At 35.8% G+C, this 41,103-nt stretch carries 45 protein-coding genes and 5 tRNA genes (1 of these 50 running past the window's edge); 15 read left to right on the plus strand and 35 right to left on the minus strand.

What is annotated here, in order from left to right; genetic code table 11:
• The 26 genes from rpoB to hemB form a co-directional block, all read right to left on the minus strand.
• A protein-coding gene (rpoB, locus tag CDOM16190_RS01730) for a DNA-directed RNA polymerase subunit beta (RefSeq protein ID WP_170018624.1) crosses the window boundary here: on the minus strand, window positions 1-822 show its 5' end (the start). The gene continues 3,318 nt to the left of window position 1, outside the view; only the first 822 of its 4,140 coding nucleotides appear in the window; the start codon lies at window positions 820-822; its stop codon lies off the left edge, out of view.
• Window positions 823-939: 117 nt separating this feature from the next.
• Window positions 940-1,314 carry a 50S ribosomal protein L7/L12 gene (gene rplL / locus CDOM16190_RS01735; RefSeq protein ID WP_169974395.1) on the minus strand — a complete coding sequence of 125 codons (375 nt, stop codon included), beginning with the start codon at window positions 1,312-1,314 and terminating at the stop codon, window positions 940-942.
• 19 nt (window positions 1,315-1,333) lie between these two features.
• A complete protein-coding gene (gene rplJ, locus CDOM16190_RS01740; RefSeq protein ID WP_169974397.1) occupies window positions 1,334-1,816 on the minus strand; it encodes a 50S ribosomal protein L10 in 483 nt (160 codons plus the stop codon).
• 104 nt (window positions 1,817-1,920) lie between these two features.
• Entirely contained in the window at window positions 1,921-2,625 is a 705-nt protein-coding gene (gene rplA / locus CDOM16190_RS01745; protein WP_169974399.1) for a 50S ribosomal protein L1, read from the minus strand.
• Window positions 2,626-2,686: 61 nt separating this feature from the next.
• A complete protein-coding gene (gene rplK, locus CDOM16190_RS01750) occupies window positions 2,687-3,112 on the minus strand; it encodes a 50S ribosomal protein L11 (RefSeq protein WP_169974400.1) in 426 nt (141 codons plus the stop codon).
• Window positions 3,113-3,122: 10 nt separating this feature from the next.
• Window positions 3,123-3,653 carry a transcription termination/antitermination protein NusG gene (gene nusG / locus CDOM16190_RS01755; RefSeq protein ID WP_169974403.1) on the minus strand — a complete coding sequence of 177 codons (531 nt, stop codon included), beginning with the start codon at window positions 3,651-3,653 and terminating at the stop codon, window positions 3,123-3,125.
• A gap of 15 nt (window positions 3,654-3,668) precedes the next feature.
• Entirely contained in the window at window positions 3,669-3,848 is a 180-nt protein-coding gene (secE, locus tag CDOM16190_RS01760; protein WP_170018625.1) for a preprotein translocase subunit SecE, read from the minus strand.
• Window positions 3,849-3,861: 13 nt separating this feature from the next.
• A tRNA-Trp gene (locus CDOM16190_RS01765) sits at window positions 3,862-3,937 on the minus strand.
• Window positions 3,938-3,955: 18 nt separating this feature from the next.
• The gene (rpmG, locus tag CDOM16190_RS01770) at window positions 3,956-4,129 is read right to left on the minus strand and encodes a 50S ribosomal protein L33 (protein WP_169974407.1); all 174 of its coding nucleotides are present in this window, start codon (window positions 4,127-4,129) and stop codon (window positions 3,956-3,958) included.
• A gap of 57 nt (window positions 4,130-4,186) precedes the next feature.
• Entirely contained in the window at window positions 4,187-5,386 is a 1,200-nt protein-coding gene (gene tuf / locus CDOM16190_RS01775) for an elongation factor Tu (RefSeq protein WP_169974409.1), read from the minus strand.
• A gap of 90 nt (window positions 5,387-5,476) precedes the next feature.
• Window positions 5,477-5,551 (minus strand) — tRNA-Thr (locus CDOM16190_RS01780).
• Window positions 5,552-5,685: 134 nt separating this feature from the next.
• A tRNA-Gly gene (locus CDOM16190_RS01785) sits at window positions 5,686-5,762 on the minus strand.
• 8 nt (window positions 5,763-5,770) lie between these two features.
• Window positions 5,771-5,855 (minus strand) — tRNA-Tyr (locus CDOM16190_RS01790).
• A gap of 56 nt (window positions 5,856-5,911) precedes the next feature.
• Window positions 5,912-5,987, minus strand: a tRNA-Thr gene (locus CDOM16190_RS01795).
• Window positions 5,988-6,069: 82 nt separating this feature from the next.
• Window positions 6,070-6,681 carry a response regulator transcription factor gene (locus CDOM16190_RS10885; protein ID WP_170018626.1) on the minus strand — a complete coding sequence of 204 codons (612 nt, stop codon included), beginning with the start codon at window positions 6,679-6,681 and terminating at the stop codon, window positions 6,070-6,072.
• Window positions 6,682-6,693: 12 nt separating this feature from the next.
• Complete coding sequence (locus CDOM16190_RS01805; RefSeq protein ID WP_170018627.1) at window positions 6,694-7,350, minus strand: DUF5416 family protein; 657 nt, start codon at window positions 7,348-7,350, stop codon at window positions 6,694-6,696.
• Window positions 7,350-8,768, minus strand: coding sequence for an HlyD family type I secretion periplasmic adaptor subunit (locus tag CDOM16190_RS01810; RefSeq protein WP_169974415.1), 1,419 nt, complete (start codon window positions 8,766-8,768; stop codon window positions 7,350-7,352). The genes CDOM16190_RS01805 and CDOM16190_RS01810 overlap by 1 nt, the downstream gene beginning before the upstream one ends.
• Before the next feature lie 8 nt (window positions 8,769-8,776).
• Complete coding sequence (locus CDOM16190_RS01815; protein WP_170018628.1) at window positions 8,777-10,909, minus strand: type I secretion system permease/ATPase; 2,133 nt, start codon at window positions 10,907-10,909, stop codon at window positions 8,777-8,779.
• Between the two features lie 5 nt (window positions 10,910-10,914).
• The gene (locus CDOM16190_RS01820) at window positions 10,915-12,846 is read right to left on the minus strand and encodes a bifunctional diguanylate cyclase/phosphodiesterase (protein WP_170018629.1); all 1,932 of its coding nucleotides are present in this window, start codon (window positions 12,844-12,846) and stop codon (window positions 10,915-10,917) included.
• The gene (locus CDOM16190_RS01825; protein ID WP_170018673.1) at window positions 12,846-13,478 is read right to left on the minus strand and encodes a transglutaminase-like cysteine peptidase; all 633 of its coding nucleotides are present in this window, start codon (window positions 13,476-13,478) and stop codon (window positions 12,846-12,848) included. Before CDOM16190_RS01825 ends, CDOM16190_RS01820 begins: the two co-directional genes overlap by 1 nt.
• A 44-nt stretch (window positions 13,479-13,522) precedes the next feature.
• On the minus strand, window positions 13,523-15,304 hold the full coding sequence (locus CDOM16190_RS01830; protein WP_170018630.1) for a TolC family protein: 1,782 nt from the start codon (window positions 15,302-15,304) through the stop codon (window positions 13,523-13,525).
• A 122-nt stretch (window positions 15,305-15,426) separates the two neighbouring features.
• A complete protein-coding gene (locus CDOM16190_RS01835) occupies window positions 15,427-16,677 on the minus strand; it encodes a (Fe-S)-binding protein (RefSeq protein WP_170018631.1) in 1,251 nt (416 codons plus the stop codon).
• On the minus strand, window positions 16,677-18,038 hold the full coding sequence (hemN, locus tag CDOM16190_RS01840; RefSeq protein ID WP_170018632.1) for an oxygen-independent coproporphyrinogen III oxidase: 1,362 nt from the start codon (window positions 18,036-18,038) through the stop codon (window positions 16,677-16,679). Before hemN ends, CDOM16190_RS01835 begins: the two co-directional genes overlap by 1 nt.
• Window positions 18,031-18,528, minus strand: a complete 498-nt coding sequence (locus CDOM16190_RS01845; RefSeq protein ID WP_170018633.1) for a DUF2603 domain-containing protein — start codon at window positions 18,526-18,528, stop codon at window positions 18,031-18,033. Before CDOM16190_RS01845 ends, hemN begins: the two co-directional genes overlap by 8 nt.
• Entirely contained in the window at window positions 18,525-19,448 is a 924-nt protein-coding gene (gene argF, locus CDOM16190_RS01850) for an ornithine carbamoyltransferase (RefSeq protein WP_170018634.1), read from the minus strand. Before argF ends, CDOM16190_RS01845 begins: the two co-directional genes overlap by 4 nt.
• Entirely contained in the window at window positions 19,449-20,426 is a 978-nt protein-coding gene (gene hemB / locus CDOM16190_RS01855) for a porphobilinogen synthase (protein WP_170018635.1), read from the minus strand. It lies immediately after the preceding gene.
• A 64-nt stretch (window positions 20,427-20,490) separates the two neighbouring features.
• On the opposite strand from hemB, the gene ribA reads away from it, so the two are divergent.
• The 5 genes from ribA to htpX are packed head-to-tail and all read left to right on the plus strand — an operon-like array spanning window position 20,491 to window position 23,012.
• On the plus strand, window positions 20,491-21,063 hold the full coding sequence (gene ribA, locus CDOM16190_RS01860) for a GTP cyclohydrolase II (RefSeq protein ID WP_170018636.1): 573 nt from the start codon (window positions 20,491-20,493) through the stop codon (window positions 21,061-21,063).
• A complete protein-coding gene (gene rsmG / locus CDOM16190_RS01865; protein ID WP_170018637.1) occupies window positions 21,053-21,601 on the plus strand; it encodes a 16S rRNA (guanine(527)-N(7))-methyltransferase RsmG in 549 nt (182 codons plus the stop codon). Before ribA ends, rsmG begins: the two co-directional genes overlap by 11 nt.
• Window positions 21,594-21,803: a PP0621 family protein gene (locus CDOM16190_RS01870; RefSeq protein ID WP_170018638.1), complete on the plus strand. Its 210-nt coding sequence runs from the start codon at window positions 21,594-21,596 to the stop codon at window positions 21,801-21,803. Before rsmG ends, CDOM16190_RS01870 begins: the two co-directional genes overlap by 8 nt.
• A complete protein-coding gene (locus CDOM16190_RS01875) occupies window positions 21,800-22,174 on the plus strand; it encodes a hypothetical protein (protein WP_170018639.1) in 375 nt (124 codons plus the stop codon). The genes CDOM16190_RS01870 and CDOM16190_RS01875 overlap by 4 nt, the downstream gene beginning before the upstream one ends.
• Window positions 22,161-23,012 carry a zinc metalloprotease HtpX gene (gene htpX / locus CDOM16190_RS01880; RefSeq protein WP_170018640.1) on the plus strand — a complete coding sequence of 284 codons (852 nt, stop codon included), beginning with the start codon at window positions 22,161-22,163 and terminating at the stop codon, window positions 23,010-23,012. The genes CDOM16190_RS01875 and htpX overlap by 14 nt, the downstream gene beginning before the upstream one ends.
• 26 nt (window positions 23,013-23,038) lie before the next feature.
• On the opposite strand, the gene CDOM16190_RS01885 is transcribed toward htpX, so the two are convergent.
• The 9 genes from CDOM16190_RS01885 to CDOM16190_RS01925 form a co-directional block, all read right to left on the minus strand.
• The gene (locus tag CDOM16190_RS01885) at window positions 23,039-23,461 is read right to left on the minus strand and encodes a hypothetical protein (protein ID WP_170018641.1); all 423 of its coding nucleotides are present in this window, start codon (window positions 23,459-23,461) and stop codon (window positions 23,039-23,041) included.
• 103 nt (window positions 23,462-23,564) lie between these two features.
• Window positions 23,565-25,337 carry a CobW family GTP-binding protein gene (locus tag CDOM16190_RS01890; protein WP_170018642.1) on the minus strand — a complete coding sequence of 591 codons (1,773 nt, stop codon included), beginning with the start codon at window positions 25,335-25,337 and terminating at the stop codon, window positions 23,565-23,567.
• Complete coding sequence (locus CDOM16190_RS01895) at window positions 25,330-26,484, minus strand: MBL fold metallo-hydrolase (RefSeq protein WP_170018643.1); 1,155 nt, start codon at window positions 26,482-26,484, stop codon at window positions 25,330-25,332. The genes CDOM16190_RS01890 and CDOM16190_RS01895 overlap by 8 nt, the downstream gene beginning before the upstream one ends.
• A 10-nt stretch (window positions 26,485-26,494) precedes the next feature.
• Window positions 26,495-27,880 (minus strand): hypothetical protein, encoded by a 1,386-nt coding sequence (locus CDOM16190_RS01900; RefSeq protein ID WP_170018644.1) that lies wholly within the window; start codon window positions 27,878-27,880, stop codon window positions 26,495-26,497.
• Between the two features lie 109 nt (window positions 27,881-27,989).
• Complete coding sequence (locus tag CDOM16190_RS01905) at window positions 27,990-29,159, minus strand: PAS domain-containing sensor histidine kinase (protein ID WP_170018645.1); 1,170 nt, start codon at window positions 29,157-29,159, stop codon at window positions 27,990-27,992.
• Window positions 29,147-29,845, minus strand: coding sequence for a response regulator transcription factor (locus CDOM16190_RS01910; protein WP_170018646.1), 699 nt, complete (start codon window positions 29,843-29,845; stop codon window positions 29,147-29,149). Before CDOM16190_RS01910 ends, CDOM16190_RS01905 begins: the two co-directional genes overlap by 13 nt.
• Window positions 29,846-29,941: 96 nt before the next feature.
• Window positions 29,942-30,952 (minus strand): alanine racemase, encoded by a 1,011-nt coding sequence (locus CDOM16190_RS01915; RefSeq protein WP_170018647.1) that lies wholly within the window; start codon window positions 30,950-30,952, stop codon window positions 29,942-29,944.
• The gene (cmeU, locus tag CDOM16190_RS01920) at window positions 30,945-31,187 is read right to left on the minus strand and encodes a CmeU family protein (protein ID WP_170018648.1); all 243 of its coding nucleotides are present in this window, start codon (window positions 31,185-31,187) and stop codon (window positions 30,945-30,947) included. Before cmeU ends, CDOM16190_RS01915 begins: the two co-directional genes overlap by 8 nt.
• 1 nt (window position 31,188) lies before the next feature.
• Window positions 31,189-32,094 (minus strand): L,D-transpeptidase family protein, encoded by a 906-nt coding sequence (locus CDOM16190_RS01925; RefSeq protein WP_249934087.1) that lies wholly within the window; start codon window positions 32,092-32,094, stop codon window positions 31,189-31,191.
• A gap of 121 nt (window positions 32,095-32,215) precedes the next feature.
• On the opposite strand from CDOM16190_RS01925, the gene CDOM16190_RS01930 reads away from it, so the two are divergent.
• The 10 genes from CDOM16190_RS01930 to CDOM16190_RS10890 all read left to right on the plus strand — a co-directional run bounded on the left by CDOM16190_RS01930 (window position 32,216) and on the right by CDOM16190_RS10890 (window position 41,071).
• On the plus strand, window positions 32,216-32,665 hold the full coding sequence (locus CDOM16190_RS01930; RefSeq protein WP_169974460.1) for a copper chaperone PCu(A)C: 450 nt from the start codon (window positions 32,216-32,218) through the stop codon (window positions 32,663-32,665).
• A gap of 1 nt (window position 32,666) precedes the next feature.
• The gene (locus tag CDOM16190_RS01935; protein WP_169974462.1) at window positions 32,667-33,134 is read left to right on the plus strand and encodes a hypothetical protein; all 468 of its coding nucleotides are present in this window, start codon (window positions 32,667-32,669) and stop codon (window positions 33,132-33,134) included.
• Window positions 33,135-33,143: 9 nt separating this feature from the next.
• Complete coding sequence (locus CDOM16190_RS01940; protein WP_170018649.1) at window positions 33,144-33,689, plus strand: SCO family protein; 546 nt, start codon at window positions 33,144-33,146, stop codon at window positions 33,687-33,689.
• A gap of 381 nt (window positions 33,690-34,070) precedes the next feature.
• Entirely contained in the window at window positions 34,071-34,220 is a 150-nt protein-coding gene (locus tag CDOM16190_RS01945; RefSeq protein ID WP_169974466.1) for a hypothetical protein, read from the plus strand.
• Window positions 34,193-35,581 (plus strand): C4-dicarboxylate transporter DcuC, encoded by a 1,389-nt coding sequence (dcuC, locus tag CDOM16190_RS01950; protein ID WP_170018650.1) that lies wholly within the window; start codon window positions 34,193-34,195, stop codon window positions 35,579-35,581. Before CDOM16190_RS01945 ends, dcuC begins: the two co-directional genes overlap by 28 nt.
• A gap of 9 nt (window positions 35,582-35,590) precedes the next feature.
• Complete coding sequence (locus tag CDOM16190_RS01955) at window positions 35,591-37,360, plus strand: gluzincin family metallopeptidase (protein ID WP_170018651.1); 1,770 nt, start codon at window positions 35,591-35,593, stop codon at window positions 37,358-37,360.
• A 235-nt stretch (window positions 37,361-37,595) separates the two neighbouring features.
• The gene (locus CDOM16190_RS01960) at window positions 37,596-38,234 is read left to right on the plus strand and encodes a nucleoside recognition domain-containing protein (protein ID WP_170018652.1); all 639 of its coding nucleotides are present in this window, start codon (window positions 37,596-37,598) and stop codon (window positions 38,232-38,234) included.
• Window positions 38,231-38,695 carry a YjiG family protein gene (locus tag CDOM16190_RS01965; protein ID WP_170018653.1) on the plus strand — a complete coding sequence of 155 codons (465 nt, stop codon included), beginning with the start codon at window positions 38,231-38,233 and terminating at the stop codon, window positions 38,693-38,695. The genes CDOM16190_RS01960 and CDOM16190_RS01965 overlap by 4 nt, the downstream gene beginning before the upstream one ends.
• Before the next feature lie 12 nt (window positions 38,696-38,707).
• Window positions 38,708-39,826 carry a M20/M25/M40 family metallo-hydrolase gene (locus CDOM16190_RS01970; RefSeq protein WP_170018654.1) on the plus strand — a complete coding sequence of 373 codons (1,119 nt, stop codon included), beginning with the start codon at window positions 38,708-38,710 and terminating at the stop codon, window positions 39,824-39,826.
• 168 nt (window positions 39,827-39,994) lie between these two features.
• Window positions 39,995-41,071: a GGDEF domain-containing protein gene (locus tag CDOM16190_RS10890; RefSeq protein WP_170018655.1), complete on the plus strand. Its 1,077-nt coding sequence runs from the start codon at window positions 39,995-39,997 to the stop codon at window positions 41,069-41,071.
• Window positions 41,072-41,103: the final 32 nt, after the last annotated feature.

The raw sequence follows: 41,103 nt of genomic DNA on the forward strand, positions 1-41,103 counted from the left end.
CTTTGTTAGCCTTTTACCTGCTTCGTGAAGTACATTTCCGTCTTCATCTTTTATATCATATTCTATTCTGCCAACATAATCTTCAGGGTTAAATTCAGTCAAAAATTTATTGTTTTTAATAGTTAGAGTCTGGATAGGATAAAATAGTTTTATAATATCTTGTTTTTTATATCCAAGCGCTCTAAATAGTATGGTTACAGGAACTTTTCTGCGTTTATTGATACGAACGTATAAAACGTCTTTTGTGTCGTATTCAAAGTATAGCCAAGAACCGCGGTCGGGAATAATCTGGGCTGTGTAAATTAGCTTATTTACGACAGTCGGGCTTTCTTCTTCTTTAAATATAACGCCCGGGCTTCTATGGAGCTGGTTTACAACAACTCTTTCGACGCCGTTTATAATAAATGAAATTCTATCTGTCATAAGAGGAATTTCACGTATAAAAATTTCTTGTTCTTTTATATCTTTTACACCGATCTTCTCACCAGTTTTCTCATCTTTTTCATGAACTATAAGTCGAATTTTCATCTTTAAATTTACAGAGTAAGTAAGACCTCTTTCCATACACTCTCTAATAGTGTATTTAGGCTTGCCGATCTCTGAACTTACATATTCAAGCGAAAGTCTATTTTGCGGATCATGTATGGGAAATATTGATTTAAAAACTTTTTCGATACCGCTTTCGCCTTGATTTTCGCCCAAATTTAGAAAATAATCAAAACTCTTTTTTTGTAATTGTAATAGGTTAGGAACATCTATCTCTTTAGCGACATTTGAAAAATCAACTCTAAGACGATTTCCTGAGTATAAGCTGTTTAACATGCATCTACCTCGTGGTATAAGTTTGAAAGAAAAGTATTGAGCCGCAAATTTGTGGCATCTAAAATTTAATTAAGGAAGCCCGAGAGCTTCCTTCCAAAAATAACAAAATAATAAATATTATTTAAGCTCGACTTTAGCGCCAGCCTCTTCAAGTTCTTTTTTAGCTGCTTCAGCTTCAGCCTTACCGATTCCCTCTTTAAGAACTGAAGGAGTTTGCTCAACTGCATCTTTAGCCTCTTTAAGACCAAGACCTGTAAGAGCGCGAACAACTTTAATAACGTTGATCTTTTTCTCACCGCCGTCAAGCAATACAACGTTGAATTCAGTTTTCTCTTCAACTTCTGCCGCTGCTGCGCCACCTGCTGCGCCTGCTACCATTACCGGAGCCGCGCTTACGCCAAATTTCTCTTCAAATTCTTTTACTAATTCGCTTAGCTCTAATACTGAAAGATTAGAGATAAATTCTAGTACATCTTCTTTAGTAATTGCCATTTTTAAATTCTCCTAATTTTTATGCTGATTGTTCTTTTTTCTCTTTAAGCGCATTTAATCCAATTGTGAAATTTTGGATAGGCGCATTCCAAACTTGCAATAACATTGCAATAAGCTCATCACGACTTGGCATTTTAGATAGTGCTTTAACTTTCTCAACACTAGCAACTTCGCCATCAATGTGCGCTGTTTTGATCTTAAACAACTCACTGTTAGTCTCTTCAAATTTAGCTGCAACTTTAGTAGCCAAAAGTTGGTCACCCCAAATGAATATATTTGTATCTTTAAGAGTCATGCCGTCTTTATCTGCATTCTTAAGTGCAATATTTGCAAGAGTATTTTTTACAACTTGAACTTTTACGTTTTGCTCTCTTGCAGCATTTCTTAATACTTCAAGTTTCTTAACGCTAAGTCCGCGGTAATCACATACTATAATCGCTTCATTATCTTTAAATTCAGCTTCAAGTTTTGCTATTATTTCAGATTTTTCGCTTCTTGTCATTCATTCTCCTTTCCGACCGGTGATTTCAAGCAGAGCGGGTCGTCCAATTAAGTCTACTGACCTCGGCTATCTCCAATCTAAGATATAAATTTATTAAAATTTAATTAACGTAAATCTATCAACTCTTGAGTCTCAAGCGATATAGACGGACTCATAGTTAGTGATAGCGCTGCATTTTTGATATATCTTCCTTTTGCAGCTGCCGGTTTATGTTTGTTTATAGCTTTAATGAAAGTTGAGATGTTATCATTTAGCTGCTCTTTTGAAAAACTTACTTTACCAAGACCGGCATGGATATTTCCTTGTTTATCTACACGGAAATTTACTTGACCGCTCTTTGCGTTATTAACAGCTTGTGCAACATCCATTGTAACTGTGCCTGTTTTTGGGTTTGGCATAAGACCTTTTGGTCCTAAAATTCTACCAACTTTACCAACTAGACCCATTAAATTTGGTGTAGCTATTAAAACATCAAAATTCATAACGCCTTTTTGGATATCTTCGATAAGATCGTCACTTCCAACGATATCTGCACCGGCTGCTTTAGCTTCATCGGCTTTAGCGTCTTTTGCGATAACAGCTACGCGAACAGTCTTACCTGTTCCAGCAGGAAGAACAACCGATCCTCTTACCATCTGATCAGCGTGTCTTGGATCAACATTAAGCTTAAGTGCTATTTCAACTGTTTCATCGAATTTTGCAGAAGCAAGAGTTTTAACGGTATCTATTGCTTCATCTAGCGCATAAATTTTGTTTACTTCAACTTTTTTAAGTAGTTCGCTAAATCTTTTTGTAGTTTTTTTTGACATTAATTTCTCCGCATTTAAAAGTGCTTCCGCCATAAATTTTAAATCCTCGGCGGTTTAAGGATTAGTCGATTACTTCAATTCCCATAGAGCGAGCTGAACCTGCTATTATTTTAGCGGCTTGCTCTTTGTCGTTTGTATTTAAATCGACGATTTTTCTCTCAACGATTTCAAGTACTTGAGCTTTAGTAAGCTTTCCTACTTTATTCTTTAGCGGATTGTCCGCACCTTTTGATATTCCAGCTGCTTTTTTGATCAAATCTGTTGCAGGTGGTTGTTTTGTAATAAATGTAAAACTTCTGTCAGCATAAACAGTGATAACAACAGGGATATTATAACCTGCCATATCCTTAGTTCTTTCGTTAAATGCTTTACAAAATTCCATAATGTTTACACCTTGCTGACCAAGAGCAGGACCAACCGGTGGGCTTGGGTTTGCTTTAGCTGCTGCAATTTGTAATTTAATTTCGCCTATAACTTTTTTAGCCATAAACCTCTCCTTATACTATCTTCTCAACTTGTGAATATAAAATTTCAACCGGTGTGCTTCTGCCAAAAATAGAAACATTTAACCTTAATTTTCCATGTATCATATCGTATTCTTCTACTATACCGGTAAAATTTGCAAAAGGTCCATCTGTAATTCGAACGCTTTCACCATTTTCAAATGAAATTTTAGGTTTAGGCGCTCCACGCTTTTGGACTTTTTCCAAAATCAAATTTATATCTTTATCGCTTAATGGTGTAGGCTTTTTAGACTCACCTATAAATCTTCCAACTTTTGGTAAAGACTGGATCTTGTGCCAAAGAGCGGTATCTAGATCAAGATGTGCAAAAGCATATCCAGGATAAAGACTTCTCTCGTTTATTTTTTTCTTGCCGTTTTTAATCTCTATAACGTCTTCAGTCGGGACAACAACCTCTTTTAATTGTTCTTCAATGTTGTGATCTTTGACTAAATTTTCAATAGCTCTCTTAACGCTCATCTCACTGCCGGCATAAGTTTGAATCGCATACCATTTATGTGCCATTGCTTATACCTTAATTTAAATTAACTTTGAAAGAGAGTAAGACATTACTACATCAACAATTGCTAGAAAAAGTGAAATAATAGCCACAACAGCAAAAACTGTTATAAATGCATTTCTAACTTGCTCTTTCGTAGGATAAATAACCTTCATTATCTCTGCTCGAGAGAGCTTAAAATAGTTTATTAGTTTTTCCATTTTCAACCTTTGATGGCAGGGCAAGAGGGATTCGAACCCCCAACCATTGGATTTGGAATCCAGCGCTCTACCGTTGGAGCTATTGCCCTAATGCGTTAGCCTTTTATTTAGCTCTTTAACTTTACTTCTTTATGAACTGTATGTTTTTTTAATCTTGGACAATATTTTTTAATCTCTAGCTTTTCAGTAGTTGTCTTGCTATTTTTTGTCGTAGTGTAATTTATATCACCAGACTCAGAACATTTAAGACCTACTTTTACTCTACTATTATTTTTTGCCATAAATTTCCTTCTAAAAAGCGGAGATGAAAATCTCCGCTAAAAATAAAAAATATTAAATTATGCTAATATTTTAGAAACAACGCCAGAGCCAACTGTTCTACCACCCTCACGGATCGCAAAACGTGTTCCCTCTTCAAGAGCAACAGGTGCTATAAGCTCAACTGTAATTTTTAGGTTGTCACCAGGCATAACCATCTCTGTTCCTTCAGGAAGAGCTATAGAGCCTGTAACGTCAGTTGTTCTTACATAAAATTGTGGTCTATAGTTATTAAAGAATGGAGTATGGCGACCACCTTCCTCTTTTGTAAGGATATAAACTTCACCCTCAAATTTTGTATGTGGAGTGATTGATTTTGGCTTGCATAGAACCATACCACGCTCAACGTCTTCTTTTTTAGTACCTCTTAGAAGGACACCAACGTTGTCTCCAGCTTCACCTTGATCCATCTCTTTTCTAAACATCTCAACACCGGTAACCGTTGTTGTTTGAGTATCTCTGATACCAACAATCTCGATTGTATCACCAACTTTTACAAGACCTTTTTCAATTCTACCTGTAACAACTGTTCCACGACCAGAAATTGAGAACACGTCCTCGATTGGCATTAAGAAGTCTTTATCTGTTGCACGAGTTGGAGTTGGGATATAGCTATCAACTGCAGCCATAAGCTCCATAACTTTTGCTGACCACTCACCCTCTGTACCTGCTTTAGCCTCGTTAAGAGCTTGAAGAGCAGATCCAGCTATAATAGGAGTATCATCACCAGGGAAGTTATATTCGTTTAGAAGCTCTCTGATTTCCATTTCAACTAGCTCAAGAAGCTCAGCATCATCAACCATGTCAGCTTTGTTCATGAAAACAACAATGTATGGAACACCAACTTGGCGTGATAGAAGAATGTGCTCTCTTGTTTGTGGCATTGGGCCATCAGCCGCAGAAACAACTAGAATCGCACCGTCCATTTGTGCGGCACCTGTAATCATGTTTTTAACATAGTCGGCGTGGCCTGGGCAGTCTACGTGAGCATAGTGGCGATTTTCTGTCTCATACTCAATGTGTGAAGTTGCAATAGTAATACCGCGCTCTTTCTCTTCTGGAGCATTATCGATATTATCATAATCTTTAAGCTCAGCAAGACCTTTTCTTGAAAGAACAGCAGAAATCGCAGCTGTCAAAGTTGTTTTACCATGGTCAACGTGACCAATAGTACCTATATTTACGTGTGGCTTGTTACGTGAAAATTTCTCTTTTGCCATCTCTTCCTCCGTAGTGATATTTATGACTTTAAAACTAAAAAATTTATAATTGTTTTGGTGCTTTTTATTATCTTTAGTATTAAAAACTCGTGGAGCTCATAGCGGGACTTGAACCCGCGACCTCTTCCTTACCAAGGAAGTGCTCTACCTCTGAGCCATATGAGCGTTACAAAACGCTTGGCACTAGATAAAAATTAAAACCTAAAACAATTATAAACAACTATATGAAAATAAACTTGTAGTCTGTAATATTAATGTATAAAAATATTTACAGCTCCCAGTTTAGTTCCAAATTCTCATGGAGCGGGAAACGGGACTCGAACCCGCGACCCTCAGCTTGGAAGGCTGATGCTCTAGCCAACTGAGCTACTCCCGCACGTAGCATGGTGGTGAGACGTGGATTCGAACCACGGAAGACATAGTCAGCAGATTTACAGTCTGCCCTCGTTGGCCGCTTGAGTATCTCACCCTATTTTAACATTAATAAATGCACTTGGTATTTCTGGTCAAACACTGTTACAAAAATGGAGCTGGTGAACGGATTTGAACCGCCGACCTACTGCTTACAAGGCAGTTGCTCTACCAACTGAGCTACACCAGCATCTGATTTGTGAAGCCTGAATTATAGCTCAATTTTTTTTAAAAGTCAAGGTTTTTATAAAAATACAGACCTTAAATTTAAATTATTGGTTACTTCTCATTAAAAGCACTAAATTTACTCTATCTTTTACGCCTGTCTTTTCAAAAATTGAGGAGATATGAGCCTTCACAGTTCTTAGGGTAATATTTGAAACATCAGCTATCTCTTGGTTAGTAAGACCATTATATATAAAATTTGCTATGTCTCTCTCTTTTACGGTTAGTTTTTCAAGCACATCGGTACTTTTTACAGCAGGGCTCTCTTTGGTCATTACAACTATCATGCTTTGAATAAATTCAGGATATAGCCAAATATTTCCATCTACTATGCTGTTTATAGCATCATTAAGGTGCACTTCTTGCATATGAGCGTTCGCATAGCCTTTTACGCCAAGAACAAGATACTCCCTACCTTCGGTAAAATTTGGATCACGAGATAAAACAAATATCTTTGTATCTGGATTAAGGGCTAAGATATCGTGAATTGTCTCTTTGGAATTACTATATGCATCAAACAATACGAGGTCAAATTCGCCCTCTATTATCTTTTCTAAAATTCTAGAATTTGATGAAATAAGAGAAATTTCATGCTCTTTTAATTTACTCTTCAGTTCGTTAGCAAGCGTATTGCTTGAAGTGTATAATAGAATTTTCACTTAAACTCTTTTTTAAATTTCAATCTCTGTCTTATAAATTAAAATATCATTAATAATTATATAAATCTCTTTTATCTCGCTACAACTTGAATCCATCTTTTTATAAGTAAAAGTTTTAAAAAACTCCTTTGTCAAACTTGCAGTCAAATTGGTCAATATTATAATTTCAATAGTATTACTTGTAATCTTATATTTATACTGGCTTTCATCCCTCAAAAGATCCAAATCAAAATTTATACTTTCTGAAATTTCATTATATCCATTTATAAAAATCTTTATACTTCTCACGCTATAAAAAGGTATGTCTATAGCCTCTTTAAATCTGTATGTAAAATTTTCACTATCTTCTTCTGTAATCGAAAATTTGAATTGATTATCTAAATTTGATTCTTGAACCTCTTTAAGCTCAATAAAATTTGAGTAAATTTCACTAAATTTTTTAACACAATCACTAAAGATCAGCTCTTTTATCAATGAATTTATAATATCAACTCCATCTCTATCGTTTAACATATCTGTTACAACCAAGCTCTCTTTTATAAGCTTGGATTTTGTTACTATATATTCGCTAAATTTACCACTATAAATAGCCTTATCGGCTGTAGTTTTATGGGTGACGCCAGATATACTATCGCTCTCTTCTATTAAAAAAGCGGATTGTTCTAGCATCATCTCTCTCTTAAAGCGTTTTGTTTGGCTTTTAAAATAGGTTTTAATAGATAATCAAGTACGGTCTTTTTGCCTGTTATAATATCCGCACTAGCCACCATACCCACTTTGATACGAAGCGGTTTTTCTTCACTTCCAAGATAGTTTTTTTGTGTCTCTATTCTAACTAGATAGTAGCTTTCTCCACTTTTTTCATTTGTCTCGGTGTCAGCGCTTATCTGAGTTACCTGCCCCTTAAGACCTCCATATATAGAAAAATCATAAGCTGTAAGCTTTACGATAGATTCAAGTCCAGGTCTTAAAAATGCAACGTCAGCTGGTCTTACTTTAACTTCGGCTATCAAGGTGTCTTCATTGGGTACAATTTCCGCTATGTCCATACCAGGCTTTATAACACCAGAAACAGTATTCACCATTAGCTTACTAACAATTCCATCAACCGGAGATCTTACAAGAGTCCTTTCAACTTTGTCACTTAAATTAATCTGACTCTCGTTTAGTCTTGAAATTTCAGCAGAAACTTCATTAAGCTCTCTTTTTGCATTATTTTTAAAAGCAAGCCTCGCCTCCGTTACTTTATTTTCAACCTCTTTTATTGTTGATTCTATTCTAGGAACAGATAAGGTAGCCGCATTTAGATCGCCTTGTAAATCGTTCACTCTTCTTTGAAGCTGCAAATATTCAACCTCACTTACAAGCCCTTTTCTAAAAAGAGGTTCAGTTATCTGCTTCTCTTTAAGCATTAGATTGTAACTATTTTGGGTCTGAGAAATTTTATTTCTAAGCTCTCTAAGCTCGCTTTGTCGCTGTTTAATCTGCTCTTCAAATATATTAACCTGCTCTCTTAATCTAGCCTTATTAGTTTCAAAAAGACTCTTTTCAAAAGCAACAGATTGCCTCATCTGATCATCCATTGTTGTATTGTAGTCAAATTCCTTGTCATTAGCTTCGGCATCAAGCCTTAAATATTTTGCTTGAAGCTCATCAAGTCTTAACTTTGACTCTCCATAGCTACTCGAAAAGGTTTTATTGTCTATTTTTATCAAAATTTGACCTTTCTTAACCTCATCTCCCATGTGGACAAAAATTTCTTCTATAATACCGCCTTCTAAATTTTGCACTATTTGGTTTTTGCCAGATGGGATAATCTTGCCTGTACCTCTTGTTATCTCATCAATTTCAGCGAACGATGCCCAGCCTACAAGAAAAGCAACGGTTATAAAAATAATATATAAAATTTTTCTTGAAGTTGATGGAGCCTTTGCTAGTACCGCCTCAGACAAGCTGGACATAAACCTTAAATCGTAAGCATCATACTCTTTTGATTGGATAATCCTTTTAATATTATCCACGGAATCATTTAAATTTTTACCAATATCTTCTTGGCGTTTTAAGTTTTCTTTTAACTCTTTACTCATAATGCCACCTACTTCCCGCTAAGCTTTGCCAACACATCTTCTTTTGTTCCGTCAAGTAAAATTTTACCGCCATCTACTACTATTAATCTATCGACAAGATCAAGAAGTGATGTTTTGTGTGTTATTAGTATCATAGTTTTATTTTTAGTATTGTATTTAAGGTTATTTTTAAGTTTAGCCTCAACGCTACTATCAAGAGAATTTGTAGGCTCATCGAGAAGTATAATCGGGCTATCAAGCAAAAAAGCTCTTGCCACTGCTATAGCTTGACGTTGACCACCACTAATACCCTCGCCTCTTTCAAACACAGGCATATCAAATCCAAGAGGATGCGAGTCCACATATTCATCGACTCCACTTATTTTTGCTGCTTTTATTATCTGCATATCATCGACATGAGGAGCCTTGTAAACTATATTTGCCCTAACAGTTCCTTTAAAAAGCATTACATCTTGAGGTACATATCCAATATTTCGGCGCAAATCGGCAGGATCTATCTGATTTATATCAATTCCGTCTATAAGCACAGAGCCATCCGTTGGAGAGTAAAGCCCTAAAATAAGCTTTTGTATAGTAGTTTTTCCGGAACCATTTTTGCCTATAATTCCTACTTTTTCTCCGGCATTAATTACAAAATTTACTCTATCCAAGGAGCTTTTTGTGCTCTCAGGATAAGAAAAACTAACATTTTTAAACTCTATTTTACCATCAAAAGTATTTCTTCTAATAAATTTCTTGCCATCAGGACGCTCAACTGGCAAATTCATAATATTTTTTAAGCTCTCATACGCTGTTTTTGTCTGCTCAAAATTAGCCAAAAGCGAAGCAACTTGACCCATAGGAGCTATTGCGCGAGACGAGAGCATAACGGCAGCTATAAGACCGCCCATAGTAAGCTTCATATCCTGTATCATATATACACCAAGAACAACCACAGCTACTGTATTTAGCTGTACTAAAAAAGAGGTAACAGTGCCAATAGACGCAGAAATAAGCTTTGATTTTATGCTTTTATTGGCTATCTCGCCGGTAGCCTCTTCCCAATTCCACTGCGCATGACCGGTAGCACCCATTGTTTTAATTGTTTCGAGTCCATTTAGAGTCTCGATAAGTATTCCATTTTTCTTTGCGCTTGCCTCAAAAGTACTTTTAATACTATTTTGAAGAGGATCCTTTATCAAAAAAGTATATATTATAATAAGCAATATAAAAACCATAGGAGCAAGCACCATTGCTCCGGACAAGAAGTATATAACCAATAAAAACAGGATAGAGAACGGAAGATCGACAAGAACAACCAATGTGCTAGACGTAAAGAAATTTCTAACCGTATCAAATTCTCTAAGGTTATTGGCAAACGAGCCTACTGATTTTGGCTTAACAGATAGCTTTATATCCATAACTCTTTCAAAAAGCAGAGAACTCATAATAATATCGCTCTTTTTACCGGCAATATCAAGAAAATAAGTTCTTGTAAATTTCAAAAATAAATCTACTATGTATACAAAGCCAACTCCAAGAGCGAGCACCCATAGAGTCTCTACCGCATTATTCGGCACAACTCTATCGTATACATTCATAGTAAAAAGCGGGCTTGCTAAAACAAATAAATTTACAACAATACTGGCGATTAATACATCTATATAAATTTTTTTAGAACGTTTTAAAGTACCCCAAAACCAATGTTCGGATCTACTATCTATTAGATAATTATTGCTTTCTTCAGGTATAAATTCACGCTTTAAAAGATATGTATAGCCAAGATACTCCTCTTTGAGCTTGCTTATCTCTACTATATTCGAACCGTTTGGCATATCTGGAGTTATGATTTTAGCATGAGTTTTATCTTCAAAGCTCTCTAAAATACAAGCCTTTTTACCTCTTAAAATTAAAATGCATGGTAGCACAAGAGGAGAAATTTCATCAATTTCTTTATTTGCAAGAGTAGATATGAATCCAGCTCTTTTAGCAGCTCTTGTAAAAAGAGATTTTGAACCATTTAATGAAAAAAGCTCCACGTTTTCATTCTCGCTTACAGGCAATCCCGTAATCAGAGCATCTGCCGTATATGGATTATTGTGAAGCTTAGTAAAAATTACTAAACAATCCAAAAGCTCATCGTTTTTAACTTTTTCTTGCATTTTTATTATCCAATATTTTTTGTCTCTTCTATAAACATTCCTTGCATTGAAACAATACCAAGGGACTCCAGCTTCTCTTTTTGCTCCTTGCTCTCTACGCTTATGGCTATGATATTAATGTCTTTACTCCTCATCATTGTATCAAAAGAGTGCTTTTGTTCGGAACTACTCTCACCAAAGAAATCTATCAAGTCTCTGGCTGGAATTTTAACATAATCAGGAGTAATTTCTCTAATTCTCTCTATACTTTTAGCATCAAATCCAAAATGGTCGAATCCAAGGCCTATGCCGAATTCAAGAAGTTTTCTATGTAAATTGATAAGTATAGAAGTATCCAGCTCATCTTTATTTGGTATCTCTATATAAACTTTGCCAGTTGCGTTTTGTCTAATTTGTCTAAATGCTGCTTCAATTTCTGAAAAATAATAAGTAGATGTTAATACTTCTTTTCCTAAATTTATAGATATGGCACCTTGTGGCAATGTTTTTTCTTTAAACATATTTACAACTTTATTTAAAACATACAAATCTATCTTTGCTGCAAAATTTAACTCATTTACCATAGGCATAAAATAACTTGCCATCTGCCACCTACCGTCTTTATCAACAAGCCTTAAAAATAGCTCATGATGCTCAATCTCTTTTATAACAGAAACTACTTTTTGTCCTGCAAATTTAAACATATTGTTTTCAATAGAGTCTATTATAAGTTGCCTATATTGTTCTTTACCAAGTAATATTTCAGAACCCTCATCGTAAACTTTGATTTTAAAGTTTCCAATCTCCTTGGCTCTTAATATGGTTATATCGGATATAATCATTATATTTTTTAACTTACTATCATAAGAATACTCTACTACGGAACTATTAACAAAACAATCGTCGTTTTTCAAGTCAATTTTTTCAAATATCTCTTTTATCTGCAAGAGAGTGTTTTCTCCGATATGGAATAATCTTGATGATGTAACACTCGGTGCTATGACTATAAAATCGTTATCATTAAGCCTTGAACATAGCATGCCAGATGTATGACTACTGATAGAATTTGCTATAGAGACGACTAAATTATTCCACTTTTCAAAACCTAAATCTTTTTTAAGTTTATCCAATTCCTTACAAGACACCATCATAACTGAGCCACTCGAATACTCTTCGCTTGATAGATAATCATCAAATTTATTCTGAAAATACCTTCTATTAAACAGTCCCGTCTGATCATCTTTATAAAGTAAATCCTCGTATTTACTAAGAGTTTTCGCACTCTGTTCAAAAATATCTTTAACCTTACCTACCATACTATTCATTGCCAAAACTATACGCCTAACATCCACAGTAAATGGAATTTTATCCTGAATTATAAATCGGTTTCCTAAAATAGCCTCAGCTTGAATCTGAACTTTCTTAAGAGGTATAAAAATAAATTTTATTCCAAAATAACTTACGAAAAGAGCTATTATAGATATAACAGTTAGTATATAAAATACATTTTTTAATATAGTATATAACTCATAGTATGCTATGCCAGTATTGCTTTGAACATAAAGAGTGCCAAATTTCGACCATCCGTCCATAATTTCGCTACTCTCTATAGGGGCGCTTAATTTTATATTCTTAACAAACCAGCTTGGAACACCTTCTACCACAGTCTCTTGAGTATTTTCAACAAGAGCGTTGCCATCAACATCTACAAGTTTTATCATAGAGTAATAACCGCTATCAAACATTGAATTAACCATGGCTTCTATAGTTGAAACATCGTTTAAATCGGCCACTGTTTTAATCGCAAGACCAAGTGAATTTGCTGTATGTCTTGCATTTGCACTAAGCTGTGATGATATGTAATTATTTATCGTAGTAAAATTTAATATTCCGACAGCTATAAATATAGCCAATCCAAAAGACATAATTGCAATCATAATCTGTTTAAAAAGCGTCATTATCCATCCTCTTTCATTCTATCCACCAAATTTAACCATTTTGGATTTTGTTTTTTATTCCCACCAGGAATTGCCTGCCCCAAGCCTTCTTGCTTAGATAAAAACAAGGAATCACCATTAAAGCTATAAACAGGAACTAAATCTTTTCTTTGTGTAGCTACTCTTATTTTGGGATTTATGTTATCTAAAATAAGCGGTATTGATTTTGGAGTGTCATAATATGATAAAACCATATGAGCCTGGTTGTATTCGATAGCTTTTACATAAGTAAAATAGAGTTTTTCAGTAGAGATACCAAGTTGTTTTAGCGTAAAATATTTAGCGGTTACAAAATCTTCACAATCTCCTGCACCTTTACCTAAAAATTCCATTCTAGTAGCCCAATAGTCTTTCTTTCCCCACACCTCTTGGTCTTCCTTCCAAGTGAGAAGATTAAAATAATCATTAACCTTTAAAAGCTTCTCTTGTTCGCTAGAGTCTTTTAAGCTTACCATTAGCTTATTTAGTCCAACTACTCTTTTTTTAGCATTTTCACCGTAAATTTTAGCAATTTTTTCATATGTGGAAGCTTTTATAAATTCATTTTCTGCAAAAAGAAAAAATAAAAAAAAGGCACTCATAAAGAGTGCCATAAGTATAGCTTTGTCCGTATTTATACGGGCGATCATTTTAATGCTTATTTAAGGTCGCTATCTATACTGCAAGCGCCTTGAATATATCTCTTTGAAAATCCTGGTTCAAAGCTATCAGTGAGCATACCCATATTATCTAGAAGTCTATATTTAGAATACAAAAGTGCATTTTTAGTATTTATTATCTCAGTAAGGGCATTATTGTACTCGCTCTCGGCATCAAGTAAATTAATCAGATCTCTTCTGCCTATTCTAAACTCATCTCTATATGAATCAAGAGTGTCTTTAGAATATGCAACGTGTTTTTCAAGGTACTCCATCTTCTTTTGATTTAAAACATAAGTTTGCCATGAAAATTTCAAGCTCTCAGATAGATCCCTCTTTACATTTTCCATACTATGCATAGACTCTGTAACGGCAAGCTTACTCTTTTCTTTTTCAAGCTTGTCAATATTTTTATTGTAAAGATTATATTTCAATCTTAACAATGCATCATACTGCTCTTTTTTGTAATCATCATAGAACACATCGTTTCTCTCGTATGCAGCAGTTGCTTCGAAGTCAAGTCTAGGTCTAAAAGGAGCCTTTTTCTCATTTACCACAGACTCATTCATTTTAATGTTAGACATTTCTAAAAGAACTGTAGGATTACATCTCATAGCTTTTTCATATACTACATATTCAGCAGCAGGAAGAGGTAGATCAAAGCTAGGCAGACTTAAATTTTCAGCCTCAACTCTTTTTCCATATAGCTTTTCAAATGTACTTAACGAATCATAGTAATTATTCTCTTGAGCTACTAAATTCGCTTGAGCTAATGTCAAACGAGAACCAGCCTGTCTCTCTTCAGAACCTCTCGCAAATCCAGAGTCGGTTCTGTCTTTTATCTGTGCATAAATTTCTTCATGAGTTTTTACGTTAGCTTTTGAAATATTAAGCAACTCTTTATTCTTAATAACTTCAAGATATGCGTTAACAAGTTGCAAAGATAGTCTATCCGCTCTTTGAACTACGCTATATGCTGCAGCATCAAGCCTATGGCTTTGAGAGATGATTCTATTTCTATCAGCTCCGCCGTTATATATATTTTCTACTAATGTTACTCCAGCTGTAGCCTTTTTGCCTTTGCCTGTTTGGACGCTTCTGCCATCATCAATTTTCTCTTTTGCATATCCGTAAGTTCCATAAAGATCAAGGGTTGGATAGTATGCATTATTTGCAATATTTAGATCCTTGCCAACTTGCATATATGCAAATTCAGTTTCTTTGAATCCAGGATTTTCTTCTAAAATAGTTTTTACAGCCTGACCTAATGTTATAACTCCATCTTGAACAACCTCTTGTTTGTCCATCTTTACTGAACTGTTTAAGACGACCTCATTTTTAGGAGTACTCATCTCAACTTTCTTCTCAACAACATTATAAACAACAACACTCTCTTTAGCAACTTTTGTATCTACTTTTTTTTCAACATTACTAGAGATGCTTTTTTCAACCAATGAAGTAGCTCCCTGCTCGGTTTTTCTCTTCATCAAAGAACCTTCGTACCCAGGAATCTTCTTGATTTGAGAAAGTATCTCATTGGCCTCTTCTTTTGACACAGGAGTCGTATCTACATACAAAACTCTATATCCCTTATCCGTATAGATATCGGCATTTAGTCTAGAGTCATTCGAAATTTCACTTCTTACCTTTTTTAAAGCTCGATTTATCTGCTTCTCACCCATAGCTTCACTAACAGTACTCATATATATTCTATAAGACATATCTTGCGCGAATAATATACTTGTAGCAGCTAATATGCTAATAACAACTATGTTTTTCATAATAAAACATCCTTTCACTAAATTATTTTTTCTGACTAGCTTATTATTATACAACAAAAAAACAAAAATTAATATATCATTGTAATAATCTATTAATTAAAATTTTAAATTCATTGTAAAATTCATAAATTTGCGGCTATCAAATCTATAGGATTTTCAAATTTTACATTTGATCCGTGTATATGAAGCGCATTTGAAATTTGCATCTTGCATGCACTACACTCAGCACTTACAAACTTCACATTCACAGCATCCACCATTGTAGCCTTTCTTTGCCCGGCAGAACGACTCAAGTGATATTTCTCAGCCTGCATAGTCACTCCGCCAAATCCACAACACTCATTTGGATCGCTCATTTCAACTATATCGTAATTTTGCGCCAAAAGTTTACGGGGTTCTTTATAAACTCCTTGCATTTTTCTTGCATGACAGGCATCATGATAGGTAATTGACTCCAATTTTTTGCCTTTTGTGGCCAAAATTTCAGCCAAATTTGTATATTTCTCAAGATACTCAGTAGCTAGAAAAATTTTTTCACTAATTTTTTTTGCCCTACTCTTCCAATGTTCATCATCATGGAAAAAGTGCTCATAATCAACTTTAACCATCGCAGAACAAGTCGCCTCCGGAATAATTATAGCATCGAGCTTATCGCTTAAACTCTCAAAATACTCAATATTTCTTTTAGCTAAAAAATCAACCGTATCAAAATCGCCTGTAAAATAAGCCGGTGCACCGCAACAGGCCTGTTTTTTCATCATATGAACATTAAGCTTTAGCTCTTTTGCTATCTTTAACAAACTCTCACCGATGCTCGTATACGCATAGTTTCCCATACATCCTATAAATATTCCTATTGTTTTTTCACCGCCGTTATCTATAAATTCAGGATGAGAGTTTAAAAAGCTCTTTCCTTTAGCAGTCGGAAACAATCTCTCTTTTTTTACCATAGGAAGGCTAAACCTAGGAGTCATTGTGCCCTCTTTTATCTTAAACGCACAGCTTTGAAAGACATAACCCATCTTAGCGCAAAGATCCATTATAAATCTATGTCGAAGCAGCCAAAAAAACATCTTTTTATACCAAGCTATGCCAAATTTCTGCGCTAAATTTCTGCGCACATTTTCTATCGCAGTATCAACCCGCAAAGAGTTTGGACAGACATCTACGCAATTTGTGCACAAAAAGCAGCTTTCAAAGATATTTTTAGCGTTTTTATCAAGCTCCAGCTCACCTCTTTCGTAAGCTCCAAGCAGATCCAAAAATCCGCGCGGAGATGTGACCTCATCGCTATTTACATTGTGTATAGTACACACCTGGATACACTTACCACACTTTACGCACTTATCTGCGATTTCACTAAATTTATACATCATACAGTCTTTGAAAAACGTCTTAAATTTTCAGGAATTTTCTTTAAATAGGCATCAAAACACATGGCTATGTTACGAATTATAAGCGTTCCTGTTTCATTTACGGTTATTTTTTCAGGAGTTACGGATACAAATTCACTAAGTCCTTTTAGCTCCACCAAATCATCTTTAAAATATTCAAAGAAATTTACATTAAATTCCGATTCTATAGCTTTAATATCAAGGGCAAAATTACTCATAAGGCTCATTATCACAGCCTTTCTAAGTAGATCATCATCACTTAAATAAATTCCTTTTGAATATGGCAAAATACCATTATCAAGCGATTTTTCATACTCATCCATATCCTTATGATTTTGCGCGTAATGACGTCTTCCTTCGCCTATGCTTGTAACGCCTATTCCTATCAGATCAGCTCCTCCTTTAGTCGTATATCCTTGGAAATTTCTGTGAAGAGTTCCATTTGCAAGAGCTGCAAAAAGCTCATCATCAGGCTTTGCAAAGTGATCCATACCTATCATTTTATAGCCATTCTTTACAAAAAATTCAGCCGTATATTTTAAAATTTCAAGCTTTACTTTTGGACTTGGAAGAGTAGCCTCATCAAATTTACGCATGGATTTTTTAATCCATGGAACATGCGCATAATTAAATACCGCGAGACGGTCCGGACTAAGCGTTAAAGCCTTATTTAAAGTCTCTTTAAAGCTTTCTAAACTCTGATAAGGAAGTCCGTAAATCAAATCCATATTAATAGAATTTATGCCTTTTGTGCGTGCCATATCTATGGCATCTTGAGTGATATCATAAGGCTGAATTCGGTGGATTTCTTTCTGCACTTTTTCATCAAAATCTTGCACGCCGTAGCTAATGCGATTAAATCCGTGAGAGATTAGCACATCAAGCTGCTCCTCGGTTAAAAATCTAGGATCTATCTCGCAGCTAACCTCTGCAAACTTTGAAAAATTTGGAAATTTAGCTTTTATCGCACAAATTATCCTATCAAGCTGCTCTGCGTTATAAAAAGTAGGAGTTCCACCTCCAAAATGCATCTGCAAGACTTCAGCTTTAGTATCTAAATTTGATGCCAAAATATCAAGCTCTTTTTTAAGATACTCGATATATCGCTCTTTTTTATCCTCTTTGCTTGTATAAATTACGTTACAGCCACAAAAATAACATGCACTTCTACAAAACGGCAAGTGGACGTAAATCGAAAGCGGACGTGAGAAATCACGATTTTTAAGCTCATTTAAATAATCTTCATAGCCAAATTTTGCACTAAATTCAGGCGCAGTAGGATAACTTGTATACCTTGGTCCGGGACGTGAATATTTCACATATGCATCAAAATCAATCATTTGCTTTATGCCCTCTACTCTCTATTAAATCCTCCATCTCTATAAACAAATTAGGATGCTCTTTTTTTATATTTTTTACTAAATTTTCTAAATTTACATTTATATTTTTCTTGCCGTGCTCTCTAAGTGCGATTTTACGAATTTCATCCATAGCTACGACCCATACATCGCTGAAATCTACAGGTATATTTTGCCAAATGGTCTTTTCAAGTTTAAGCTCGAAATTTTCCTTTTGCACTCTACGGTAAGCCGATATAAGCTCAGAAAGTGATTTTATAGAGACCATCGTATGTAAATTTTGATTTTCATCTATCCCAAACCAAGGCTCAACACCACCCCAAGAGCCACTTTTTAGACTTAGGCTCATCTGATTTGGATCGCTTGTGGGAACTATTTCAAAAATAGTCTTTTCGTCATCTTTTATACCAAGCTCATCGCTTATCTCATCTATTTTTTTATAAGTATCTTGCAAATTTTTCTTTTCGCTCATTGATTTCCTTTGTTTTTGTCAAGCCAGACCATAACACCCTTTTGCGCATGTAGTCTATTTTCGGCTTCAGCAAAAATTTCATCCGCATGCGCTTCAAAGACTGCTTCACTCACCTCATATCCTCGGTAAGCAGGCAGGCAGTGTAAAAATAGAGCATTTTTAGATGCTATCTGCATCAGTTTTTCATCTACACAATATCCATCAAACTCTTTTAAACGCCTCTCTTTTTCCGCCTCTTGCCCCATTGAAACCCAGGTATCAGTCGTAACAACATCGACATTTGACACTGCTTCTTTAATATCATTTGTGATATGAATTTTGGCACCTGAAATTTCGGCATTTTTCAAAGCTTGTTTTAAAATTTGCTCATCCACCTCATATCCCTTTGGAGTAGCTATACGAAGCTCAAGCCCCAGCTTGCTTACAAGCATTAGCCAAGAGTGCGCCATATTATTACCATCGCCTACATAGGCTATCTTGTCACCACTTGCAAACTCAAGCATAGTCAGATAATCAGCCATGAGTTGAACTGGGTGAAATTTATCACTAAGTCCGTTTATAACAGGCACAAGGCTAAATTTGGCAAATTCCTCTAAGGTCTCATGACGATTTACCCTAAGCATAGCCATATCGACCATCCTGCTTATAACCCTTGCCGTATCTTTTATAGGCTCGCCTCTTCCAATTTGAAGGTCATTTGAGCTTAGAAACAATGCCTTTCCTCCAAGCTGATGCATACCTACCTCAAAACTTACCCTGGTTCTAGTAGAGCTCTTTTCAAATATCATGGCCAAGGTTTGCTCTTTAAGATATGGCTTATACTCTTTTTGCTTAGCCTCTTTTTTTATCTCGCGAGCCAAATTTATAATATTTAAAATTTCATCTTTGCTAAAATCATTAAGTGTCAAAAAATGTCTCATCTACTTCTCTTTTCTTAAAATTTCAGCCGCCTCTTTCGCATGGTAGCTTATGATTAGATTAGCACCGGCTCTTTTAAATCCTATAAGAGTCTCAATCATTACTCTATCATAGTCAATAACTCTAGCCTTGGCTCCCGCCTTTAGCAAAGCATACTCGCCGCTTACGTTATAAGCGCACACCGGAAGCATTGTCGAATTTCTTAACTCTCTTATAATATCAAGATAAGCAAGCGCTGGTTTTACCATCAAAATATCAGCGCCTTGAACCTCATCCTCTAAACTCTCGTTTATAGCTTCCAAACGATTTGCAGGATCCATTTGATAGCTTCTTCTATCGCCAAAACTTGGAGTGCTCTCGGCTACATCGCGAAACGGTCCATAGTAAGCAGAAGCAAATTTGGTCGAGTACGCCATGATAGGCAAATTTTCAAATCCACTCTCATCAAGCGCACTGCGAAGCGTAGTGATGATACCGTCCATCATGCCACTTGGAGCTATGATATCGGCTCCATTTTTAGCATGTATTATCGCTTGTTTTGCTGAGATTTCAAGTGTAGCGTCGTTATCTATAGTTTCATGAACGTGATCTAAAATTCCGCAGTGTCCGTGATCAGTATATTCGCAAAAGCAAAGATCAGTGACTACGACCAAATTTGGAAATTTATCCTTTATGGCTCTAAGAGAAGTTGCTATGATGCCGTTATCCGATAAAGCATCGCTTCCTATGCTATCTTTTATGCTTGGGATTCCAAATAAAATAATCGATTTTATGCCTAAATTTACAACTTCCGAACACTCTTTTAAAATTTCATCCAAACTCATCTGAAATACACCTGGCATCGAACTTGTGTCTTTTTTTATCCCTTTTCCTTCAACTACAAAAAGAGGATAGATAAAATCATTTACACTCAACTGATTTTCGCGTACCAAATCCCTAATATAAGGGTTTATCCTTAGTCTTCTAAAGCGTTTAAACATATTTTTCCTTTTACTTTGATACAATGCTAACTTATAAGTGTAGCATATTAGGAGTTAAAAATTTATGAATATAAAGTTATCTAACGTGGCAAATTTGCCGTCACGTTTCGGGATGTTTGAGATAAAAGCTTTTAAAGAAGGTGAAAAAGAGCATTTAACGATATTTAAAAAGCCTTTTGGAGATGTAGTCAATGTAAGAATTCACTCAGAATGTCTAACCGGTGATGCGGTAGGAAGTCTAAAGTGCGATTGTCGCGATCAACTTGAGGCGAGTTTAAAATATATCGAAGAGCATACAGGCATGGTAATCTATCTACGCCAAGAGGGACGAAATATTGGTCTTTTAAACAAGGTAAACGCATATCATTTACAAGATAAAGGACTTGATACTATAGAAGCAAACCACCAGCTAGGGTTTAAGGCTGATGAGAGGACTTATGAGATAGTTGATTTTATCCTAAAAGATTTTGGAATAGCCAAGATAAATTTGCTTACAAATAATCCTCAAAAGCTAATGGGCTTAAAATGCGTGGAAGTCGTAGCACGCGTACCTATCATAATACACGCGAATAAATTTAACGAGGAGTATCTAAAGATAAAAAAAGAGCAAATGGGACATATGCTTGATGAAAATTGATAAGCCCTCAGATTTTAATGAAAAAGTAGAGAAATTTAGCGAAATTTTAAGAAAATTTAACAGAGTGCATAATCTAACAAATTATAAAAACATAAGTGAAATAGTGGATGATAGTATAAGGCCTTTGGAATTTCTAGAATATTATCCAAAAACTGCGATAGATGTAGGTAGCGGAGCAGGATTTCCGGCTATATTTTTAGCCTTTATTTTAAAAGATTGCAGCTGGACTCTATTTGAGCCAAATTTAAAAAAATCATCATTTTTAAGCTATGTAAAGGCTGAGATGAATTTAGAAAATTTAAACGTAAAGAGCGAAAAAATTGAACTCTCTTCGCCTTTTATAGCCGATCTTATTACCTCTAGAGCTCTCATGAAAACAAAGGATCTTTTAAAAATTTGTAAAGGTTTTCATGATGAAAAGACACAAATTTTACTATACAAAGGCAGTGGAGTAAAAGACGAAATAGTAGGTATAGATGCAAAAATTTATAACTTTAAAAATAGAAATTATATATTAATAGGTGGATATTATGGCTAAAATTTTAGTTTTTATAGTAGTTTTAATTGTAATTTATATATTTTTTTTCAAAAGTAGAAAAAAGCATACAAAAAGCAAAGATGTAAAAGAGATAGAAAACTTCGTAGAGTGCAGTAAATGCGGCACTTTTGTAGAGGTTAAAGAGGCGATTTTAAGCAGTACAAAATATGTATGCAAAGATTGCGTAAGGAATCCTAAATGAAAATTATAGGACACTCACTTGTGCCGTATGAACCGCTATTTTATTGTCATAAAGAGAGTGATATAAGAAGTGATAGACAAAATTTATTTTACTATCAAGAAGCTATGATAGCTCGAGCCATTAAAATAGGTGCGAATTTTAGTTTAAAAACAGATGATATAGTGCAGGTCATAATGGCAAACGCTTGCGGAGCAAAATATATAATCACTCCAAAAGAGCTTGCCAAAGAGGCCGCCAAAGTCGCACAAAACTATCTTTTTGACTCTCAAATTTGCATTATAATAGAGAGTCAGGCCGAAATTAAAGAGCTTTGTGAACTGGGTGTAGATGCGGCTATTTTTGCAAAAGGGATCAAAGATGGAAATCTTTAAAACCGTATTTTTAATGACAGGGCTGATGTTGCTTTTTGTAACCGTAGGCGGAATGATTGGCGGTCAAGAAGGTATGGTAATGGCTTTTTTAATCGCACTTGGGATGAATTTTTTCTCATATTTTTTTAGCGACAAGCTCGTATTAAGACATTATAAAGCAATTGAAGTTCATGAAAACGATGCAAAAGGGCTTTTTGAAATAGTTAGTCGCCTAACAAAAAAAGCCAATCTGCCAATGCCAAAGGTTTATATAATACCAGAGCAGGTTCCAAACGCCTTTGCAACAGGCAGAAATCCTAAAAATGCCGTTGTTGCGGTAACAGAAGGGCTTTTAAATCTATTAAATAAAGACGAAATAGAAGGAGTGCTTGCTCACGAACTTTGCCATGTTAGGCATTATGACATACTAACAGGCTCAATAGCTGCAGTGATTGCAGGAGCTATAGCTATACTTGCAAATTTTGCACAATTTGGTGCACTTAGTGGAAACAATAGTAACCAAAGTCGCTCAAATGGAATTTTGATGCTGCTATTGGCTGTAATTATGCCAATAGCAGCCACAGTAATACAAATGGCTATATCAAGAGAGAGGGAATACAAGGCAGATAAAGGCGCAGCAATACTTACAGGGCGTCCGGAGTGGCTGGCAAGTGCACTAAGAAAGCTAGACAACTACTCAAAAAACTATATGATGAGAAACGCAGATCCTCAAAGTGCGCATATGTTTATAATAAATCCATTTGGAAGCGTGAAAAATACGATTAATACATTATTTAGAACACATCCAAGAACAGAGGATCGCATAGCTAGACTTGAAGAGCTAAAAAGAATAATTTAGTAGAGAATTGCTCTACTAAATTATTTTTAAAGTCCTGATTTCTCGCACTCATCCTTACTTAGACTAAATTGAAAGAAAAATTTACCATTATCAAGAGTGTATCTATACTCCATAAAAACACCGGTATTTAGTATTGCCCTTGTGTCTTCTTTCGTACATGCGGATTTTAACACTTTTTCGTGATATGTTTTTTTCATATCGTCAATCTTTTGCCATGAAAACTGAGAAAATTTAACGCTTGATGTATCGTGAATCTCGTAGCTGTATGTTATTTTGCTTCCGAACGCTTTAATGTTTTTAAATGTTATATGCTCATCTATTTTTTTAGGAAGATGGGCTGAAATTTCAATCTCTATATTTTTTGCTATCTGCTCTGGAGTATGCTCTGCATCTTGAGGCATCGCCATTAAAGAGATTGCACATAATGCCGAACCTAAAAATTTTCTCATTTTCAATTCCTTAAGTTAAAATAATCATAGTATTTTAACCTTAAAATTTAAAAAATTTAATTAATTTTCTGTTATTTTGTAATACTTTTTAAATTTCACAAAACTAATAGTAAGAAATTTTATAAAATTCTTGTGGAAAGTAGAAATCTTCGTCAATATTCCTACCAATAAATACTAAAAAATTATCACATCTCTTCTCTCTATCAAAAAGCGTTATATCAAATCTACTATTTACAAACTGAAATACATATTGAGCTTTATCATTCTCAAAAGAAATCACACCTTTTATTCTTAAAAAATTTTCCGGAAGCTGTTTAATATAATTTATAAATTTTTCTTTATCTATGCTGTCGCTTAGATCTTTTTTAAATGAGACTATTCCCTCGTTTAAATGAGTTGCGTGCATCTTGCCTTCAATCATAATAGAGGCTATATATGAGGTTTGGCTTTGATTGTATAGTAAATAATTAGGGTTTAATTCGGAATTTATAGTCCCAAAAATCTCGGCACATCTATTGTTTTTAGTTAAAATTTGTAAGATTTTATTTTTTTCAGTTGAAGTTATAAGATCTATCTTGTTTAGCAATATTACATCAGCGGCTTTAACCTGCTCCAGCACTATCTTTGACCTCTTATACTCGCTTAAAAAATTAGCTCCGTCTACAACTGTAACAATAGAGCATAAATTTACAACATCCTTTATCTCATTTAACTCGCTTAATAGATTAAAAGGGTTTGCCACTCCGGTTGTTTCAAGTAGTATGGTATCGGGATTTTTTTCATTTAGTTTAGCTACTGCCATCTTTATCTGTCCAGCCATAGAGCAGCACACACATCCCTCATCTATCTCAACCGTTGCATAATTAGCATCAAGTAGTTGTCCATCAAGCCCGATCTTGCCAATTTCGTTTTGAATAACTCCGGTAAATCTATTTTGAGCCGTTTCATGCTCTATGAAATTTTGAAGAAATTTAGTCTTTCCAGAACCAAGAAAACCGGTAATGATAAAAAAATTCGCCCTATCTTTTTGAGCTGATAGAGCTAAATTTTTGCTCTCGTTTTTTAAATTTATTAAAAATTTATATAGACAAGAACTATTTTTTAAAACTTTAAATCCGCCCTCGTTCAAAAGGTAGTCTTTATCGGATTTTCCATAAAGCATATTTATATGAAATTCACTAGAAAATATATCTTTTTTGGTATTTAATTCCAAAGAGTTACTATAGCATATAGCCTCGCCATCTTTTTTATATATTTTAAGTGAGTTAAAATCTGACTCATATATCCCAGATATTGCTAAATGCATAAAATTTACGAAAGCAAGAGAGGCCCTAAAAGATGGGAAATTTTTATCTATTTCACCCTCTTTTATAACCTGTTTGCCGTCTATAACAACCCCATCTTTTGAGTATATTCTATCTTTTAATTTAGTCCTTAAAGATAAAAATATTCCCTCATTTTCAACTTTAACATAAATTTTAGCGATAATAAAATTATTAAAAAGCTCTTTATAAGAGGAGAAATTTCTAATTTTCTCTCTATAACCCTCTTTTGAGGCAACCATAGCCTCAAAAAGAGAGTTATTATCTAAAAGATTCTCAGAGCAAGAAGAAAAATAGTAGAGCACAAAAATTGCCTCACCATTTTTTACTTCTGATAATATAAGCCCATAAACCCCTTCAGAAAAGCCAAATTTCATAGTCCAGCACTCGTTAAAATAGTTGCTCTTATGCATCCCCTTATAGTGACTTAAAGCTTTAATCTGGCTATCGTATAATGATTTCATCAGGATGCTTCTCATAAGCATCCTGTAATCATCAAACTCATGATTTAATTTAATCGGGCATATATCTTTTAAATCCATTTTACTATCCAAACTTAACCTTATCTCCATTACCCAGATAATCTGTAGTCTTAGTCCTAAATCTAGCCGTTCCTCTTACTATAGGATAGCCCTCTCTTGCAAATTTCTGAACAGTCAAAAGTCCCGTACAGTGGTTACAAGCCATGACCTGATAATCCCATTTTTTAAGTCCGATAACCAAGTCATCATACTTTGGATCCCAGTCGTCAAAAGGAGATATATGAAGTCCGCCGTAAATCCCATACATCTGATCATTGTCATATTTTAGCTCTTTATACGCAGAATCGGAGAATGTAATAATACCCTGATGGCAACATCCGGTGATACTTACAAGGCCTTTATCTTGAACATTTACGAAGATTGACTGCTCACCAAATACACGGCTAATGATAGGACAATCGTAGCAAAACGTACAAACTCCAGGCTCTATCTCGTTTCTACCCTTTTTAAACACTACAAGTTCGCCCTTGTGACCTGAATCTTTGATGTATTGTCTACCCTCAGGATAAAATCCCTCATGGATAATAATCTTAATATCAGGCTTATATTTTAACACCACCGGAAGCCCCCAGAAGTGGTCAAAGTGCTCATGAGATAGGATAAGAGTATCAATCTCTCCTGATGATAGCATCTTATCTATACCCTCTCTTTTAAAGCATTCATGCATCCACTTATATGACCAGCCGCAATCTAGAAGGTATTTTTTCTTTTCGCCATTTAATCGCTCTATCTCGATTAATGCAGCATATCCGCCAGCATTATCCGGATTTACGGATAATGCCCTAGTAACCTCCCAAGCCTCATCTACCTTATCGGGCAACAGATGCTTAATCTTTTCCATTCCCTCTTTATAGCTTCCTTTTGCAAGCCCTTTGCCATTACCAAAAGGAGGCCAGTTAAAGAGATACTGATCTACTAAAAGCCCTCCGGCACCCTTTATATCTCCCATCAAAGCGGAGTTATCAAACCAGCTGGTCTCAGATATATTTGTAACCTCGACACTTTTTATCGCACCAAAATCCTTCATCTTTCTTACCTCATCAGGCATAAAAAGAGTCCTGGCAGGAGAGTATGAAAATATACCCATGGATGCAAGTGCTCCCAGCCCAATACCAGCTGCACCGCCTTTTATAAAATCTCTTCTAGCTTCATTTGTCATGGAATATCCTTTATTTAAATATAGTAAGCATATTGCCTACAGTAGGCGCTAAAAATACCACTATAAAGTATATTATCGCACCTATAATTACACCTATCAGCATACCCAGCAGCGCGTTTTTATTTCCAAAGTCATCAAGATGCTCTTTTTCTTCTTCGCGTTTTCCATCAAGCTTCCATCCCGGCCATCCATCCATAAACCAGTAGTTTATCAGCATTACGTTTATAAACCATATCATAGGAATCATCGGGAATTGTTGCGGATGCGAAAATCCTTTTTGAGTTCCTAAAAGAAAGTGTGAAATTTGATAGTATACATAATAAAGTATCACTGCCGCAACTATCGTAATCATTGTTCTCAATAAGATATTTACGGGCTTTGAAAACTGATTAACTCCATTATTGCAATAAAATTTTAAAAACAGCACCGGAACTAGCCAGAATATCGCTATCTCACCCACATGTAGCCATCTCCAATCAGGCGCATAAAGCCTTCTGTCACCCCTAATATGCTCTCCCCAAATTAGCTCTTGAAGGTAATAAAAGAAAAAGGCTATACAAAATGCCATAGCGATAATACCTATAAAAGCCGCTGTTCTTCTCATCCAATCAGTTCTAATTAGATTAAAAGGATATCTCTCCCAAATAGTCTCATATACCCACACCATAACGGTACAACACATAATCCATGCGATATTAAAATTTCCATGCACCGTATCGGCAAAATTGTGCCACCATGGAGGAGTAATAGAGGTGTATTTTTGCCAAGGATCAAATAAAATTCCCATCTGAGAGTGGAAAAATACAAAATATACTATAAAACTCATCAAAAAGGTCAAAACAAATACACTAAAACCTTTTACAGGCTGCTTTAGCCTCTCCCATGGCGAGTTTTCCGATGCCACAACCCAAGATGGTCCAATCCAAGATGCAATAGCGGCAAACATCAATATCGCTTGAGCCGCATACTCTAATGCGTAAAAATCAGTTATACCAAGTTCCGCAAGACGTCTTGGGCTAAAATAGGATATCGCAAGCTCACCCATAATAAATTCAAAAAATACCTTTAAAAATACAAAAAAGGTAAAAAATACGATTATCGTGAAAATTATTCCCTTTTTTATAGGATTGGCCTTGTATAACCACTCCCTTTTAAATGGCCAAAAGTCAAATAGATAGGCAACCCAAATCATAACAACAAGCAACCACCTACACCACATATACCCTACATAAGGAGTATACATCCTCATTAGTCCTCTTGGATCTTGAAATATCCACCACGATGCGTAAAAGATCACAAAGACGAATAAACTATTTAAAAGCACGGATTTTACAGGACCGTATCTTCTAACAAGCCTACGCTCTTCCAGGTAAAGTCTATCTACAGAATCGCTCATTACTCACCTCCTAACGTGATTTCTTTTACATAAAGCATTATAGGAAAAGAGTGTATTGGATTTGTCTTATGATGTAGATGTAAATTTTAAGATTGTCTCAAAAGAGTTTCTATTTGGGAAGTTTTATTGTAAAAAGTGCTCCATTTTTTAAATTTTGCACCTCAAGTTTTCCTTTGCAGTGATCTTCTATAATAATTCTTGACATATACAGACCAAGTCCAGTGCCATTTTTATCACTTTTAGTAGAAAAATATAGATCAAAAATTTTATCTATTATCTCTTCGTTCACACCTCCTGCATTATCCTTTATACCAAGGCAAAAAAAATCTTTATCTCGGCATGTTGTAATTTCAATTAGCGGGCTTTCTATCTTTCTTTCCAGAAGCGCATCTTGAGAATTTTTAATAAGATTTAAAATAACTTGCGCCACTTCATTTTTATACGTCATTATCGGTTTATCGCACTTATAATTTGTATCGATTTTAATTTTATGCGTATGCAAAATAGCTTTTACCATATTTATTGCCATGTTTGAAAGCTCTTCTAGAGTAGTAGTCTCTTTTGCTTTTGTAGGTTTAAAAAAATTTCTAAAATCATCGATAGTATTTGATAGATGCTTGGCATACTCCTCTATCTTTCCAATCTCGCCCAAAAACTCATCTTTTTTAAAGCTATCGAGCATCAAACTCGCGGATAAAAAAGATGTAGTCGCGGAAATAGCAGATAGTGGCTGTCTCCATTGATGAGCTATCATATTTAGCATCTCCCCCATCTGAACTAACCTCGATTGATATTGCAGCTGCTCATCTTGCTGCCTAATGACCCTTAGTTGATTTTCAACTTCGCAATTTAGTGTCTTATTAAGGCGCTTTATCTTTAATTTACTCTCTTTTAGTTTTTTCTCAACCAAAACTTGCTCCGTAATATCAACCACTATCCACAAAACTTCTTTTTTGCTAGTTATAGAGTCTCCTGAAATTCTAAGCCATATTGTCTTTCCGCTCTTATGTCTGAATTCATAGTTTAGATATAAGGCCTGATTTTTTCTAACTTTATTAAAACCGATTTCCGCAAAATGAAGATATTTTTTCTCGCTTACATGCACTACTCTTGCAGACTTACCTATTATCTCGTTATATTCATATCCAAAAATTCTACAAAACGTCTCATTGCACTCTAAGATATTCCTATTCTTATCTACTATAAAAATTCCAACCCCAGAATTAAAAAATATCTTATCCAATCTCTCATAATTTTGCTCTATGTCTAGTATTGGCATTTTATCTTATATCCTTGAGAGTATATATTCTCTATCAGTTGATAATCCACTTTTTTATTAAAGCGAGATATGATATTTCTTATACGCTTATTATCGCAAATATCATCATTAAATAGTCTATTTTCTATATCCTCGCTTGCTGCAACCCTCTCTTTACAGCTTAAAAGCATTTTAAGAAGTTCAATTTCATTTTTGGTAAGTCTAATCGATCTATTATCTTTTAACAAATTTAATCCCTCACTATCCCATACAAATCCGTTGTCTAAGCAAATTAAATTTTTTTGTTTCATATCATCGGAATTAATTATCTTTTCTAAAACATTAAGCAGATCTGATATCAAAAAAGGCTTTAAAATATACCCATCCACACCTATTTCGATGGCCTTAGTAAAATATGCAGTATCGTCATACGCTGAAAATATGATGCTTTTTGCAGCAGGATTGATATTTTTAATAGTATCAAGCATCTCAAGACCGTTTATACCAGACATATTTATATCGGTAAAAACTATATCAGGACTATGCTTTTTAAACTCTTTTAGCCCATCATAGCTATTATTACACTCTATTACACTATTAAAAAATAGTTTTAAAATTTTAGCAGTTTGGACTCTAACTTCATCGTCATCCTCTACATACAAGGCTGTCATAGGGTAGGTTTTAGTTTTAATATGTTCTATATCCATATAAACCCCTTGATTATCTTTTTAACCGACAATTATAACCAATTTATGATATTAAAGTTTTTTATAAAAGTAGTATTATATTCTATGATTATATATCTAAACCCATCTTCTTTTTAAATTTGGCGATAGTTTGGACAATACATCATACTCTATGGTGTTAAAAAACTTGGCAAATTCTCTTGCATCCTCAAATACACAAATCTTATTTCCTGAGTCTTCACAGCTAAAGCTATCCATAGACATCTTGCCAAGCATTTTTTTGCCGTTTGGCAAGATTAGCTCCTCTTCTCCATCATATCTTAAAAGTCCGTCTGCATAGCCTAAATCATAAGTTGCCACTACCATATTCCGATCTGCGCAAAATTTAGCTCCATATCCTACGCATTGACCCTTTTTGAGCTCCCTTCTGCTAATTCTATTGGCCCAAAGCTCCATTACTCTCTCAAGATTTAAACTATCATCAAACTGAGCATACCCATATTGAGCTATTCCGATTCTCACATACTCGTTTTTAAGCTCTTTAAACCTCTCAAGACCGGCAGAATTATGCGAATGAAAAATCAGATCATCTTGATTTAGTCCGCTATATTTTAGAATTTTTTCTTTTGCAATTTTAAAATTCTCTCTTTGAACAAAATAATCACTATTTAACTCATCTGCAGAACGAAAATGCGTATATGCGCCTAAAATCTTAAGCGAATTTTGCTTAGCCATCCTGCAGGCAGCCTCAACTTCATCAAGTATTATGCCGTTTCTGTGCATCAAAGTATCTATAGCCAAATGAATTTTAGTGCCACTTTTAAACGCTTGCAAATTCGAAAGCTCATTAACCCCATAAATAAATCTATCGCTCTCGTTTCCATTTGGCAAATGAGAAAGTATTAAAATTTGATCGAAAAAACCATCTAACTCATTAGCTTCGCGTTCATCTTTAACCGCTGCAAATTTGATCCCAAATTTTGCCGCCTCGCTTGCGATTAGCTTTGCTCCATGCCCGTAGGCATTATCCTTAAGAACGAGTATAACGCGCTCTTTGCCGCCAGCTTTGGAGCAAATTTTAGAAAGGTTATTTAGATACGCGGCACGATTTAATAAAATTTCAGACATTAAATTTCACACCGTAAGCTTCATAAACATCGGGCAAAAGTTTGCGCACACTATAATCATAAGCATAAAATTTCGCATATATGGCTTTTAAATCGCCCTTTTCGCACTTGCTAAAATCAAAAACATCAGTGCCCTCTATCTTTGGCACCTGAGTGTCAAGCTCGGCAAAAAACTCGCTTCTTGCTTTTAAAATCGCCTCTATCTTAGACTTTACCACTTCACTTTTTTCTTGCATATTATCTCTCCGTTATTATCTTTGCTTTACCGCTTTCAAGCTTTACGTAAAGCTCCTTTTTACCGCTAAATTTATGCGAAGGAGCGCTGTAATCCTCATGAAAAACGACTCTATAAATTTTTAAATTTTGCTCATTTGGATATGGGGTGACTGCAAAATTTGAGAATTTTATCTCTTTTTGCTCGTTTTTGGCAAAAATTCTCTTTTTAAATTTGACAAATTCGCCAAAGTTCATCCCATCAAACCGCACAAAATCCTTAGAATAAAATTTCAGATACTTATCTATATCGTTTTTTCTCCAAGCACTTTTCCACTTAAACACAAAAGCCATCACAAAAGCGATATCATCGTCATTTGCAAGCGTGTCATGCCTCTCGTCTATAAGAACCAAACCGTTATCTTCTATAACCTTGCCAAATTTCAAAAGCCTGTCGTTATCCATCGCTACGCAGCCTCTGGTTCTAACTTCATTATCGCGCCTACCATCCATCGGAAAACCATGTATCCAAATGCCACTGCCCGTTTTTTTAGAAATTTTATCAAGCAAATTCGGATAAGAAAGCTCAAATGCAAGCGGTCCGTAGTAGCGATCAGGCGGAGTAAAGCGGCTAGTTATGTCATATAAGCCAACAGGGGTTTTCAAATCGCCCTCTTTGTGCTTATCGCCTTTTTTGCCCGTTATTACATTTTGAGTAAATTTCTCAGCCAAAACGCCATCTTCGTAAAAAAATGTCCGCATATCTTTGGTGTATTTATTTACAGTTATTATCGTAGTTTTTGCTTCATAGTAGCCAAATTTTAAGTCCTTGCCGACAAATTTATCCTTCCAGTAGCTAATCTCTTTTAAATTTTCAGTGTTTGCGAAGGCAAAAGCAGCTAGCATGCAATATATAAATAATTTTTTCAAACAAAACCCTATCAAGTCATAATAAAAAGCCCAATTATAGCACAGCGAGTTTAAATTTGAAAAAATATATTTTCTGATATAATTTCATATTTGTTAATAAATTTTTGAGAAAAGGAAACACATGAAAAAAACGTTATCAGCCTTGGCTTTAGTCGCGGCTTTTTGCGCGGCAAATGCAGCAGACATTGAGGTTTCAAACGCTTTTGCAAAAGCCACTCCTCCGCACGTGAAAAATAGCGCTGCATTTATGGATATCAAAAATAATACCGATAAAGCCGTAAAGCTTATAGCAGCCAGCTCAAATATCTCAAAAACAGCCGAGCTGCACACTCATAAGCACGCAGAGGGCATGATGCAGATGATTCAGGTTGATAATATAGAAATTCCCGCTAAAAGCGAAGTGAACCTAAAACCGGGCGGACTTCACGTGATGTTTATGAATATATTTGCTCCGGTTAAAGAAGGCGACAAGATAGACGTAACGCTTGAGTTTGATAACGGCTCAAAAGTCGAGCTTAAAGACGTGGTCGCTAAGCCGGTCATGAAAAAAGAAAGTATGCATAAGCACTAAGATGAATAAACAGATCATAGCCGCACTTATCTTTGCCGTAGCCTTTATCGCGGGCGGATTTTATGTGTTTAGCGAGAAGTCATCAAGCCAAGAGAGCGAATTTACAGAGGTTGATACAAATTTAACTCCGCTTGAGTGCGATATGAACGCAAATTTCTCCTGCCCTGTTAAATTTAAAGGCAAAACCGTAAATTTTAGCCTCTCGCCAAGACCTGTTTATGTGATGCAGCCTGTCTCCATGTGGATAGAGGGGCTTAATGAGCTAAATTTCAAAGAGCCAAGCCTTGAAATTCACGGCGTAAATATGGAAATGGGTGTGATAAAAGCCAAGCTTGAAAAAAGAGATAACGAATACAAAGCCGATGTCGTGCTAAGCGCTTGCGTCATAAGCCTTATGAGATATAGGTTTGAAGTGCTTGACGGCGGCAAAAAAACAGGGCTTTATATAGACTTTGATCTAAAACAATAAGGAGCCAAAATGAAGCTTTTTTCTTCGATCGTCGTGTTTATCATGATAATTTCCGCCGGAGTCTTTCTAGGGCTTAAATATGCAAACGGCGGAGTTTATAACTTTAGCGCTAAGAGCATAAACGGCGATGTGACGTTAAAAAGCTTTGATGACAAGTACAAAATCATCTATTTTGGATTTGGCTCCTGTCCTGACGTCTGCCCTGCTACTCTTGGGCTCGTTAGCAGCGTGCTTGGCGAGCTTAAAAGAGATGATATCATAGTGCTTTTTATCACGCTTGATCCTGAGCGCGATACGCCTGAGACGATGGATGAATACGCTAAATACTTCTATCCGAACTCATATGGTTTAGTAGTGGATAATCTAAAAAAAGTTACCGCTACCTACGGAGCCAAATACAAAAAGATAAGGCTTGAAAAATCAGCCATGGACTACTCCGTAGCTCACAGCTCGTCTATATATCTGCTTGATAAAAAGGGTAAGTTGGTAAGTGAAGTTTCAAATTTAACGATAGAAAATATAAGAGATAGTATCAAAGAGCTGGTAAAAAACTAATAATCCTCATCGTGCATTTCATACGCGATAACATAGATGAGGCCGATCGTCAAAACGATAAGAAAAGTAGCCAAGATAATTGATGTCAAAATACAAATCCTTTATATTTAGTCTTATGATTATACAAAATCAAGTTATAAATTCTAATAAATTTACTATTGTCGTTAAAAATACCATTAGCCTTTATTATCTTTTTAAAGTATTTTAAAAAGTATAGAACAATCAAATTTCTTATAATAAAGAATTTTTATATAGTATATTAATTTTAGCTTTTTAAATTTAATTAAATTTAAAACAAAAGCAAGATAAAATTTCAATATTAAAAATTCTATATTAATAACTATTAAATAATATATATAGAATTAAAAAATAAGAAAGACAATGAGATTTGAGATACTAAAAGCCATATCAGGCATATCTTTATCCGACTACATAAATTTAAAAAATATTCACTGTTTTTACAATTCAAAACTTAAAACAAATTCACACAAAAAGGAGATCAAATGCTTGGCGTTATCATCGGTTCAGTAGTGCTATTTATCGTCGGTTGGGCGATTATCAAGGGTAAATACGCACCGCTTACGCTGTTTTTGTCGGGCGTATTTATGCTTATTTGCTCTATCGTTCTTCAAACGGGCAAATTTATGCCTAAAAAGGCCACGCCTACGGGCAACGAGTACCTAGACATCGTAGAGTACATCCGCTATATGTTTTCAGACCGCATGGCTGATCTTGGGCTTCTTATCATGTTTATGGTCGGTTTTGCCACTTACATGACGCATATCGGAGCAAACAGCGCTTTCGTCTCGCTTACCACGGGACGGCTTTCAAAGATCAAAAGCCCCTATTTCATGATATTTGTCGCATTTGCCATAGCAAAGCTCATAAGCATGGTCATCACAAGCGCAGCCGGACTTGGCGTGCTCTGCCTTGCGCTTCTTGGGCCTATCCTCATCTCACTTGGATTAAACAAACTCACAGTAGGCTCTATCTGCTGCATGTCGGGTGCCGCTTCGATGGTGCTCATAGGCGCTTCAACCGCCGCTTCGGCTAAGGCTACTTCGCTTTCGCTGCTTGATTATGTATTTTTATACAAAATTCCGGCCGCACTTCCAACTTCTATCGTTATCGGCATAGCGCTAGTTTTTTGGAATAGATACTTAGATAAAAAAGAGGGCTGGGTATGTAGCGAGCACGTGGGAGAGAGCATAGAATTTGACGAAGCTATCAAGCCTCCTACTGCGACCGCGCCTAAAATTTATGCGATTTTGCCGTTTTTACCGATGATTTTGGTGGTTGTCTTTTCCGAATACTGCCTCAAATCAATCAAACTAAACATCTCAGCCATCATCCTTCTCTCAGTCATTATCGCGATGTGCTTTGAGACGATCAGACATGGATTTAAATTTGAGCCGTTAGCGGAGGGACTAAAGATCTTTTTGCAAGCCATGGGACGCAGTTTAAGCGGAGTGGTTGCTCTCATCATCGCAGCAGGAGTTTTTGCTCAAGGCTTTAAGTCTTTAGGCATGCTTGATAGTATCGTAAGCCTTGCAAATACGCTTGGACTCGGTGGCTTTGGCATGTCGGTCGTGTTTGTGCTTATCACAACTGTTGTCGCCATCATCGCAGGCTCAAACGGAGCTAGTTTTTATCCGCTTGTCGAGCTTGCGCCACAAATCGCAACAAAACTAAACGTAAGCTCGGTGATGCTTGTTCTTCCTATGCATCAAGCTTCAACTATCGCGCGTCCGCTATCGCCTGTTGCAGGCGTAGTTGTAGCCATAGCAGGTATGCTTAAGTGCAACCCGCTAAGCCTCGTGAAACGCTGCTCAGTCCCTGCGATACTAGGACTTATCAGCCATCATATATTTGTATTTTTACTTGTGCTTTAAGGAGTGATCATGGAGGCGCAAACTCTGCCGCAATGGAGCTTTGATGATGCTTATGTTGATTTTGAGCATGAGAATTTTACCGGCTCGTTAAAAAGAGCTAAAGATGTGCTGAACAAAGCTTCGAATTTACTTAAATCCGGCAAATTTTCGGCTAAAGAGCTTGCCGCGCTTTACGAAGAGGGCTTTGATAAGCTATCATCTTTAAAGGCGTTTTGTCGCTGCAAGATGAGTGAAAATACAAAAGATGAGCGAGTAGCCGTCGTAGAAGCAAAAATTCAAAGCCGGATCTCAAAGCTAGAGCTTATAAAGCAAGCGATGTTAGCCAAATTTGAAGAGTTAAGCGAGGATGAGTGGGAAAAATTTGGGCTTTCGCACTGGAAATTTTACTACGAAGAGCAAAAAAACAGCTGGAGTAAAAATTTAAAAAATAAAGAAATTTTTGCCGAGCTTGAGCAGAGTAGCTTTACTCCGATATATGCGATTTTTACGCATTTAAACAACCTCATCGATATCAAGGCACAAGATAGCTTTGGCGAAGTAAAAAACTATAGCTTTGCAAAGTGCGGAGGCATTTTAAAGGGTTCACCAGATAGCGTGTTTCGCGAAAATATCTTTAATGAGCTTAGCAAACACTACGAAAAGCACGCGCCTATTTACGTGGATGCCTTAAATATGCTGCACGGCTTTAGGCAGGCTAAATTTAAACAGGCAAAATGCGATATCTTATTGCCAAGTTTTGAGCAAAATAAAATCAGCCACGACGTGATAAATGCGATGCACTCGGCACTCCAAAAGCGAGTTAGCAAGATAAGAGAGGCGGTAACTTTAAGAGCGCCTTACCTTGGTAAAGAGCGCATGAGTGCGTGCGATCTGCTTGCGCCTTCGCCGTTTTCTACTAAAGCGCAAATTCCATATCATCAAGCTATATCCACGATAAAATCAGCCCTAAGCGAAGTTAGTGAGGAAATTTCAGGCTTTATAGATCTTATGCTTAAAAATCGCTGGATAGAGGCAAGCACGAGAGAAAACAAAGCCGCGGGCGCCTTTTATACTAGATTTAACGAGCTTAAGCAGGCTAGAATTTTTTCTAGTTACATGGGCACACAAGCTCATATGATACAGCAAGCCCATGAGCTTGGACATGCGTGGCACTACTGGATAATGCGTGATATGCCAAGCATTAAGACGGAATTTCCTATGAGTTTAGCCGAAATCGCAAGCACGTTTAACGAGGCTGTACTGAGAGAATACATAAAGAAAAACGCAGACGAAAATTTGCTATTTGATATCCTTTGGCAAGAGCTTAAATCGGCTGCAAATTTCATGCTTCATATTTCGGTTAGATATAGCTTTGAGACTGATTTTATAAAAGCTAGAAGCAAAGGCTTGGTAACGCCACAAGAGGCAAAAGAGATGATGAAAAACGCTTGGCAAAAGTGGTATGCTGATAGCACGCAAGATATGGAAGAGTTTTTGCCATATTTTAAGCTGCATTTTTACAAAACCGATCAATACATCTACAACTACCCTTACACGGTAGGATATCTGTTATCGCAGTTTTTAATAGAAAAATTTAGAGCTAAAGAGCCAAATTTCTTTGAAATTTACAAAGCGTTTTTAAGAGATACCGGCTCAATGAGTGTAGATGATATCATCAAAAAACACTTTGGAAAAGATATCAAAAAAAGTGAATTTTGGCTTGAGTGTATCGATGGCGCGCTTGGTTATGTAGAAGAATTTAAGGCAATTAGCAAAAAGAGAAGTCAAAATTTAGAGTAGATCTCAAGAATAAGAAATCATAAATAAGTGGTAAATTTAATTTTGCCACTTATACTCCAAATGATTCAAGCTAAATTTGCTTGAAATTTTGACACTTATCAGGCTATCTTTTAAATTTAATCTTAAAATATCAATTTAAAAAATATTTTTATTATTTGAAACCTTATTTAACTCTTTATTAAGTCTTTTAAATGTATATTTTTATTATATTTACTTATCTAATCAAGGAGGCTAAATGCAAGAGGCAAGAGATACAAAAAAGCTGATTATCGGCACTATAGCTTTGATAGCAGCTATCGTTTTCTTTGGTGGATTTACCAAGGATATTGCAGGTGGAATTTTTGACTTTAGCAAGCTAACCGGTCAATTTCCAGAGTGGTTTAAAACCTCAGGCGGAACCAGCGCAAAAGGCGGATTTTTATTTGCATTAAGCCTTGTTCCTAGTGTCATGCTAGCGCTTGGATTTGTTGCGATATTTGAAAGATATTACGCGCTATATGCGGCTTCATCTTGGCTTACTCCTGTTTTAAGACCTATGATGGGTATCCCAGGAGCTTGCTCTATATCGCTCATGGCTAGCACTCAAAGCACTGATGCGGGTAGCTCTACTGCAAAATTTTTGCGCCAAGAGGGCAGGATGACTCACAAAGAGCTTTTGATATTTGCGGCGTTTCAGTTTAGCGCGGGAGCCATGATCACAAATTTCTTGGCATCTTTTGCACCGCTACTTATCATACCTGATAAAAACGGGGCTTTAGCGCCTGTTTCTATCGCGCTTTGCTTGGGCATAATCTTTGTTTTTAAAGTTTTTGGTGCAAATTTAATGAGACTTTATGTCAAAAAATTCGTAAAAGATGACGAGGTTGAAGTATGAGTGATAAAACAAACAACAAACTACTAACTGACGTATTCGTAGAGGGTGCAAGAAAAGGCTGGGATATCGCTATCCACAACACTATCCCAAATGTTTTGATGGCGTTTGTGATCATCTACATATTAAACGTATCAGGTGCACTTAAAATCATAGGAAACTATCTTGGCTTCATCATGATACCGCTTGGACTTCCCGGTGAGTCGATAGCCGTATTTATGGCTGCGTTTTTAAGCTGGGGCGGCTCTGCAGGTGTGCTTGTGGCGCTTGTGCAAAGCGGCACATTAACAGCGGGCGATATAGCTGTGCTACTTCCGGGAATGGCGCTTGTAGGCTCGACAGTTCAGTACATGGGTAGAGTTTTAGGAGTGCTTGGAATCCCTGGAAGACACTATCTGGTTCTTTTTGGAATTTGTATATTAAACGCCTATCTTGCGATGCTTGTTATGAGCATGATTGTCTAGAAAGGGGCTATCATGAGACAAGAGGAGTTGCCTAAATTTTTAGAGGAGCTTAAAGAGCTAACCGAGATAGAAAGCCCTACTTCGCATATAGAGGGCGTAAATTCGGTCGCAAAATGGTTCATAGATAAAGCAAATTCGCTAGGGTTAAAGCATAAGATAATCAAGCTTAACAGCGACAAAGTGGCCGATTGCTTGCTGATATCAAACGATCCTGAAGCGCAAAATTTCGACATACTTTTTGTGGGGCATATGGATACGGTTTTTCCTGTTGGCTGGGGTAAAGATGTGCCTTTTAAAGAAAATGACGGCAAGATAAACGCACTTGGCGTGATAGACGATAAGGCGGGCGCTTTGCTATCTTTATACGTCATAAAGGACCTTGATCTAAGCAAACTCAATGTGGCGGTATTTTTAAATTCCCACGAAGAAACGGGCTCAAATTTCACGAAAGATCAGATAAGAGAGTATGCCAAGAAGTCAAAATACTGCCTTGTGATGGAGCCTGCCAGAGAAGATGGCTCGATGGTCGCAACCAGAAAGGGTATGCTTGCTTACACGGTTGAATTTCACGGAGTCTCGGCGCACGCAGGAAATCACCCTGAGCGCGGTCGCTCGGCGGTAGTTGAGGCGGCAAATTTCATAGTTGAGCTTTCTAAATTAACCGATTTTAGCGCGGGACACACCTTTAACGCCATAATGACAAACGGCGGAACGGCGCAAAACGTAGTGCCTGATTTTGCTTCGGTAAATTTTGAGATGAGATATAAATTCGCCTCTTCGGTTGAGTTTTGTAAGCAAAAGCTGAATGAAATTCTAAGCAAGTCTTTTGTACAAGGCGTAACGCATAAGATAACCTTAACCAATGACGAAGGCCCTATGATAGATGAGGTAAATTTGCCAAAGATTAAAGCAGTGTTTGACGAAGTCGCAAAAGAAAGCGGAGTCAAAGTAAGCTGGGTCGATGCGGGAGGATTAAGCGACGGCAATATCGCATCTTCGGCGGGTTGTCCTACCATAGACGGACTTGGACCAACAGGCGGCAATATGCACTCAAAGAGCGAATATCTAGTCGTAAACTCAATCGTACCAAAGTGCAATCTAATCCTAGACGTCATCAAAAAGATAGTCTAATCTAACTTTTAGTAAAAGAGCTAAAACTAAACGCTCTTTTACTAAATTTCTTATATCCTGCAAAAATAATTAATAATTAATAATACAATATGTATAATATAATTAGTAATGTTTTAATATGCTATATATAAAATAAAAGAAGTTTAAATTTATTTTTGGAACTATTTAGTGAAAAGTTACAGTGAAATTAAAGATTTATCACAATATATAAAAGCTTCATTTTATTTCTGGTTAATTCTTGCGGGTTTTGTTATACATGCAACATTTGAGTTTATTTTTATATATAGCGGAAACAAACTAATGATGTTTTATAATATAATAAGCATAGCTGTTTTTGGCGGGGCTTTAAAATTTTTACACAAACATCAGAAGATAGCCCTGCTCACTTGCTGCACAGAAGCGACTATATTTTTAACAATTGCTACTATAAACCTTGGCTGGTCCGCAGGCTTTCAAGCATGGTTTGTTCCATTTATCTTTCTTTCTATAACAGTTCCATTTAAAAAACGCGGTATATTTTATGCTTTAGGAATTATTCAATCAATAATATACATATATCTATATTTTTCAACTAATCTAAAAATTTCAATATTTCAAATAAATTCAATCGATGATTTTCTAACAAGATTTAATATAATTGTCGCATTTATGCTTATATTTTTTATAGAACGAGTACTTCAAATTTCAAAGGCGATGGAAGTAATTTTCCTGCAAAAAGAAATTCATGAGATGGAAAATATTGCCAACATAGACGAACTGACTGGACTTATAACCAGACGTCAAATGAATGACATTTTAAACAAGATAGATATGTCGCTTAAAAAGGATAGTGGTAATTTTTACTTGATTTTTGGAGATATTGATCATTTTAAAGTCGTAAATGATACTTATGGGCACAAATGCGGAGATGTAGCTTTAGCTGAAATTTCTGCAATATTAAAAAATGAATGCAGAAGCAACGATATAGTTTCTCGCTGGGGAGGAGAAGAATTTTTGATCCTTCTTCAAAGTGATAGAGTTGGTGAAAAACTAAATAAAAATAAAGTCGAAAAAATTTTAAATCGTATTCGAAAAAAAGTGGAAGAGAAAGTTATAGAATATAATGATATAAAATTTTCTGTAACTATTACTTTTGGTGGTGTTTGCTCTGCTAATTTTAGCAATATACCAAATATGATCCATGCAGCCGATAAACAAATGTACATAGGTAAGAAAAACGGAAGAAATCAAGTCGTAATAAAATAATTAATACTTTGATAATAGCAACTAGGCCTTGT

The organism is Campylobacter sp. RM16190 (assembly GCF_012978835.1).
In the GTDB taxonomy this organism is placed as follows: domain Bacteria; phylum Campylobacterota; class Campylobacteria; order Campylobacterales; family Campylobacteraceae; genus Campylobacter_A.

What these genes read in the sequence shown, in the direction of transcription:
- rplL (WP_169974395.1), bottom strand. Translation starts at nt 1,314, where the DNA reads ATGGCAATTACTAAAGAAGATGTACTAGAATTTATCTCTAATCTTTCA.
- rplJ (WP_169974397.1), bottom strand. Translation starts at nt 1,816, where the DNA reads ATGACAAGAAGCGAAAAATCTGAAATAATAGCAAAACTTGAAGCTGAA.
- rplA (WP_169974399.1), bottom strand. Translation starts at nt 2,625, where the DNA reads ATGTCAAAAAAAACTACAAAAAGATTTAGCGAACTACTTAAAAAAGTT.
- rplK (WP_169974400.1), bottom strand. Translation starts at nt 3,112, where the DNA reads ATGGCTAAAAAAGTTATAGGCGAAATTAAATTACAAATTGCAGCAGCT.
- nusG (WP_169974403.1), bottom strand. Translation starts at nt 3,653, where the DNA reads ATGGCACATAAATGGTATGCGATTCAAACTTATGCCGGCAGTGAGATG.
- secE (WP_170018625.1), bottom strand. Translation starts at nt 3,848, where the DNA reads ATGGAAAAACTAATAAACTATTTTAAGCTCTCTCGAGCAGAGATAATG.
- rpmG (WP_169974407.1), bottom strand. Translation starts at nt 4,129, where the DNA reads ATGGCAAAAAATAATAGTAGAGTAAAAGTAGGTCTTAAATGTTCTGAG.
- tuf (WP_169974409.1), bottom strand. Translation starts at nt 5,386, where the DNA reads ATGGCAAAAGAGAAATTTTCACGTAACAAGCCACACGTAAATATAGGT.
- CDOM16190_RS01805 (WP_170018627.1), bottom strand. Translation starts at nt 7,350, where the DNA reads ATGCTAGAACAATCCGCTTTTTTAATAGAAGAGAGCGATAGTATATCT.
- CDOM16190_RS01810 (WP_169974415.1), bottom strand. Translation starts at nt 8,768, where the DNA reads ATGAGTAAAGAGTTAAAAGAAAACTTAAAACGCCAAGAAGATATTGGT.
- CDOM16190_RS01815 (WP_170018628.1), bottom strand. Translation starts at nt 10,909, where the DNA reads ATGCAAGAAAAAGTTAAAAACGATGAGCTTTTGGATTGTTTAGTAATT.
- CDOM16190_RS01820 (WP_170018629.1), bottom strand. Translation starts at nt 12,846, where the DNA reads ATGACGCTTTTTAAACAGATTATGATTGCAATTATGTCTTTTGGATTG.
- CDOM16190_RS01825 (WP_170018673.1), bottom strand. Translation starts at nt 13,478, where the DNA reads ATGGCACTCTTTATGAGTGCCTTTTTTTTATTTTTTCTTTTTGCAGAA.
- CDOM16190_RS01830 (WP_170018630.1), bottom strand. Translation starts at nt 15,304, where the DNA reads ATGAAAAACATAGTTGTTATTAGCATATTAGCTGCTACAAGTATATTA.
- CDOM16190_RS01835 (WP_170018631.1), bottom strand. Translation starts at nt 16,677, where the DNA reads ATGTATAAATTTAGTGAAATCGCAGATAAGTGCGTAAAGTGTGGTAAG.
- hemN (WP_170018632.1), bottom strand. Translation starts at nt 18,038, where the DNA reads ATGATTGATTTTGATGCATATGTGAAATATTCACGTCCCGGACCAAGG.
- CDOM16190_RS01845 (WP_170018633.1), bottom strand. Translation starts at nt 18,528, where the DNA reads ATGAGCGAAAAGAAAAATTTGCAAGATACTTATAAAAAAATAGATGAG.
- argF (WP_170018634.1), bottom strand. Translation starts at nt 19,448, where the DNA reads ATGAGACATTTTTTGACACTTAATGATTTTAGCAAAGATGAAATTTTA.
- hemB (WP_170018635.1), bottom strand. Translation starts at nt 20,426, where the DNA reads ATGTTTAAACGCTTTAGAAGACTAAGGATAAACCCTTATATTAGGGAT.
- ribA (WP_170018636.1), top strand. Translation starts at nt 20,491, where the DNA reads ATGAATATAAAGTTATCTAACGTGGCAAATTTGCCGTCACGTTTCGGG.
- rsmG (WP_170018637.1), top strand. Translation starts at nt 21,053, where the DNA reads ATGAAAATTGATAAGCCCTCAGATTTTAATGAAAAAGTAGAGAAATTT.
- CDOM16190_RS01870 (WP_170018638.1), top strand. Translation starts at nt 21,594, where the DNA reads ATGGCTAAAATTTTAGTTTTTATAGTAGTTTTAATTGTAATTTATATA.
- CDOM16190_RS01875 (WP_170018639.1), top strand. Translation starts at nt 21,800, where the DNA reads ATGAAAATTATAGGACACTCACTTGTGCCGTATGAACCGCTATTTTAT.
- htpX (WP_170018640.1), top strand. Translation starts at nt 22,161, where the DNA reads ATGGAAATCTTTAAAACCGTATTTTTAATGACAGGGCTGATGTTGCTT.
- CDOM16190_RS01885 (WP_170018641.1), bottom strand. Translation starts at nt 23,461, where the DNA reads ATGAGAAAATTTTTAGGTTCGGCATTATGTGCAATCTCTTTAATGGCG.
- CDOM16190_RS01895 (WP_170018643.1), bottom strand. Translation starts at nt 26,484, where the DNA reads ATGACAAATGAAGCTAGAAGAGATTTTATAAAAGGCGGTGCAGCTGGT.
- CDOM16190_RS01900 (WP_170018644.1), bottom strand. Translation starts at nt 27,880, where the DNA reads ATGAGCGATTCTGTAGATAGACTTTACCTGGAAGAGCGTAGGCTTGTT.
- CDOM16190_RS01905 (WP_170018645.1), bottom strand. Translation starts at nt 29,159, where the DNA reads ATGCCAATACTAGACATAGAGCAAAATTATGAGAGATTGGATAAGATA.
- CDOM16190_RS01910 (WP_170018646.1), bottom strand. Translation starts at nt 29,845, where the DNA reads ATGGATATAGAACATATTAAAACTAAAACCTACCCTATGACAGCCTTG.
- CDOM16190_RS01915 (WP_170018647.1), bottom strand. Translation starts at nt 30,952, where the DNA reads ATGTCTGAAATTTTATTAAATCGTGCCGCGTATCTAAATAACCTTTCT.
- cmeU (WP_170018648.1), bottom strand. Translation starts at nt 31,187, where the DNA reads ATGCAAGAAAAAAGTGAAGTGGTAAAGTCTAAGATAGAGGCGATTTTA.
- CDOM16190_RS01930 (WP_169974460.1), top strand. Translation starts at nt 32,216, where the DNA reads ATGAAAAAAACGTTATCAGCCTTGGCTTTAGTCGCGGCTTTTTGCGCG.
- CDOM16190_RS01935 (WP_169974462.1), top strand. Translation starts at nt 32,667, where the DNA reads ATGAATAAACAGATCATAGCCGCACTTATCTTTGCCGTAGCCTTTATC.
- CDOM16190_RS01940 (WP_170018649.1), top strand. Translation starts at nt 33,144, where the DNA reads ATGAAGCTTTTTTCTTCGATCGTCGTGTTTATCATGATAATTTCCGCC.
- CDOM16190_RS01945 (WP_169974466.1), top strand. Translation starts at nt 34,071, where the DNA reads ATGAGATTTGAGATACTAAAAGCCATATCAGGCATATCTTTATCCGAC.
- dcuC (WP_170018650.1), top strand. Translation starts at nt 34,193, where the DNA reads ATGCTTGGCGTTATCATCGGTTCAGTAGTGCTATTTATCGTCGGTTGG.
- CDOM16190_RS01955 (WP_170018651.1), top strand. Translation starts at nt 35,591, where the DNA reads ATGGAGGCGCAAACTCTGCCGCAATGGAGCTTTGATGATGCTTATGTT.
- CDOM16190_RS01960 (WP_170018652.1), top strand. Translation starts at nt 37,596, where the DNA reads ATGCAAGAGGCAAGAGATACAAAAAAGCTGATTATCGGCACTATAGCT.
- CDOM16190_RS01965 (WP_170018653.1), top strand. Translation starts at nt 38,231, where the DNA reads ATGAGTGATAAAACAAACAACAAACTACTAACTGACGTATTCGTAGAG.
- CDOM16190_RS01970 (WP_170018654.1), top strand. Translation starts at nt 38,708, where the DNA reads ATGAGACAAGAGGAGTTGCCTAAATTTTTAGAGGAGCTTAAAGAGCTA.